The sequence below is a fragment of the Streptomyces mutomycini genome (genome assembly GCF_001700505.1).
In the GTDB taxonomy this organism is placed as follows: Bacteria; Actinomycetota; Actinomycetes; order Streptomycetales; family Streptomycetaceae; genus Streptomyces; species Streptomyces mutomycini.
Window position 1 is genome coordinate 1 of sequence record NZ_MAPV01000111.1, and the last position, 48,701, is coordinate 48,701.

The following is a 48,701-nucleotide window of genomic DNA, read 5'->3' on the forward strand; positions in this document are numbered from 1 at the left end:
TTCGGGGCCTGCGGGGCGCGGTCGGGGCCGGGTTAGTCTCGGGGGAGCACACTCGGGACACCACCGGAGAAGAGCCACATGGACATCGCACCGGCTACGGCAGCACGGGCAGAACTGACCTTCCGCGACGCGACCGAGGACGATGTGCCGGTCCTGGTGCGACTCGTCGAGTCCGCCTACCGCGGCGATGCGAGCCGGGCCGGATGGACCACCGAGGCGGACATCCTCCAGGGGCAGCGCACCGACGCCGACGGGGTGCGCGAGGTGCTCGCGGCGCCCTCGGGACGGGTGCTCGTCGCCGAGCGGGACGGCGCGCCGGTCGCCTGCTGTCAGCTCGAACACCGGGGGGAGGCCGCGTACTTCGGCATGTTCGCGGTCAGCCCGGGGCTGCAGGGGGCCGGACTCGGCAAGGTGATCATCGCCGAGGCGGAGCGCACGGCCCGAGAGGACTGGCGCGCGAGGGAGATGCACATGACGGTGATCTCCGTGCGCGAGGAGCTGATCGCCTGGTACGAGCGACGGGGTTATCGCCGCACGGGTGAGCTGACGCCCTTCCCGTACGGCGACGAGCGCTTCGGCATCCCGCAGCGCGACGACCTCGCGTTCGAGCTGCTGGTCAAGAACCTGTAGAGCGGGCGCGGGAGGCGGTGGTCCCCGCGCTGCCCTCCGGGCACCTCAGGCGGTGAAGCGGCTCGCGCGCCGGATCTCCGGATGGTCGGTCGTCGCGCCGTCCAGGTCCAGCGCACGGGCGAGACGCAGGTGGTCCGGGGTGTTCACCACCCAGCCGATCACCTTCAGGCCTTCCGCGTGCGCCAGTTCGACCACCTCGAGGGTGAGGCGCCGGATGTTCAGGGCGAGCGTCGCCGCGCCCACCGCCTTCGCCCGGTCCACCACGTCGCCGTCCCAGCGGCTGGCGATGAGCACCGTACGCACGCCGGGGACCAGCTGCGCGATCTCGGCGACCGCCTCGTCGTGGAACGAGGACACCTCGACGCGGCCGGCCAGATCGCGCCGCAGCATCACCTCGGCCAGCGCCCTCGCGGCCGCGACGTCCTTGATCTCGGCCTGGAGGGGCGAGCCGATCGCGTCGAGCACCTCCTCGAAGACGGGCACCCGTTCGCCCTGCCCGGCGTCGAGCTCCCGGAGCTCCGCCATCGTCTTCTCGGCGATCAGCCCCCGCCCGTCCGTCGTGCGGTCCACGGCGGCGTCGTGCATCACCGCGAGCGCGCCGTCCTTGCTCAGATGCAGGTCCAGTTCCACGGCGTCCATGCCGGCCTGCTCCGCGTGCGTGAACGAGCGCAGTGTGTTCTCCGGCTCGACACCCATGACCCCGCGATGACCGATGGTGAGAAAAGTCAAGGCACTCCTGCTTCCGTCCGTCGTGTACGCCCCGCGTGCGGCTCCTACCCCCAGGGAAGCAGGTCTCGCGTGCAGGATGGCCTCTGCCCTGCAGTCCGGCGGAAGAAGTTGTCGCACCGATGTGTGACAGGAAAAATAACGGTGACAATGAGGTGCGGCAGGATAATTTTCTGGCCCCCACTTGTCTGAAGGAACCGCTCATGGATACGGTTGCTTGACGCGAGGTTCTCCCGTGAAGGAAGTGCTATGACGGAAATTCTTGAGCATGCGACCACCACCGGTGCGATAGCTGCTGCCCAGCGGGTCGTGGAGCACCCGGCCTGGCCCGCGCTCAAGAGCGCCGTGGAGGAGTTCCGCCCCTGGCAGTCCGAGGACGGGTCGATCGACTTCGCGGCCGACGGTGCTCCCTCCGCCGAATCCGCCGGTGCCGTCATCGGCCGGGTGATCGACGCGGTCGAGCAGCTCTCCCCGCTGCTCCCGCACGACGCCGCCTACCACCGCGCGCTGGTCGACGACCTGCGCCGCTGGGCCGCGGACGGCTTCGGAGTCCCGGACTTCCTCGACTCCCTGCTCGCCTTCCAGCCGGCCAGGAACCGCGCGGACGGCCTCCAGCACCTGGTCGTGTTCGCGATGTACACGCAGAACGGCAACCCGGACCGCAATCTGGAAGCCGTCGTGCTGCGGATGGTCTGGCCCGAGTGGCTCGCCGACCTCGAAGCGACCCGTTACGACAACCCGCTGTTCTGCGGCATCACCTTCGAGGACTTCACCTCGGGGTACGACACGAACTCCGCCGTGCTCTTCCCCGAGACCATCGCCGTGCGCGAGGCCCCGGAGCGCTTCAGCTGGGGCGGCATCTTCTGCGACCGTGAGGCCGCCCGTTTCCGCCGTGTGACCGAGGCGTCCGTCGACCTGCTGGGTGTCGAGCTGCCTGACGACATCCGCGAGATGATCGGCGACCAGGAGCGCTGCGAGCAGGCCTTCGTGCTCTGGGACATGGTCCACGACCGCACCCACAGCCACGGCGACCTCCCGTTCGACCCCTTCATGATCAAGCAGCGCCAGCCGTTCTGGATGTACGGACTCGAGGAGCTGCGCTGCGACCTCACCGCCTTCAAGGAGGCCGTGAAGCTGGAGGCCGACGGTTTCGGCCAGGGCCGGGACGTCCAGTTCGCCGTGCTCTTCGACCGGATGTTCCGCTTCCCCGTCACCGGTGAGCGCGTGCGCAACTACGACGGGCTCGGCGGTCAGCTCCTCTTCGCCTACCTCCACAAGCACGACGTGGTCCGCTGGACCGACAACACCCTCAAGATCGACTGGGCCCGCGCCCCGCAGGTCACCAACCAGCTCTGCGGAGAGATCGAGAAGCTCTACCGCGACGGCATCGACCGCCCCAAGCTCGTGCACTGGTTCGCCGCGTACGACCTGGTCGCGACCTACCTCGCACCCCACCCGGGATCCCGCTGGGCCAAGGGCCCGGACGCGCTCGACCTCAGTCTGCCGCCCCGCAAGCTCGTCGACGACGTGCTTCCGGACGAGTTTCCCCTGAGCATGTTCTATGAGGCGCTCTCCAAAAAGCTGAAGCACGTGATCGCCTCCACCAAGGGGATCACCGCCGCGGACGCCGGGCGGGCAGCCGCATGAGCGAGGGTTCTGAGGAGGCGGTGGCGATGAACGCAACAGGCGTGACCGACAGCGGCGTGCTCGAGGGCGCCGTGATCGCGGTGGCCGGAGCGGCGGGGCCGGCGGGGCGCGCCACCCTGCTCAGGCTCGCCGAGGCGGGCGCGACCGTGGTGGCCTCCGACGCCAACCCCGAGCGGCTCGTGGAAGCGGTCGACGCCGCGCGCTACGCACACGGCGGAGCGACCGTCACCGGCGACACGGTCGACCTGCTCGATCCGGGAGCCGCGCGGGAATGGGCGCTCAAGACGGAGAAGGAATTCGGCCGCGTCGACGGCCTGGTCCACCTCGTCGGTGGGTGGCGCGGCGGCTCCGGGTTCGCGGACACCAGCCTGGCCGACTGGGACTTCCTCGAGAAGCTGCTGATCCGCACGGTCCAGTCGACCTCGCTCGCCTTCCACGACGTCCTCCAGCGCAGTGACCGGGGCCGGTACGTGCTGATCAGCGCGGCCGGTGCCAGCAGCCCCACCGCCGGCAACGCGGCCTACTCCGCGTCCAAGGCGGCGGCCGAGGCGTGGACGCTCGCCATGGCCGACGCCTTCCGCAAGGCGGGGGGCGAATCGGGGCCGACCGCGGCTGCTGCGATCCTGGTGGTCAAGGCACTGGTGCACGACGCGATGCGCGCCGAGCGTCCCAATGCGAAGTTCGCGGGCTTCACGGACGTAACGGAGCTGGCCGAGGCCATCGCCGGAGTCTGGGACATGCCCGCCGGAGAAGTGAACGGAAAGCGTCTGTGGCTGACCCCGCAACCGTAAGGACCGATGCGCGACGTCATCACGATCCGCAGGTACGCGGTTTCGCCAGTGACAACTACGCGGGTGCGCACCCGGAGGTCCTCGCAGCCCTCGCCCTCGCCAACGGTGGCCACCAGGTCGCCTACGGCGAGGACGACTACACCGGGCACCTCCAGAGGATCATGCACAGCCACTTCGGCCCCACCGCCGAAGCCTTCCCCGTCTTCAACGGCACGGGAGCCAACGTCGTCGCCCTCCAGGCGCTGACCGACCGCTGGGGTGCGGTGATCTGCGCCGAGTCCGCCCACATCAACGTGGACGAGGGCGGGGCGCCGGAGCGGGTGGGCGGGCTGAAGCTGCTCACCGTGCCCACCCCGGACGGCAAGCTCACGCCGGAGCTCATCGACCGCGAGGCGTATGGCTGGGACGACGAGCACCGCGCGATGCCGCAGGTCGTGTCGATCACGCAGAACACCGAGCTCGGCACCGTCTACACGCCGCAGGAGATCCGCGCCATCTGCGACCACGCCCATGAGCGCGGTATGAAGGTGCACCTCGACGGGGCCCGGATAGCCAACGCCGCCGCATCGCTGGACGTGCCGATGCGTACGTTCACCAACACGGTCGGCGTCGACGTCCTCTCCTTCGGCGGTACCAAGAACGGTGCGCTATTCGGCGAGGCCGTGGTCGTCCTGAACCCGGACGCCGTCCGGGCCATGAAGCACCTGCGCAAGCTGTCGATGCAGCTCGCCTCCAAGATGCGCTTCGTCTCGGTCCAGCTCGAGGCGCTGCTCGCGCGGGACCTCTGGCTGCGCAACGCACGCCATGCCAACGCCATGGCCCAGCGGCTCGCAGAAGGGGTCCGGACGGTGGACGGCGTGGAGATCCTCCACCCGGTCCAGGCCAACGCGGTTTTCGCGCGGCTGCCGCACGAGGTGACCGAACGGCTGCAGAAGCGGTTCCGGTTCTACTTCTGGGACGAGAAGGCCGGAGACGTCCGCTGGATGTGTGCCTTCGACACCCGCGAGGACGACGTCGACGACTTCGTGCTGGCGCTCAAGGAGGAGATGGCACGGCAGTAGTGGCATAGATATGCGGTCGACTGGAAATGCTTGCATCCGGTCGGCCGCTTCGCTACGCTCCGCGGGTATGGAGCTGATCCAGCACGTCCCCGAACTCTCCGCCTATCTCGCCGAAGACGAGGTCATCGACCATCGCCACCCCTTGGTGAGGGAGGTGTCCGAGCGGCTCGGCTCCACGACGGTCGATGCATATGTATACGCGTCAGCCGCCTATGTGTTCGTGCGCGACACCATCCCTCACTCGATGGACGCGGGGGACCCGCGGGTCACCTGGCGCGCGTCCGACGTCCTCGCGGCCCGCACGGGCATTTGTCATGCCAAGTCGCATGCCCTGACCGCCCTGCTGCGGGCGGCGGGCATTCACGCGGGACTCTGTTATCAGCGGCTCGCCGGGAGCGACGGTGCGGATCCGGTCGTCCACGGCCTGGTCGCGGTGCGGCTTCCCGGGTGGGAGCGGTGGGTGCGGCAGGATCCGCGTGGCAATACGGGCGGTATCGACGCCCAGTTCTCGGCGGCGGAGGAGCGGTTGGCGTGGGTGCCGCGGCGACAGTTCAATGAAGTGGACTATCCGGTAGTGTATGACGTACCGAATCCGGCGGTGCTCCACGCGCTCCGGAGCTCCGGCGATCGGGATGAGCTGTCCCTGAAGCTCCCCACCGCGCTGTGAGTCCGAGCCCTCGCAGGCCAGGCAGCGCCGCCGGGCCGCGGACCCGACCGCCCCGAAGTAAGGCAGACGATGACCCTCACCATCACGATCTCCGACGAGGTCCGCAGCCTGGCCCCGGGCTTCACCCACCTCGCCGTGGAGGCGCGCGGCCTGGTCAACGGGCCCAGCGACGAGACCAGTTCGGCGCTGCTGGACGACGCTGCCCACAGGCTGGCAGGGCGGCTCGGTGCACGGGCCCCCCACGAGGACCCGCATGTAGCCGCCTGGCGTGAGATGTACGCCGCTTTCGGCGCCAAGCCCTCCCGTACCCGCAACTCGGCGGAGGCCCTCGCCAGGCGCGCGCTCACCAATGCGGGGCTGCCGCGCATCAACCGCCTGGTCGACGCCTACAACGCGGTCAGCGTCGCCCACCTGCTCCCGGTCGGGGGCGAGGACACCGACCGGATCAGGGGCGCGATGCGGCTCGTGCGCGCGACCGGCCTCGAGCGGTTCCCCACCGTGGCCGGCGGGGAGGATGCCGTGGAGCACCCCGAGCCCGGCGAGGTCGTCTGGTGCGACGACGAAGCCGTCACCTGCCGGCGGTGGAACTGGCGCCAGGGCGCGCGCACCCGCCTCACCGAGGAATCGGTGAACGCCGTCTTCCTCCTGGAGGCCCTTGCTCCCATGAAGTCCTCGGAACTCGTGGCCGCGGCCACCGAGCTCATCGAGTCGCTCGAGAAGCTCAGTCCCGGGGTGCGGACCACGCTCCACGCGCCGGCGTGACGTTTCGTCCGCCCACGCGCGGGCGCGCCGGGTCAGCCCAGCTCGCGTGCCTCCGCGGGCGTCGGCGCGGTACCGCCGAGGTGCGCGGGAACCCACCAGGTGTCGGCCGCGTCCTTGGGGCGCACCGGATAGGCGCGCTGCGCCGCCTCCAGGAGCTCCTGCACGCGCTCACGCAGCCGACGGGTGATCGCGCCCGCGTACTGGTCGGCCGGGGCCTCCACGGCCTCGCCCACGCGAATGGTGATCGGGGTGTGGCTGCGCCGGAAATTGCGCGGGCGCCCCTTGGTCCACACCCGCTGGGTGCCCCACAGGGCCATCGGGATCAGCGGTACGCCGGCCTCCTGGGCCAGCCGCGCGGCACCCGACTTGAAGCTCTTCAGGGTGAAGGACTGCGAGATGGTGGCCTCGGGGAACACGCCGACGATCTCCCCGGCGCGCAGCGACGCCAGCGCGTGCGCGTAGGCGTCCTCGCCCTGGTTGCGGTCGACCGGGATGTGCTTCATGCCGCGCATCAGCGGACCGGACACCTTGTGCCGGAACACCGACTCCTTCGCCATGAAGCGGACGAGCCGCTTCTGGGGCAGGGCGCCGAGTCCGGTGAAGATGAAGTCCAGATAGCTGATGTGGTTGCTGACCAGAACCGCGCCACCGGTCTTCGGGATGTGCTCCGAACCCTGGGTGTCGATCTTCAGGTCGAGCGCCTTGAACAGCGTGCGAGCGGCGCCGATGACCGGCCGATAGACGAGCTCTGCCATCTGGATGAAGACCCTTCTTCAATGCCTGGGGAGGGTTCTCCCGGCGGAAGTTACGCAGCCGTAGGTTTTCGGCATTGGGGCGATCGTGCCCCATGCGCGACGCCGTGGCCAGCCCCAAAGGCCCCAGGGCGAGAGATTCTCGTCACGTGAATAGTGCGGGAATGTAATGGGGTCGCGGGATGCTGACCCTTTGCGCGGAGCTCCGAGAGGGAGGCAGGGATGGACGGGCGGACGACCGCCGAGACGCTGGACGCAGCCCAACTCGGCGCGGAACTGGGGGATCGGGCCACGCTGGTGCAGTTCTCCAGCGCCTTCTGCCAGCCGTGCCGTGCCACCCGGCGCACCCTCGCGGAGGTCGCCGGCATGGTCGAGGGCGTCACCCACGTCGAGATCGACGCCGAGGCGCATCTCGCCCTCGTGCGCGCTCTCGGTATCAGCCGGACCCCCACGGTCCTGGTGCTCGACTCGGAGGGCCGCATCGTGCGCAGGGCGGCGGGCCCGCCGCGTACGGCGGATGTCGTCGCCGCGCTGGGGCACGCGATGTGACGGGCCGTGACGCTTCTCCCACATGACGGGACACACTTGACTGCGCACACCACGCATCGTCACTCTGACGCTATGCCGCCAGAAAACCTTCTCTCCGGCCGGGTCCATGTCGATCTCGTGCGCCACGCGAGCGCGCGCTGTCCGGGAGCCTGACGAGCCCACGGACCCGTACGCCTCCCGCGGAAGGATCTTTCCCATGACGGCCACGCCCCACCTCGCCACGTCCCCGGCGGCCGCCCCCGCCCTTCTCCGCTCGGTCTTCCGGCAGCACGCCGCCGGAGTCGCCGTGATCACGGCCGCGGGTGCGGGCCCGGCCGGCTTCACCGCGACCTCGCTCAACTCCGTAGCCGCCGATCCGCCGCTCATCTCCTTCGGGGTGGGCACCTCGTCCTCGAGCTGGCCCGTTGTCTCACAGGCGGAGCACGTGGGCGTGCACATACTCGGCGAGGGTCAGCAGGAACTGGCCGAGACGTTCGCCCGCAGCGGCGCGGACAGGTTCGGCCCGTCCACCGACTGGCGCGCGGGGCCCCAGGGGGTGCCGCTGCTCGGCGGGGTCGTGGCCTGGCTGGTCTGCCGGGTGGTGGCGCGGGTTCCGGCCGGGGACCACCGCATCGTGATCGCCGAGGTGGTGGCCGGGGACCCCTCGGAAGGGGGCCGGCCGCTGGTCTACCACCAGGGCCGTTTCACGGCTCTGCGAGACTGAGGGCGAGCAGGGGCGTGCGGGAACCGGTCCCGTTGGCTACGTCACAGTTCCAAGCGCTTGCTTATGGGTAACGTAATGGGTGTACTGGCGAGTAATATTTCACCGGGAGCCGGGTCGCCCCGACCGGAAACCGCCCGATAAGGCGCCTATGCTGCGTGCAACAAGGCAGCCCAGAAATGACGATGCAGTAGGAGAGCCGGCGTGAGCTTGAGGATCGTTGTCTGTGTGAAGTACGTGCCCGACGCCACCGGCGACCGGCACTTCGCCGATGACCTGACCCTGGACCGTGACGACGTCGACGGTCTGCTGTCGGAGCTCGACGAGTACGCGGTCGAGCAGGCACTGCAGATCGCCGACGAGGCGGACGACGCGGAGATCACCGTGCTCACGGTGGGTCCGGAGGACGCCAAGGACGCGCTGCGCAAGGCGCTGTCGATGGGCGCCGACAAGGCCGTCCACGTCGAGGACGACGACCTGCACGGCACGGACGTCATCGGCACCTCCCTGGTCCTGGCCAAGGCTGTGGAGAAGACCGGTTACGACCTGGTCATCTGCGGCATGGCATCGACGGACGGCACCATGGGTGTGCTCCCGGCGCTGCTCGCGGAGCGCCTCGGCGTCCCGCAGGTCACGCTGCTCTCCGAGGTCTCGGTCGAGGACGGCACGGTCAAGGGCCGTCGCGACGGCGACTCCGCGAGCGAGCAGCTCGAGGCGTCTTTGCCGGCCGTGGTCTCCGTGACCGACCAGTCGGGCGAGGCCCGCTACCCGTCGTTCAAGGGCATCATGGCGGCCAAGAAGAAGCCGGTGGAGTCCCTGGACCTCGAGGACCTGGAGATCGAGGCGGACGAGGTCGGCCTGGGCGGCTCCTGGACCGCGGTCGACTCGGCGGCCGAGCGTCCCGCCCGCACGGCGGGCACGATCGTCAAGGACGAGGGCGAGGGCGGCAAGCAGCTGGCCGAGTTCCTTGCGGGCCAGAAGTTCATCTGAGCCCCGGCCGTTACCTCCACCGCCCCGCACTCCCTCGCACGCAGGAGATTGAAGTCCCATGGCTGAAGTTCTCGTCTATGTCGACCACGTGGACGGTGCCGTCCGCAAGCCCACCCTGGAGCTGCTGACGCTCGCCCGCCGCATCGGCGAGCCGGTCGCCGTCGCCCTCGGCAACGGTGCCGCCGACACCGCAGCCGCGCTCGCCGAGCACGGCGCGGTCAAGGTACTGACCGCCGACGCGCCGGAGTTCGCCGACTACCTCGTCGTACCGAAGGTGGACGCGCTCCAGGCGGCGTACGAGGCGGTGTCCCCGGCCGCCGTGCTGCTGCCCTCCTCCGCGGAGGCCAAGGAGATCGCGGCCCGCCTCGCGCTCCGCATCGGCTCCGGCATCATCACCGACGCCGTCGACCTGGAGGCCGGTGACCAGGGCCCGGTCGCCACGCAGTCCGCGTTCGCCGCCTCGTACACCACCAAGTCCCGTGTCTCCAAGGGCACTCCGGTCATCACGGTCAAGCCGAACTCGGTCGCCGTGGAGGCCGCCCCCGCCGCGGGTGCCGTCGAGGCCCTCACGGTCTCCTTCTCCGCCACGGCCACCGGTACCAAGGTCCTCTCGCGCACCCCGCGTGAGTCGACCGGGCGTCCGGAGCTGACCGAGGCCGCGATCGTCGTCTCCGGCGGCCGTGGCGTCAACGGCGCTGAGAACTTCGCGGTCATCGAGGCGCTCGCCGACTCGCTGGGTGCGGCCGTCGGCGCCTCGCGTGCCGCGGTCGACGCCGGCTGGTACCCGCACACCAACCAGGTCGGCCAGACCGGCAAGTCGGTCTCCCCGCAGCTGTACATCGCCTCGGGTATCTCCGGCGCGATCCAGCACCGGGCCGGCATGCAGACCTCGAAGACCATCGTCGCGGTCAACAAGGACGCCGAGGCCCCGATCTTCGACCTCGTCGACTACGGCGTCGTCGGTGACCTCTTCAACGTCGTCCCGCAGCTCACCGACGAGGTCAAGTCCCGCAAGGGCTGACCCGGCAGGGGCTCTGCCCGTACGACGGCCCGGGGCCGCGTGGTGTTCTCACCGCGTGGCCCCGGGCCGTTTCCGGTCACCATTGACGCAGGGGCAAGGCGACTTATAACTTCACTATGCGGATGAAGGATTCCGGTAAGCGGAAAAACCGATTACGTGGAGGATGCGGTCATGGGTCAGCAGGAGAAGGTGGCAACGAGCCTCGCCGGCACGGTCGGTGAGGAGATCGACGCCTCCCTGGCGTCGGTGGACGCCGAACTCGCCCGCCGCTACCCGGGGGACCCCGGCACGCGCCAGCCCGTCCACACCGTCTACGTGCCCGCCGACGGCTTCACCCCCACCACCCTCCGCACCTGGGGCGACCAGGCCCTGGCGGCGCTCGACGAGCACGCCCCCGACGCCGCCGCTCTCGCCTCTGTCCTCGGTATCCCGCAGGAACTCGCGGAGCCCGTCCACGACCGCGTACGCGCCAAACTGGAGCGCGAGCCGGTCGAGGACCTGCGCATCGACTTCGAGGACGGCTACGGGCCGCGTTCCGACGCCGAGGAGGACGAGGCGGCCGCCCGCGCGGCACGCCTGGTCGCCGAGGCGTACGCGGGCGGCACCGCAGCTCCGTACATGGGCATCCGGATGAAGTGCATGGAAGCCGGCGTACGCGACCGGGGCATCCGGACCACGGACATCTTCCTCACCGGCCTGATGCGGGCCGGGGGCCTCCCGGAAGGGCTCGTGCTGACGCTGCCCAAGGTGACGTACCCCGAGCAGGTCACCGCCTTCGTGCGCCTGCTCGGGGCCTTCGAGGAGACCCACGGTCTGCCCGCCGGACGCCTCCGGTTCGAGATCCAGATCGAGACCAGCCAGTCCATCCTGGCGGCGGACGGCACCGCCGCCGTGGCCCGCATGATCGACGCCGCGCGGGGCAGGGCGACCGGACTGCACTACGGGACCTTCGACTACAGCGCCTGTGTCGGCGTCAGCCCCGCCTACCAGGCCGGCGACCATCCCGCCGCCGACCACGCGAAGGCCGTCATGCAGGTCGCCGCCGCGGGCACCGGTGTGCGGGTCTGCGACGGCTCCACCAACGTGCTGCCCGTCGGCCCCACCGAGCAGGTCCACGACGCCTGGCGCCTGCACCACGGCCTCACCCGCCGCGCCCTGGCCCGCGCCTACTACCAGGGCTGGGACATGCACCCGGGGCACCTGCCGACCCGCTACGCCGCCGTCTACACCTTCTATCGCGAGGGCCTCGGCCAGGCCGCGTCCCGGCTCGCCGCATACGTGGCCAAGGCCGGCGGGGACGTCATGGACGAGCCCGCGACCGCGAAGGCGCTCAGCGGCTATCTGCTCCGAGGCATCGACTGCGGCGCCCTGGACACCGCGGAGGTCGAGGCCCTCACCGGTCTCACCCGCGCCGGCCTGGACGGCTTCGCCTCGCCCCGCCGCGGCGGGCTGACCGTGACGGCGCCGTAAGCGGTCACGCGGGCGGGATCTCCCCCGAGCCGCGCGGGACGAGCCGGGTCGGGAGCTCCACCCTGACGGGGGGATGAGCGGCGCCGTCGAGCCGGCGGAACAGGTGTTCCGCCGCTGTACGGCCGACCGTCGCGGCATCCTGCGAGATCACCGTGATGCCGAGCAGGTCGGCCAGCTCGATGTCGTCGAAGCCGACCAGGGCGATCCGGCGGTCGCACTCTGCGAGGACGCGGACGGCGGTGACCGTCACCCGGTTGTTGCCCGCGAAGAGCGCCGTCACCGGCTCGGGGCCGGCCAGCATGGCTTCGGCGGCGGCCCGGACCCGGGCCGGGTCGGTCGGGCCGAGGGACACCCAGGAGTCCTCGACCGTGATCCCGGCGTCGGTCAGGGCCGCGTGGTACCCGCGCAGGCGTTCCGTGGCGGTGTGGATGCGCGGCTGGTCGCCGATGAAGCCGATCCGGCGGTGGCCGTGGGCGACGAGGTGGGCGACGCCCGCGCGCGCTCCGCCGAAGCTGTCGGACAGGACCATGTCCGCGTCGACCCGGCCCGCCGGACGGTCGACGAACACGGTGGCGATGCCCGCCTTCATCTCGGGTTCCAGATAACGGTGGTCGTCGCCGGCCGGGATCACGATGAGTCCGTCCACCCGTCGGGCACAGAGCGCGAGGACGAGTTCCTGCTCGCGCTCCGGGTCCTCGGCGCTGGAGCCGTTGATCAGCAGCGCGCCGTGCGCGCGGGCGACCTCCTCGACGGCGCGGCTCAGCGGGCCGTAGAACGGGTCCGCGAGGTCCTCGAGCACAAGGCCGATGGACGCGGTGCGGCCCTTGCGCAGGACACGCGCGCTGTCGTTGCGGCGGAACCCGAGTGCGTCGATGGCCTCGTGGACGCGGCGCTCGGTGTCAGGGGTGACGCCGGGTTCGCTGTTCACCACGCGGGAGACCGTCTTGAGGCCTACTCCGGCACGGGCCGCCACGTCCTTCATGGTCGGCCTGTTGCCGTAGCGGGACTCGGAAGGGTGGCGGGCGGTCTCGGCCACGGTGCGCTGTCCTGTCGTCGGGAACGGGTGGTTCCGGGCTCCGTCGGCGGTGCCGGGGAGGTGCCGGATACTGTGGCGTCGAGCATAGGCCCTGGACAACGTTGTCAAGAGAATGGAGACTGGCCGGACCATCTGTCTGAAGCCGCAGGTCCTGCGCCTCACCCCTCCGGAGTGTCCACACCGATGCATACCGACCTCGTCGCCGCGCTCGACATCGGCGGTACAAAGATCGCCGGGGCGTTGGTCGACGGAGGCGGATCCCTTCTCGTGCGGGCGCAGCGCCCGACGCCGGCCCGTGAGGGTGCCGAGGCCGTGATGGGCGCGGTGAGCGCTGTCCTGGCGGAGCTGACGGCCTCCCCGCTGTGGCACCGGGCACGCGCGGCCGGCATCGGCAGCGCGGGGCCCGTGGACGCCTCGTCCGGCACGGTCAGTCCGGTCAACGTCCCGGGCTGGCGCGGATTCCCGCTGGTGGACCGGGTCGCCGCGGAAACGGGCGGGCTGCCGGTCACGCTCGTAGGGGACGGGGTCGCGATGACTGCGGCCGAGCACTGGCTGGGCGCCGCCCGGGGCTACGACAACGCGCTGTGCCTGGTCGTCTCCACCGGCGTCGGCGGTGGCCTCGTACTCGGCGGAAAGCTGCACCCCGGCCCCTCGGGCAACGCCGGCCACATCGGCCACATCAGCGTCGATCTGGACGGCGACCCCTGCCCCTGCGGGGCGCGCGGCTGCGTGGAGCGCCTCGCCAGCGGGCCCAACATCGCCCGGCGGGCCCTGGACAACGGCTGGCGCCCTGGCCACGACGGTGATGCGACCGCCGCCGCGGTGGCCGCCGCGGCCCGGGCGGGAGACCCGGTCGCGGCCGCCTCCTTCGAGCGGGCCGCCCAGGCTCTCGCGGCCGGGATCGCCGCCACCGCCACTCTGGCCGACATCGACATCGCCGTCATCGGAGGGGGAGTCGCCGGCGCGGGCGAGGTGCTCTTCGCCCCACTGCGCGCGTCCCTGCGCGACTACGCGACGCTGTCCTTCGTCCAGGGCCTGACGGTGACCTCCGCGGTCATGGGCGCCGACGCGGGCCTGGTCGGCGCCGCGGCCGCGGCCTGGACGGCCCGTTCCGGAGCCCCGAACGGCCTGCGGGCCGTAGCCGCCCCGTAGCCGGGCCCCTCCGGCTCGGGCGGCCCCGGTCCGAGGGCTGCGGGGCACCGCCACCAGGAAGCCGCCCTCCTCCAGATCCGTCAGGACCTCGGCGGTCAGGCCCTCGCCGCAGCGGGCAGCCGCGAACTCCCTCGCGGGCCGGCTGTGGCCCTCCCCGGGGAACCGCTCAAGTGCTGTGCCGCGCTACCCCCCGTCGTTCCGGTGAATGCCTGCTCCGACGACGTCCGGCCACCCTCGTTTCGACGGCGCGGCCACCCGAGCCCGCAGAGGGAAACGCGCCGACGAGCGCCGCCGGCGCAACCGTGTCGCCCCGGCGGGGTTTCCGGAGCGGGGTGTTGCGGGCAAGCCACAGGGGGCTACGGAAGAGGGGGGACCCGTGATCGTCTGGATCAACGGTGCGTTCAGTGCGGGCAAGACCAGCGCCGCGTGCGCACTGATCGATCTGATCCCGAACAGCACCTTCTACGACCCCGAACTGATCGGCGGGGGACTGCGCGAACTGCTTCCCCAGAAGAAGCTCGCCGAAGTGACCGACTTCCAGGACCTGCCCATATGGCGGCGCCTGGTGGTCGATACGGCCGCCGCGCTCCTGGCCGAACTCTCCGGGGTGCTGGTGGTACCGATGACGCTGCTGCGGCAGGACTACCGTGACGAGATCTTCGGCGGGCTCGCCTCCCGGCGCATACCGGTCCGCCATGTACTGCTCTCACCTGAGGAAACGATCCTGCGGAGACGGATCGCCGAACGCGAGGAATGCGCCGACGACCCCGAGCACAGCGAGCGGATCAGGCAGTGGGCCTACGAGCACATCGAGCCCTACCGGGCAGCTCTCGAGTGGATCACCGCGGACGCCCACACGATCGACACCAGCGCGCTCACCCCGTACGAGACGGCCGAGCGGATCGCCGAGGCACTGCGCACCGGTGCGGCAGGGGAGTGCGGGATAGTCCAGACACCCGAGCCGCGTGCGGAGACCGTCGCGTCGGGGGTGCTGTTCTTCGACGAACAGGACCGGGTGCTGCTGGTCGACCCCACCTACAAGCCCGGCTGGGAGTTCCCGGGCGGTGTGGTCGAGCGCGGAGAGGCCCCGGCGCAGGCCGGGATGCGGGAGGTCGCCGAGGAGCTGGGGCTCCGTCTGGACACGGCTCCGAGGCTCCTGGTGGTCGACTGGGAGGAGCCGAAGCCGCCCGCGTACGGGGGGCTGCGCTTCCTGTTCGACGGCGGCCGGCTGTGCGGCGAACAGGCCGCTCGGCTGCTGCTGCCCGGTTCGGAACTGCGCGGCTGGCGGTTCGTCACCGAGGAGGAGGCGGCCGGAATGCTCCCGCCGACCCGCTTCGAGAGGCTCCGATGGGCCCTGCGCGCCCGCGAGCGGTCCACCGTGCTGAACCTGGAGGCCGGGGTGCCCGTGGGCGGCCGGTAGCCTCCGGCGGACCACCACGGAATTCATCGCCGGTCTGCCTCTCCCCGGCCTGTGGAAGCACCCCGACGCGTGGGGTCACAGACGGGCGTCCGTCGTCATGCGGGCACCCCGGCCTCGTCCATGACCAGGGCCATCTCACTCGGGGGTAGGGCCGGGTTGGCTCCCGCGCTGCGGGCCAGCTCGGGCAGGGTGAGCGCCTCGAGGAGCCGGGGGAGCGGCAGGCGGGGGTCGGCGGCCGCTGCCTGCCGAGTCCATGTGTCCGGGTCGTGGCTGAGCCTCTCGATCAGACCGGGGCCGGCGGCGGGGTCGCGGACGGCCAACTGCCGGTAGGTCCCGTCCGGGTGGTCCGCGAAGCGGGCTGCGAGCCCTTCGCGGGGGAAGCGGGGGTGGCCGGTCGTCATCCAGGCGGAGAACGTCCCGCCGAGCCGTGCGTACACGCTCATCAGGACGTGCTCCGGGGTGTCCGGGTGATACACGGCCAGGTGGGTGCGCACGATGTCGTCCGTGTCCTCGGCCAGGAGCCGCAGGAGATCGGGTGGCAGCAGGGGGCTGCGAGCCGCGGCGCGGCGCAGCAGAGGATGGGCGGAGGTCGCGGCCCGGCGCAGAACGTCCTGATCGGCGATGCCGGCCGCCACCCAGTCCACGTCACCCCGTGCGTGAGGGGCAACCGTGAAGTCGATTGCGGCGCGACGGGCTTCGGTCAGCTCGGGCCGGAGGGAGACGGCCAGCCGCACTCCGTCGTCGGGGTCGACCGCGAGCAGGTCCACGAGGTCGGCGGGCAGGGACGGATTCCTGGCGAGTTCGGCCAGGTGGACGCCCTCGGACAGCAACCGTTCGGCGTCCGCGTGGCGAAGGAGCCCCCGGCGCAGCGCCACGGGCAGGGCGGTCGGGTCGCGGAGCAGCGCCGCCGTGAGCCGCGCGTCGTGGGTACACGCGCGGAGTGCGGCCGACCGCCGTACCTCGGGGTCGGGGTCGCCGAGCAGCGCGGTGTGCGCGTCCGCCGACAGGTCGTCCCAGAGGCGCAGGGCGGCACGTCGTGCGGCCGGATCGGGATGCCGGGCCAGGGAGACGAGGAAGGACGGAGCCAGGTGAGGCGAGTCCAACAGTGCGCTCCGTACGGACGGTTCGGAGTCTGCCAGGAGGCGCGCGCACACGGCGTCCGGCAGCGGGCGGACCTTCTTCCGGGGATCGTGGGTCCACTCGGGTCCGTAAGCGACGGTGGCTCGCACCTCGGGGGAAGGGTCGACCGCGAGCCGGGCGCGCTGCCCGGGCTCCGCCTGGCCGCTCCTCGCGAACTGGACCCGCGTGTTCAGTACCGGGTGGGCGAGGACGGCCGCCACGGCCTGCTCGGGCAGTCCCGGCCGGTGGAGGGCTTGGAAGGGCGGGCCTTCGCCACCGCCGTCGAAGGCGATCAGCCGTAGCAGCAGGTGCGTGGGAAGGGCAGGGTTGGCGGCGACTCCGTCCAGCGCGGAGGAGTAGAAGGCGACCACGTCCCAGCTCCCCGGCGTCGCTCTGCGCGCACTCCCTCCGCCCATTCGGACGGCTGCGCGGTATCGGCCCTACGGGCCGACGTGCGGCCATCCTGCCACGGACCGGGCTGCCTCAGGGCGTGATCACCGGGAGCGCGCATCACATCGGGCCGTTGTCCGCCCCGGCTGACGGGCGAGCGACGTGCGGCGAACCCGGGCCGGACTCAACGCGGCAGTGGGTGATCGCCGCCGGCTCCCCGGCCGAGCTCTCAGCGGTCCGGCGAACCGGGCGACCGGGCGTCGATGGCCAGCGGATCACCGTGGCCGAAGCAGGCGACGGCGGGGCCGAGTGCAGCCAGACGGCGGAAGGACGCCTCGGCCTGCACGTGGTCGGTGTTGAACACGCCCAGCATCACCCCGCCCACCCCGGCCACGGCGTCGCCGGTGAACAGCACGTCGTGGCGGGGCAGGTGAATGCCGATGGAGCCGGGGGTGTGCCCGGGGCTGTGCACCACCCGGGCACCGCCCCCGAACGGGAGTTCGTCGCCGTCCGTGAGTTCGCGGTCGACCCGGGTGGGTGGTGCCTCTGGGACCGTCAGCGCACGGTCGTACAGGGGACGTTCCCAGTCGTGCAGGACGGGCTCGGGAACGCGCCTCTCACCCCGGACGGCCGGTGCGTCCAGCCGGTGCGCCATGATCTCGGCGCCGTGTCTGTCCGCGAGCTCCTGCGCGGCGCCGTAGTGGTCGCGGTGGCCGTGGGTGAGGACGATCCGCCGGATCCCGGCCGGGTCCTGACCGAGCCCGCGCACACCGTTCTCGATGGCGGCCGCCGCGTTCACATCACCCGCGTCGATCAGGGTCAGGTCCGCGCCGTCCCGCCAGAGGTACGCCTGGGCGACCGGGAACCGGAACATGTGCAGTTGCGGGAGTACCTCGACGCAGTCCATACGGTGAACGTACGGGCGGCAGGCCGGTCGTCTCCCCGAGATCTGCTCCTGGCGACTTCGCTCAGCGCGTACCCGGCGTGCCCGCGCGGCCCCCGTACACGCTTGCTCCGCGTGCCCGCGCCGCACCTCAGCCCTTCTTGGACTCCGCGTAGTTCCGCAGGAACAGTGCCTCCGCGACCGAGAGCCGCTCGAGCTCGCCGGGGGACACGCTCTCGTTCACCGCGTGGATCTGGGCCTCGGGCTCGCTCAGCCCGATGAGCAGGATCTCCGCCTGCGGGTACAGCGCCGCCAGCGTGTTGCAGAGCGGGATGGAGCCGCCCATTCCCGAGGACTGCATCTCCTCACCCGGGTACGCGAGCCGCATGGCCTCGGCCATCGACGTGTAGGCGGGGCTGGTGATGTCGGCGCGGAACGGCTGCCCCTGGCCGACCTGTTCGACGGAGACCCGGGCGCCCCAGGGGGCGTGGGACTCGAGGTGGGCGGTCAGCAGCCTCGTCGCCTCGGCGGCGTCCTGGCCCGGCGGCACCCGCAGGCTGACCTGAGCCCGCGCGCTCGCCTGCAGCGACGGGGTGGCCCCGACGACGGGCGGGCAGTCGATGCCGATGACGGTGACCGCGGGCCGCGCCCAGATGCGGTCGGCGACCGTCCCCGTGCCGATCAGCTCCACACCTTCGAGGACCTTGGCATCCTTGCGGAACTCGCCCTCCGGGTACTGCAGTCCGTCCCACTCCGCGTCGGTCGTGAGCCCGTCCACCGTCGTCGTGCCGTCCGCGGCCCGCAGGGACGCCAGCAGCTGGATCATCGCGGCCAGGGCGTCCGGGGCCGCTCCGCCGAACTGCCCGGAGTGCAGATTTCCCTCAAGGGTGTCCAGCCGCACCCGCAGCATGGTCATGCCCCGGAGAGTCGCGGTGACGGTGGGCAGCCCGACGCGGAAGTTGCCCGTGTCACCGATGACGATCGTGTCGGCGGCCAGCAGCTCCGGGTGCGCCTCGGCGTACTGTTCGAGGCCGCCGGTGCCCTGCTCCTCGGAGCCCTCCGCGATCACCTTGACGGAGACCGGGACGCCGCCGTTCGCCCTGAGGGCGCGCAGCGCGAGCAGGTGCATGATGAAGCCGCCCTTGCAGTCCGCGGCACCCCGGCCGAACCAGCGGCCGTCGCGCTCGGTCAGCTCGAACGGCGGGGAGAGCCAGGCGGACTCGTCCAGCGGCGGCTGCACGTCGTAGTGCGCGTAGAGCAGCACCGTGGGCGCGCCCGCGGGACCGGGCAGGTAGCCGTACACCGACTGCGTTCCGTCCGGGGTGTCGAGCAGGGCGACGTCCTGGAAGTCCTCGGCGCGGAGCGCGTCGGCGACCCAGCCGGCTGCCGCCTCGCACTCGCTCCTCGGGAACTGCGCGGGGTCCGCCACCGACCGGAAGGCCACCAGCTCGGCGAGCTCCGTCTTCGCGCGGGGCATCAGCGAGGCAACGGTCTCGGAAATCGGACGGGCGGTCATGGGCACGCTCCTCGTGGGTGCGACGTCAGGGCTGTGGCGCGGTGTGTACGCGGCCGGGGGCGACGCCGTGGATGCGGCGTTGCATGTACAACGAATTCATAGCTGATCCTCCCACAGCGGAGTTCCGCCGCGGCGCGCCGTAGGATGCCGTGAGCAGTTGGGGCCACTGGTCGGATCGGGAGCAGAAGCACATCGTGAGCAGCGAGAACGCAGACGCCGGACGTGAGCCGGATGAGTCGTCGTCCAAACCGCAGGAGTCCTCGGTGTGGGACGTCGTCGTGGTCGGTGCAGGCCCGGCCGGAGCCTCCGCGGCGTACGCGGCTGCCGTCGCGGGCCGCCGGGTGCTGTTGCTGGAGAAAGCGGAGATCCCCCGCTACAAGACGTGCGGCGGCGGAATCATCGGGTTCTCGCGGGATTCCCTGCCCCCCGGGTTCGAACTGCCCCTGAAGGACCGGATCCACGCCGTCACCTTCTCGCTCAACGGGAAGCTGTCACGTACCCGCAGGTCCAGGCGCATGCTCTTCGGCCTGATCAACCGGCCGGAGTTCGACGCCGGCCTGGTGGAGGAGGCCCAGAAGGCGGGCGCCGAGCTGCGCACGGGTGCGGCGGTGACACGGGTGGAGCAGCACGGTACCGCCGTGCCCGACCGGCGCACGGTCGCCGTGGTGCTGGCCGGCGGTGAGACGGTGCTGGCCAGGGCCGTCGTCGGCGCGGACGGCAGCGCGGGCCGCATAGGGGCGCACGTCGGCGTGAAGCTCGACCAGGTGGACCTCGGACTCGAGGCCGAGATTCCCGTTCCGGAGACGGTCGCCGAGGACTGGGCGGGACGGGTACTCATCGACTGGGGTCCGATGCCCGGAAGTTACGGCTGGGTCTTCCCCAAGGGGGACACCCTGACCGTCGGCGTCATCTCTGCGCGCGGCGACGGCGCGGGGACCAAGAGGTATCTGGAGGACTTCGTCGGCCGCCTGGGTCTCGCCGGGTTCGAACCGACTGTCTCCTCCGGCCATCTGACCCGGTGCCGCAGCGACGACTCGCCGCTCTCCCGCGGACGTGTGGTGGTCTGCGGCGACGCGGCCGGTCTGCTGGAACCCTGGACCAGGGAGGGTATTTCCTTCGCCCTGCGGTCCGGGCGGCTCGCGGGCGAGTGGGCGGTGCGGATCGCGGAGTCGCACGACGCGGTCGATGCCCGGAGGCAGGCGCTCAACTACGCGTTCGCGATCAAGGCCGGACTCGGTGTGGAGATGAGCGTCGGTCGTCGCATGCTCAGGCTCTTCGAGCGGCGCCCGGGGGTCCTGCACGCGGTGCTGACCGGCTTCCGCCCCGCCTGGAACGCGTTCGCGGGAGTCACCCGGGGGACGACCTCACTGGCAGAGCTGGTCCGCTCGCACCCACTGGCCCAGCGGGCACTTCACGCGATGGACCGTCAGGGGGCGGACAGGGTCAGCTCTCGACCGTGATCCGGAAGACGGGGTGGTCGGGGCACGCGGCCAGGAGCTCGGCATCGGTCGACCTGGCCGTGACGCCCTGGAAGTACTGGTTGACCTCCCAGCCCCAGCGCTTCAGATAGGCGCGCACGATCCGCGCCTTCTGCTCGTCGTCCGCGATCTCCACAGCGGTGAAGGTGCGGACCTTCCGGCCCACCTTCAGGTCCCCGCCTCCGGCCGCGCGCATGTTGCGCACCCACTGGGAGTGGCCGCGGGCGGAGACCAGGTACTGCGCGCCGTCGTGGTGGTGGGGGTTCACGGGGATGCGCTGCATCCGGCCGCTCTTTCGGCCCCTCACCGACATCTCGGCGGAGCCGAGGAGGCTGACGCCGTGGCGCGCGAGCCAGCCGATGACACTGTTCATCCGCTGCGCGAAGGCGTTGGCCCGGAGGTAGTACGGCTGCTGCTGCGTCATGGTGACTCCCACCGTTGAGAGAGCAGTGCTCTCGCTTGAGATCAGTGTGCACGGGCATGGTGCTCGAAAGCAAGAGCAGTGCTCTCGTTTCTGGTCAGTGCTCCGATCGCGTGGCAGACTGATCCCATGAGCACCATTCGAGGAGCCAGGGAACGCGCCCGCATCGAGGTCACGGCGGCGATCAAGGACGAGGCCAGGAAGCAGCTTGCCGCGGAGGGCGCCGCGAAGCTCTCCCTGCGTGCCGTGGCCCGCGAGCTCGGCATGGTCTCCTCCGCGCTCTACCGCTACTTCCCGAGCCGTGACGACCTGCTGACGGCCCTCATCGTCGACTCCTACGACGCGGTGGGAGAAGCCGCGGAGGCGGCCCTCCCGAAAGCCGGTGACACCCCGGGCCCGTATCCCGCCCGCTGGGTCGCGGTCGCCTGCGCCGTGCGGGACTGGGCTCTCGCCCACCCGCACGAATACGCACTGATCTACGGCTCGCCCGTCCCCGGCTACACCGCCCCGCAGGACACCGTCGGCCCCGCCTCCCGTGTGGGCCTGGTCCTCATCGGCCTCGTGCGCGAGGCCTACCTCGCCGAGGGCCTCGCGGTCCCCCCGCTCACCGCCGAACTGCGCCCCGAGGCCGAGCGGATGGCCGCCGATCTCGCCGACGATCTTCCGCCGGGGGTCGTGGTGGCCCTGGTCGGCGCGTGGGCCCAGCTCTTCGGGCTGATCTCCTTCGAGATCTTCGGTCAGTTCGACCGGCTGGTCGAGGCGCGCGAACTCCTCTTCCGGCGCGCTGTTCACGAACTCGGGCGCTCGACGGGTCTGCTGGACGGCCGGTCCGCCGGCGCGGGGCGCTGAGGCGGGGGCGGACACGGCTGGGCTGGGTGCGGCACAACCCGGCTTACGCGCCTACGAGTCAGGGCCCGTGCGCCCCGGCGGGCCCGGCTGGACGGGCGGCAGGCGCCGCTCCTCGGCCCGGCGGGGGAATCGCCACAGCACATGCATGACCCGGACGGCGAACACCAGCGCCCCCAGGACGGCCCCGACCCGGAACAGCATGTGTTCGGCGCGGGCCGGAAGTTCCAGGAGCAGGGCGGGGAGGAGGACCCCGGCGAACGTGGCCGCGGCCACCAGGACCCCGCTGACCAGGGCGTAGCCGATCTCGACGGTCACGGCGTCCCGCTCCGCCTGAGTGCGTGGTGACATGTTCGAAGTGTCACAGTGGCGATGGGTGGCGGCAAGGACGCCGCCCCGGACCACACGCGACCGAGCGGGAGGCGGACGGCCACGGCGCGGCCACCCGGAGCCGGTCAGGGCCATTGCCTCCGGCCCCGCCCCTCGGGCGGCGGGGGCCAGTACGCGGCCTTCCGTGACCAGGCATCCAGATGCTCCGTCATGTCCACGCCGCCGACCGTGCCGAAGCGCGTCAGGCGCCCTGCGGGCGCGCCGAACGGCCCCGGTGGGTGCCCCGGAGCAGCCGGGAGAACCAGCCCAGCGCAAAGGCCTGCACAAGCACCGACACGATCAGCGCGAGATAGACGAACCAGATGGGGCCTCCGGCGTCCGCACCGGTCATCGAGCTGCCGAGAAGGAAGACGAACACGGTCGGCGCGGTGAGGAAGAACAGCCAGACACCGGCGAACGAGGCGTCGTCATGGGACACGAACAGCGTGTCCACCGCGACGAACAGCGCGACCGCCAGCACGAGGCCGAGGTAGATCCGCGAAGCCGTGTTGCCGAAGGTCAGCCGTGCCGCCGTACGCAGCTGCTGCTTGCCCGTCACCTGGTGGCTCATGTCCCGCTCCCCCTGAATGGTTGGTACTCCCATCGTGCGCCGGGGAGGCTGTGGGCGCCTGAGTACGACTACTCAATCGTTCAGGTGTTCGTGGCGTTGCGGGCCGCGTAGCCCAGAACCGCTGCCACGGCGGCGAGCAGCGTCACCGTGGTGAGAGCCACCGGGAGGGAGGACCAGTCCGCGAGGAAGCCGATCACCGGGGGCCCCAGGAGCATCCCGCCGTATCCGAGGGTGGACGCGGCGGCCACTCCGCTCGGGCCTGCCAGTGCCCCCGCACGGCCGACGGCGACCGGAAATATGTTGGCGAGGCCGAGGCCTGCCACGGCGAAGCCGAGCAGGGTGAGCCACACGGTCGGCGCGAGCGCGCCGAACAGCATCCCGACGCCGGCGGTCATCCCTCCGGCCACGAGGGTGCGGGTCTGCCCGAACCGTTCGAGGAGCTTGGTGCCGGTGAGCCTGCCGACGGCCATCGTGAGTGCGAACAGCGAGTACCCGGCGGCGGCGAGTCCGGGATCCGCGTGCAGGTCCTGGGTGAGGTGCAGGGCGCCCCACTCGGCCAGGGCGCCCTCGCCGTACGCCGTGCAGAGGGCGATGACACCGAACAGGACCACGATGCGGCGGGTGTGCGCGCCCATCCTCCGCGGCTGCTCACGGCTGCCCGCTTCCTGCTCTTCCGCGGGGTGCGCGGCTGCGGTCCTGCCCCCCAGCAGTACGGGGCCGGTGGCCGCGGTGACGAGGAGTCCGACGCCGGCGAGGGCGAAGAGGTGCGTCGCGGGCGAGAGGCTGCCGGCTACCAGCCCGCCCAGCCCCGCGCCCGTCATGCCCCCGAAGCTGAACGCGGCGTGGAAGCTCGGCATGACCGGGCGGCGCATCGCGGTGACGAGATCGACAGCGGCGCTGTTCATGGCCACGTTCATGCCGCCGTACGCGGCACCGAAGACCAGCAGTACGAGGCCCAGGGCGACGACCGAACCCGTCTGTGCGGGGAGGGCGATGCTCAGCGACAGCAGTACGCCGCACACCACGGTGACGGCGTGGCTGCCGTAGCGGCGGCAGAGGGAGCCGGTGAGCATCATGGTGATCACCGCCCCCGCCGAGACGCCCAGCAGGGCCAGCCCGAGGGTGGAGGCTGTCGCCCCGGTCTGGTGCTTGATGGCCGGAATGCGGACCACCCATCCCGCGAAAAGGAAGCCGTCGAGGGCGAAGAACACGGTCAGCGCGGTACGGAGGCGGTTGTAGGAGGGTGGGGCGGTGTTTCCGCCAGTTCCCCCCGGCAGGGCCGTCCGCAGTTTGTTTAGTTGCGGCACAAAGTGAGCATAGAGGTCTTCCGGCGACGCGCGCAAGACGGTCGTCCCGGTGGCCGGCCGATGAACCGTGCGTGTTGCCGGAGCGTCGGCAACGGCTCCGGACCATGGGAGACTCGCCCCCATGAACGGCAAGTCGACCACCACGCGGACGAAGTTGGAGAGGGGCCGCAGCGCGCTCGGGCCCGCACTGGAGCTCGTGCACACCGGACGCGCTCCCACCCGTGCGGTACTGACCTCCGAACTCGGCGTCACCCGTGCCACCGCCGGCGCGGTGGCCGCGGAGCTCGAAGCGCTCGGACTGATCAGGGTCGACTCCAGCCCGGGCTCCGCCGCCGGTTCGCAGGGCCGCCCCTCCCACCGGCTCTCCGTCCGGGACGGCGGGCCCGTGGCCCTTGCCGCCCAGGTGCACTCCGACGGCTTCCGTGCCGCGCTCGTGGGGCTCGGAGGCAGGACCGTGGCCACCGCGCCCGGCTGCGTCGCCGTCATGGCCGATCCGGCCCAGGTCCTCGGAGAGGTCGTCGAGGCAGGGGCCCGGCTCCTTCGCGAGAGTGGGCTGCGCTGTGTCGGCGCGGGGCTCGCCGTGCCCTCCGCCGTGGCCGAACCCGAGGGGACGGCGCTCAACCCGCTGCACATCGCCTGGCCGGCGGGTGCTCCGGTCCGGGAGATCTTCTCCGCCTGTGTACGCGCGGCGGGTATCACCGGCCCCGCGTTCACGGGCAACGACGTCAACCTCGCCGCCCTTGCCGAACACCGGCACGGCGCCGGGCGTGGTGCCCAGCACCTGCTCTGCGTCGCCACCGGCCACCGGGGGGTGGGCGGCGCCCTCGTCCTGGACGGCCGCCTGCACAGCGGGAGTTCGGGCCTGGCCCTGGAGGTCGGGCATCTCACGGTGAACCCCGAGGGCCGCCCCTGCCACTGCGGCGGACGAGGCTGCCTCGACGTGGAGACCGACCCCCTCGCCTTCCTCACCGCGGCCCGCCGGGAGCCCGGCCCCGAGGAGTCGCTGCTCAAGCAGTCCGGCGACCTGCTGCGCACGGAGTACGGCGACCCCGATGTGCGGGCCGCCGCCGAGGAACTGATCGACCGGCTCGGCCTCGGTCTCGCCGGGCTGGTCAACATCCTCAACCCGGACCGGATCATCCTGGGCGGACTGCACCGAGACCTCCTGGAGGCCGACCCCGAACGGCTGCGGGCCGTGGTCGCCGACCGCAGTCTCTGGGGCCGCAGCGGCAGCGTGCCGATCCTGTCCTGCACGCTGAACCACAACAGCCTGGTGGGCGCGGCCGAACTGGCCTGGCAGCCCGTACTCGACGACCCGCTGGCCGCGCTGGCCTGACCCGCCGAGGGCGAGCACGGCCGACGGGCGGCGCGAACGTCCACGCAGGACCGGTGACGCCGTGCGTGAGGCCGGAGCGCGCCGATCATGGACCGCCGCCGCGCTCCGGTGCGCTGTGCGCGACCCGATCGCGTCAGCCGACGACGGCCGACCGGGCTCGCGTCCGTGCCGCCGTCGGCTCCATGAGCCCCGTGACGCCCGCGCCGAACGGGCCGTCGGTCGTCGACCCGTACACGGGGAGAGGGTGCAGGGCGGCGGTGGTGAACGACGGTGCGGCCAGGGTGAACCAGATGACCTTCCCCGAGTCGTCACTCGGCCGTACGCCCCAGCTCTCGCTGACCGCGGCGATCATCGCCAGTCCGCGCCCGGAGGTGGCGGACGAGTCGGCGTCGCACACGGTCGGCAGCCGGGGGTCGTGGTCGTGGACGGAGACCGTCAGCCGGTCGAGCAGCAGCTCGATCTCGACGGTGCATGACTTGTCCGGCTGCGCGTGCCGGTGGACGTTGGTCAGCAGTTCGGTGACACCGAGCGCCGCATGGTCGATCAGAGGATCGAGATGCCAGTAGCGCAGTTGCGCCGAAATGATTCTGCGGACCTGACCGATCCGCGACGGCAGGGCTTTGAGCTCCACCGCGCAGTGCCTGCTTGGCTCGCTGATCACGGCTGCGACTCCCCGAAATAGGTCCGGAAGAAGACGAAGGAACGGATCCAGCAGATGGCTGACTGCTGTTTCTGGTCATGCGTGGTCCGCCCTGCGTGGCTTCCGGCGGGGGCGCTTCCGCTGTCACCGCCGGTGCACCATCAGTGACGTGTGAACAGCGTGACGCAGGGGGCGAGGCTCCGCAACTCGCGGTGTCCGTACCGGGCCGTAGCGTCAGTTACGCCGTCCAGCGGCACCCCGCAGCACCTCCAGGAATCTGCGGACCGGTGCGGCTCCGCCGGGCCTGCGGTTGCGCTGGCCCATGGTCAGCCGGTAGCGCACCCCGTTGATGCGCGCGACCGCCGAGTCGGCGGCCGGGAACCAGGGCCTCCCGGCGCTCACCGCCGTCACAGGGGCGCTGGCGATCTCCCGCCCGTTGCTCGTCAGCAGCGCGATCCGGCCGTCCTTGACGATCACCTGGCCGGCCCTGGTCAATGACCGCGCCCACCGCTGGATCCTGACGTCGCTCGCACGGAAATCCGCCGCGCCGAATTCCGCAGCACTGAACTCTGTCTCGGCCATGGCAACTTCGCCCCCCTTGTACCGGCTTCTGCAAGTCTGCCCGCCGACAGGGCCCGTGCGCCAGACCGTCTCACCATCGATTCCGGCCGGGATCCGGGTCCGGGCCCCCTATCGGGGCGCAGGAGCCCGGACGCCCGGGCCAAGGAAGGGCTATGGGCCGTCAAAGTAAACGTTTGTGCAGGTGGGGGGAATATCGTGGGCCCCACGCAGCACTGCCGTCACCCGAAGGAGACCGTTGATGGACACCGGTGAGCACACACCTGGCGGTGGTGTCATGGAGACCATGGACATCGACCGGAGCGATCCGGACTACCGGAGCTGGCTCAAGGAGGCGGTGCGCAAGGTCCAGGCGGACGCCAACCGTTCGGCGGACACCCATCTCCTGCGCTTTCCGCTGCCGGAACACTGGGGAATCGACCTCTACCTCAAGGACGAGTCGACGCACCCGACGGGCAGCCTCAAGCACCGGCTCGCCCGCTCGCTCTTCCTCTACGGGCTCTGCAACGGGTGGATCCGCCGCGGCAAGCCGGTCATCGAGGCATCCAGCGGCTCGACGGCTGTCTCGGAGGCGTACTTCGCGAAGCTGATCGGCGTGCCGTTCGTCGCGGTGATGCCCCGCACCACCAGCCCCGAGAAGTGCCGCCTGATCGAATTCCACGGTGGCCAGTGCCACTTCGTCGACGACTCCCGCCGGCTGTACGAGGAGTCGGCGGCCCTCGCGGCCGAGACCGGCGGGCACTACATGGACCAGTTCACCTATGCCGAACGCGCCACCGACTGGCGTGGCAACAACAACATCGCCGAGTCCATCTACCAGCAGTTGAGGCTGGAGCGGTACCCCGAGCCCGCCTGGATCGTCGCCACGGCCGGCACCGGCGGAACCTCCGCGACCATCGGGCGCTACGTCCGCTACATGCAGCACGACACGCGCATCTGCGTGCCCGACCCCGAGAACTCCTGTTTCTTCGACGGATGGACCCGGCACGACCAGCTGGCGACCAGCGACTGCGGCTCCCGCATCGAGGGCATCGGCAGACCCCGGATGGAGCCGAGCTTCGTGCCCGGAGCCATCGACCGGATGATGAAGGTCCCCGACGCGGCCAGTGTCGCGGCGGTCCGGGTGCTGGAGCGCGCCATCGGCCGCAAGGCGGGCGGTTCGACCGGCACCGGGCTGTGGAGCGCCTTCAAGCTCGTGTCCGAGATGGTGGAGCGGGGGAGTACAGGCAGCGTCGTCACGCTGTTCTGCGACCCGGGCGACCGCTACCTCGACAAGTACTACTCGGACGACTGGCTGAGCGAGCAGGGCCTGGACATCAGGCCGTACACGGAGACGATCGACCACTTCCTGGCCACCGGCACCTGGACCGCCTGAGCCGGTCGGCAGTCCGGAAGCGGCACCAGGGCCCTCAGCCGTCGAGCAGGGTGCCGAGCACCCGGCCGAAGACCCGTCGCCCGGCGCCGGCCAGCAGCGGATCGGCCCAGCGGGGCAGCAGCCTCACGCGCAGCTCCTCGACCCAGATCACATGCGAGCCCGAACCCGTCGGGCAGACGTCGATCGACGCGCGTCCGCGCACCACGGAGCCCCGCTTCTCCAGCAGGCACAGCCCCGCCCGGCCGGCGGCGGGCGGGGTCCACCGCACCACTTCCATCGGATCGTCGAAACCCAGCGGCCCCACACCGGTACGGGCGACGAAGACCGTTCCGGTGCGGGTGGGCGGGCCCGCCGGGACGGTGACCGAGGTGAACGGAACGGCCCCGCCGTGGCGCTCCCAGTCGGTCACCCGTCGCCACGCCTCGGCGGCGGGAAGGGGAGTGAAACGTTCGATGCGGAATACGGCCACAGCCCGATCCTAGGACGTCACCCGCCTGCGGGCGCCTGAGCGGAAGGCGCCGGTGTCAAGAGGCGGCGGCCTACTCGCCCGGCGGCCCGCCCGCCACCACCAGTCCCGGCAGGTGCTCCTCGATCTCCTGCCGGGCCGCCACCGGCAGGCCCGCGTCCGTGACGAAGGCATCGACCTCGTCGAGCGCCGCGAACGAACTCAGCCCCACCGTGCCCCACTTGGTGTGATCGGCGACCACGACGACCCGCCTGGCCGCCCGCACGAAACGGCGGTTCGTCTCGGCCTCCGCGAGATTCGGCGTGGAGAGACCGGCCTCGACCGAGATCCCGTGGACGCCGAGGAACAGGACGTCGAAGTGGAGTGAGCCGATCGCGCGGTCCGCGACCGGTCCGACGAGCGAGTCCGAAGGCGTACGCACCCCGCCGGTCAGGACCACCGTGGCCGCCCCCGCCCCCGCCCGCGCCCCGCCGGCCGACGTCGGCCGCTGCGCGCCGTGGAACACATCGGCGACCCGCACCGAGTTCGTCACCACCGTCAGCCCCGGCACCTCCAGGAGATGGCGGGCCAGCGCGAACGTGGTCGTGCCGCCGGACAGTGCGATCGCGCTGCCGGGCGCCGCCATCGCGGCAGCGGCGCGGGCGATGTCCTCCTTGGCGCTCAGTTCCAGCGTCGACTTGGCCTCGAAACCGGGCTCGTGCGTGCTCGCCTCGACGACCGGTACCGCTCCGCCGTGCACCTTCTCGATGACGCCCTGACGTGCCAGCGCGTCCAGGTCCCGGCGGATGGTCATGTCGGAGACGCTCAGCTTGCGGGTCAGCTCGTTGACCCTGACCCCGCCGCGCTTGCGGACGTCATCCAGGATGAGCGCACGCCTCTGCTCCGCGAGCAGGTTCTGATTCTCGCTCAACGCCGGGCCCCGGCCCTTCCCTCTGTCCGCACGGTCCGGCAGCGGTCCTGCGGACCCCCACATCCTCCCACGCACCCCCGCGGGCCGTCCCACTGGGGAGATTCGGTGAGAGCCGCTGCGCCGGACACCTCCCGTCGGCGATGGTGGTGACCACGCATCAGTTCCACATCCCAGCCGCCCCTCCCCGCCGGCCACGAGCCGTACGGACCAGAGAGCGAGTCACCGACATTGCCCCCTGCCCCCCAGGCCGAGGCCGCGCAGAGCAGCGGCGCCGCACTCGAACTGCTCGTCCACGGAGTCGGCGGAACCACTCCGCAGGAGATGCTCGGTGATCCGCGTACGACCAGGATCACCGGTGACGCCACGGCTGCCGTGTACCGGCGCACCGAGGACGTCGGAGCCGAACAGCACCCCGAGCGCCACCGCGACGGGCCGGTCGCGGAGGCCTACTGCTGGTCCAACCTCACCTCCGGCAACGGCGCCAGGGCCCTGTGGCTGCTGCTGCTCCCCTTCATGGTGGTCAACCTCGCCCACTGGATGCGGCCCACAGCGGACGCGAGTCACCGGGCGGTCCGGCTCTACGGGCTCCTGGTCCGCATGGTCGCCCTCAGCCTGACCGTGCTGCTGACCGCCGCTGCCTGCGAGGTCGCCCTCGACCTGGTTGCCTGGCAGTGCGCGGGCACACCCGAGTGCGCCGGACAGCGCTCCTGGCTCGGCTTCCTGTCCACCCGGCAGGACGGGTGGTTCTCCCAGCCCGGACGCCGCCTCGCCGTCGCCGCGCTCGTGCCCGCCGCCCTGGTGGGACTGCTCTGGTACCTGTCCAACCGCACCTGGAGCGCCTACGAGTCACAACGACCCCTGACCTGGGGCGAACCGGACAGTGCGGCATCGGGCGTGGACGCCGACGAGGCCACGGACGCGGTCACGCGGTCCGGTGCCCGCCAGGTCCGCCAGGTCCGCCCGGCGCTCGGCAGGCCCGGCTTCTGGTACGGACGCAGGCTGGTGGCCCGGCTGCGCGCCGCGCACACGGCAGCCGGCTTCCTCACCGTCGCGGCCACGGTCTGCGGCTCGGCGGTCCGGTACGACAGGTCCTCCGACAGCCCCGTACCCGCGGTGGCCGGCATCCTCCTCGAAGCCGGCCTGGTCCTCTGCGGACTCGTGGCCGTCGCGGTCGTCTGCCACCGGGGCCGCAGCGAGCGACGCCTCGACAACCGGATCGACCGGGCCGTCACCACGTTCCTGCCCGGCGCCGCCCTCACCCTGCTGCTCTGCGCGGCGGCGTACGCCGGCTGGTCGCGTCCCGGCTGGGTGTCCACGGGCACACTCCCCGGCGAGGCCGCCTTCCGCACACTCGTGCTGGGCCAGGGGCTGCTCGTCGTCGTACTCGCCGTGGTGGCCCTGAGTCTGTACCGGCGAGCCCCCGAACCGCGCACCATCCTGCACGGTCTCGGCGGCCCCGCGGTCGCCATGCTCGCCTGCGCCCTCGGCGGTGTGATGACCGCAGGGGTCGCCCAGCGGGTGGCCGACTGGCTCGACGGCCCCGGAACTCCCGGCATGGGTGCGGGCGCCGACATAGCGGGACCACCCGTGCTCCTCAGCTGGCAGGCCTCCGTCATCCCGGTCCTGCTGCTCCTCCTGCTGCCGCCCGTCATCTGGCTGGCGGTCCGCACCGTGCGCCGCGCCCGCCTGCTGGGACCCGCGATCGAGGCGGAGTACGAGGAGAAGCACCCCGAGCCCGGACGCACCCGGCGGATCGCGCGTACCCGGGCCGCCGCCGCGCTCACCGACTCCGCCCCGGGGATCCTCGGGCTGCTCTCGGCCGCCACCCTGCTGCTCGGCACCGGAGCGGTGGCCGGTTCATGGCTCACCGGCGAGGTCCCCGGCCTCGCGACGGACGGCGCCGGCCCGTTCGTCGAATCGCTCGCCGAGACGGCCCAGTCGACCGGCTCCTGGCTGACCGGATTCGGCGTCATACTCTTCGTCACCTGGGGCCGCCGTGCCTACCGCGACGTCTCCGCCCGCCGCACCATCGGCATCCTCTGGGACGTGGGTACGTTCTGGCCGCGCGCCGCCCATCCTTTCGCGCCGCCCTGCTACGCCGAGCGGGCCGTCCCGGACCTCTCGTCCCGGATGTGCGCGTGGACCGCGACCACCCGCGGCAGGCTCGTCATCTCCGGCCACTCCCAGGGCAGCGTCCTCGCGGCCGCCGCGGTGTGGCAGCTCCCCGACCCGGCCCGGCGCCGGGTCGCGCTGCTCACGTACGGTTCGCCGATCGAGCGTCTTTACGGGCGCTGGTTCCCGGCCTACTTCGGCCGTGTCCCGCTCGAAGGGCTGCAGCAATCCGTGCACTGCTGGCGCAACCTCTGGCGTGCGACGGACCCGATCGGCGGCCCGGTCCGGATCGACGAGGGGCGGGGCCACGAAGTGGACCGCGGACCGCTGAAGGACCCGTTGGTCTACGGCCGCACCACCGAACACCCGCTGCCGGAACCGGTCCTGGGGCACTCGGACTACCAGGCCGACCCGGCCTTCGCCGTCGAGCGCGCCGCACTGCTGGAAAGGCTCGGGCCCGTCGTGCCCCAGCAGGCGGGCACAGGAGCGGAGGACCGTGGCGGCGCTGCTCAGGGCAGCGCCGGAAGGTCCTCCGGGTAGAGCATGGTCAGGTCGTCCGTGCTCGGCTCGGCGAGCTGGGCGACCCGGCCCGCATGCCGCTCCACCATCGACTCGAAGGTCTGACGGGCCGTTCTGCCGTTACCGAAGGCGGGGCCCTTGGGAAGCGCCGTGAAGTACTTGAGCAGCGCTTCCCCCGTCCCCTCGGCCAAGCTGTACTCGTGCTCGTCGCTCTGCTGCCCGACGATCCGCAGCAGCTCCTCGGGCTCGTAGTCGCTGAAGGTGATGGTCCGCGAGAAGCGGGACGCCACACCGGGGTTGACGGTGAGGAAGCGCTCCATCTCGTGGGTGTACCCGGCCACGATCACCACCACGGCGTCACGGTGGTCCTCCATCAGCTTCACCAGCGTGTCGATGGCCTCCCGGCCGAAGTCCCGGCCGGAGTCCTCGGGCGACAGGGCGTACGCCTCGTCGACGAACAGGACACCGCCGCGCGCCCGGTCGAACGCCTCCTGTGTGCGGATGGCCGTGGACCCGATGTGCTCGCCGACCAGATCGACCCGGGACACCTCCACGAGATGACCGTGCTCCAGGACACCGAGTGAGGCGAGGATCTCCCCGTACAGCCGCGCCACCGTCGTCTTGCCCGTGCCGGGGGAGCCGGTGAAGACCAGGTGCCGGCGCACCGACGCCGCCTTCAGACCGGCCAGCCGGCGGCGGCGGCCCACCTCGATCATGTCCGTCAGCGCCCGCACCTCGCGCTTGACGCTGTCCAGGCCGACCAGCGCGTCGAGCTCGCCCAGCACGGCGCCCGAGTCGCGCACCGGCTCGGCGGGTGCCGTCGGTACTGCGGCGGGCTCCGCCGTCCGCTGCCCGGGCATCGCACCGAGCAGCCCGGGCGTGCTCTGCGTCGCAGTCAGCACCGCGGGGGCCGGGGGAGTGGCGCCGCGCAGACCGCTCTCGTCGCTGGTGCAGTCCTTGGCCACCGGTCCGCCCGCGAGCCCGTCCCCACCGGAGCCGTCGGCGAATTCGTAGCCGCCGCGTGCGCACCGCTCGGTCCTGCACCGGGTCAGGGTGGAACGGCACCCGTCCATCACATGGAAGCCGTAGCCCTCGCTCCCCGTGACCCGGCAGCTGTCGAAGGTGCCCCGGCCCTCGGCGGAGACGTAGAAACCGGCCTCCGCGGGTGAGGTGACCGTGCACCTCTCGATGACCGGGTCGGCGCCCTTGGTCACGATGACCCCGGTCTGCGCCGCGTCGATGGTGCAGTTGTTCAGCGTGCCGCCACTGCCGTGGTCGCGGAACCACGCTCCCGTGGACGCCTCGCGGATACGGCAGTCGTCGAGCTGGGCGGTGGCTCCGTCGCTCACCGACACCGCCGTGTTGCGGATCTGGGAGAGATCGCTGTCCACGACATCCGCGCGTGAGCCCCGGTCGAGGACGAAGAGGGCGTCGGGCACGTCGTGGACACGGCACGAGTCGAGTATCACCGTGGCACCGTCGCTGACCCACACCGCCGGGTAGTCGCCCGTACTGTCGTGTATCTCGCACTGGTTGGCGTCGACACGGGTGCCCGGGTCCCAGACCGAGAGCCCGTTGCGGCCGAACCTGCGGACGGTGGAGCGGGTCAGGGTGAGCACCGAACGGGACCGCAGGTCGACCGCGTTCTCCGGGATGTCGTGGATGTCGCAGTCCGCGAGGGTCAGGACCGCGTCGGTGTCCAGGGTGACACCGTCGGCGGACGTGCGGTGCACGGTGCAGTCCGTGAGGTGCGCGGTGCCACGTGCGGTGACCTGCACCCCGCTGCCCTTGATCTCGTACACCTCACAGCCGACCGCCTCCAGGCCGCTGCCCTCCCCGGTCACGCTCAGTCCCGCGCCCGAGGAGTGGTGCACGCGGCAGCGCTCGAGCCGCGGGTGCGCGCCGTCGCGCACCGCGACACCGGACTGCCCGGCCGACACGATCTCGCACTCCTCGAACACGCCGCCGGCGCCGTCGAGTACGGCGATTCCCACGCCGGCCGGGTTGTCGACCGTGCAGCGGCGCACGGTGGGCCTCGCCGCGCCCCGCACTTCCATGCCGGCGGCCGACCTGGTCACGATGCGCAGATCCGACAGCTCGGGAGCGCCGTCCTCGACGAGCAGCGCGGGGGCGGCCGCGTCCTGGCCCTCCACATGGAGGTCCTGGACCACGGCGGACGCGCGGACGGTCAGGGGTACGCCGTCGGCCGGTGCGATCCGTACGGACCCGGCGGACCCTTCGGGGCCCCGCAGCGTCACCGCGCGGTCGACGACGAGGTTCTCCCGGTAGGTGCCGGGTGCGATGGTGAGCACGTCACCGTCCGCTGCGGCCTCAAGGGCGGCGCTGAGGGAAGCGTATTCGCCCGTACGGCGCCGCCATCGCGATGTGCCGGTGTGCGTCACCTGGACCGTGCCCTGTGCCATGGTGCTGCTGTGCCCCCACCTCGTGCCGTGTGCGCTGCCTCGTGCCTGTCCGCACGGGCCGCCGGTTCACCGGCAGCCCGCCGGCCCGCCTGCCGAGGAGTCGGGCGGGCCGGTCCACCGTAGCGCGCGCGACGGGCGCGAGTTGACGGGTCGGGCCGCCCAGGGGCCCTCCGCGGCCGTAGCACGAGGGGAAACCGCGCACCCCGCGTCAGCTGCCCGTACCCGTTCTGCCCCAGTCGGGGCCGACTTCGGCCCAGGCGCGGTCGAGCCGTGCGTACCGCCTTTGCATCATCCGCCACACGACGAGTCTGCGGGCGATCTCCGTCAGACCGGCCGCGAGCAGCGCCGCACCGATCCCCGCGAGCACCGCGTGGGTGCGGGCCGTGGAGGTGTCCATGGGACGCATCACGGGGTGGCCCCGCTCGTCCGTCCAGATCCGGATCCGGGTGCCGGGAGCGGTCTCCCTGGATGCCGTCGACACGATGCCCGTACGTGCCGTACCGTCCGGGGCGCGCCAGTCGGCCACCACCGACGTACGCATGGAGCCCTCGGTGACGGCCGCCTCGGGGTCCTGGGCGTAGCGGGATGTGCCGGAGGCCGCTCTGACCACCACGGCCGCGGTGAGGTGGCGTTGCGCGTGCTGGGCCCGCACCGTCCGCTGCAGTGCGCCGTCCGTGAGTGAGCCGGTCTTCCAGCCGAGGACCGGTGCCGCCAGCAGCATCAGCAGCATTGCGGCCAGGGCCACCCACGTCTCGTGACGGTCCGTGGCCCGGCACAGGGGATTGCGCCGCCACCGCCGGATCCCGAGAACCGCTCGCACAGTCATGCACCCCCTTCCCTGTCCGTGATAACCCGACAGGGTAACCATTACGTTCCCGGACGGCGAAGAGAGAGCAACCTCATGCCGCCAACACGCCCCGTGTCACCGCGAGTTCCGATGCCTCCGCGAGGTCTGCGCGGTCAGCCGAGGACCCGCACCGGGTCCCCGGTCCGGATCACGCCGGTGCCCTCCGGGATCATGTTCTGGCCGAAGAGCAGATGCTTCCCGTCCCTGCGGTGCCGGGCGAGCGTGCGCAACGGCTCCTTGCCCCGCTCCGCCGTCCGCTGGTCGATGGTCGTGACGACGCAGCGCCCGCACGGCTTCACGAGGCGGAAAGCGACCTCCCCGATCGCGATCCGTCTCCAGCTGTCCTCGGCCCAGGGCGCACCGCCGTCCACGACCACGTTCGGCCGGAAACGGTCCATCGGCAGCGGCCCCTCCTCCGGGTTGTCCCCCTGCGCCACCCATGTGTTGAGCGCGTCCAGCGAGGCACGCGTCGTGAGGAGCAAGGGAAAGCCGTCGGCGAGTGAGACCGTCTCGCCCGGCCGGCCGAACTCCGGATCGACGGGCCTGCGATGCGCCGGCGCGTCGAGATGGACGAGCCTGACCTCTGCCCCGAGGTGCGAGCCGAACCAGGCGTGTGCGGCCCCCGCGGCCACTGCCACCTCGACCCTGCTCCGGTGCAGCTCCGCGACGACCGTGCGGTCCGGACCGGGCAACTCGACCGTCAGCGACGGGCTCCCGGGTGCAGACAGGACCACCCCGCCACCGGGCAGGAGCTCGGCGGACAGCTGTGCCAGGCGCGGCTGCTGACGCTGGGTGACGACCCTGTTCCCGGTGTCGATCAGCATCCAGCGGCGGTCGCCGTCGAGTCCCCACGGCTCGACGACGGCCCCGTCGGCCGCGCAGGCGGCCAGCGACTTGACCGGATGGACGTACACAGCGCCGAGGACAGGAGAAGACATGCCTTCATCCTGCCAGCCGTCGCTGACAGTGGGCGGCAGCCCCGTCAGTACCCCCGGCTCTGGTACGGGCGGTTGTAAGGCTCCTCGTACGGCGACTGCGCGGGAGCGGGCCTGGGGGACGCGGGACGCATCGCCTCGTAGCCCGTACCGGGACGCTGCTGCTGTTGCGGCTGCTGCTGGTAGCCGCGGGGCGCCGACGGCTGCTGCGGGATGTACGGCGCCGGCGCGTGCTGCAGCTGTGCAGGCTGCATCATCGGCGCCTGCTGCATTCCGGCGCTCTGGTACTGCGACTGCGCCGCCTGCTGCGGGTAGCCGTAGGACCCGGTGTGCTGTGACGGGGCCGCGGGCAGGGCCGGGAGCGACGACGGCAGGGCCGGCAGGTAGCTGTTCCCGGTGTCGTAGGCGGCCGGGACCCGGATCGGCGCGATCTGAGGGGTCCCCCGCTCGGCGACCAGGGAGTCGTAGATCGGGGTGTCGGGGAACGACGGCGCGGCGTAGTAGCCGCTGCCGTAGGTGGAGCGGGGGGAGGTCATGACACATAAGTTAAGCCCACGATGTGCTGGTTGGGGAGACCCAATTTGCGGGTTATCCGATTTGCGCTGGTTTTGGTCATCTGACCAGCCAAAACGTCGTCAAGGGCTCCGTCAACGGCGAGGGAGTTCTTGATGAAGATCCGATGGCGCCCGGCGGGCACGGTTCACGGTGTCCCGTCGGCCGGGTCCGGCTCGGGGTTCCAGTCCAGGAGCCTCACCTTCGCGACGGTCCGGACATGACGCCGCATCGCAGCGGCCGCAGCCTTGCCGCGCTGTTCCTCGATGGCGTCGAGGATCGCCCGGTGCTGGGTCAGGGAGCGGCCGGGCCGACCGGGCTGGCGCAGGGACTCGTGCCTGCTCTCGGTGATCTGGTCGGCGATGGACTGCATGAACTCGGCGAGCAGCGCACTGTGGGCGGCCGCCGTCACCGAGGCGTGGAAGCGCCGGTCGCCTTCGACGCCGTGGCCGCCGTCGGCGATCTCCGCTGCCATGTGGGCGAGCGCTGCTCTCAGCGCGGTCAGGTCCTGCTCGGTGCGCCGCTCCGCCGCGAGTTCGGCGAGCTTCGTCTCCAGCGCCTCGCGTGCCTCCAGCACATCGGGCAGCCTGCGCCGACGCTCGACGAGCCGGTCGACCGGCTCGGCGTCCAGACCGTCTCCGAGGAGGTAGGTGCCGCCGCCGTGCCGCACCTCGACGAGCCCCTGCACCTCCAGCACGACGATGGCCTGCTTCACCGACGCCCTTGAGACGCCGAGGCGTTGAGCGAGGTCGCGCTCCGGCGGGAGCCTGTCGCCTGCTACCAGACCGCTCTCGGTGGCATAGGAGCGCAGGCGGTCGAGCACTTGCTCGTACAGCCGTGAACGCCCCACGGGCCGCAGTGCGTCGGACATTCCCTGCCCCCGTTCGGGAGGGCCCCCGCGCCCTCTTGGCTCCGGAAGCCTAGCAGCGCCCGGTGGTTCACAGGCTGAACCGAACAATGCGCGCCCCCTTGACGGTTGTTGCCGCACCCCCCGACTCTGAGTGCCGTCAACAGGCCAAGTGGCTCATCCACCAGTCCAATGAAGGTCGGCCCAGGACGGGAGCCCTCAATGTCCCCGGAACTCATCTCCATCCTCGTACTCGTGGCGGTCTTCGCGATCGCCACCACCCGCTCGGTCAACATGGGCGCGCTCGCCTTCGCCGCCGCGTTCGCGGTGGGCGAGCTGGTCGCCGGCCTGGACGCGGACGGCATCTTCGCCGGGTTCCCGGGAGACCTCTTCGTCGTCCTGGTGGGTGTCACCTACCTGTTCGCGATCGCCCGGGCCAACGGCACCACGGACTGGCTGGTGCAGGCGTCCATACGCCTGGTCGGCGGACGGATCGCTCTGATCCCCTGGGTGATGTTCGTGATCACTGGGGCGCTGACGGCGATCGGCGCGGTCAGCCCGGCGGCGGTGGCGATCGTCGCACCGATCGCTCTGAGCTTCGCCGTCCGCCACGGCATCAGCCCGCTTCTGATGGGCGCGATGGTGGTGCACGGAGCACAGGGCGGCGGTTTCTCACCGATCAGCATCTACGGCTCGATCGTGAACGGCATCCTGGAGCGCGAGAACCTGCCGGGCAACGAGATCGCGCTGTTCCTCGCCTCCCTGGCCGCCAACCTGTTGATCGCCGGTGTGGTGTTCGTGCTGTTCGGCGGCCTGAAGCTGGCCCGGCACCGTGCTGCGGAGAGGGACGACGACTCACCCGGGCCCCCCGCGGAGGAGGGGAGCGCACGGCTCGACGCGCCCCGGGCAGCCACCCTCCTCTCGCTCCTCGTCCTGGTCGTCGCCGTACTCGTCCTCGATCTGGACGCGGGTCTGACCGCCATCACGCTGGCCGTGCTCATCAGCGCCGTGTGGCCGGACACCAGCCGAAAGGCGGTCGGCGCGATCGCCTGGCCCACCGTGCTGCTCATCTGCGGTGTACTTACCTACGTCGGCGTACTCGAGGAGATGGGCACGATCACATGGGCCGGGGAGGGAGTCGGAGGCATCGGAGTGCCACTGCTCGCCGCCCTGCTCCTGTGCTACATCGGCGCTATCGTGTCGGCGTTCGCCTCGTCGGTCGGCATCATGGGCGCGCTGATCCCGCTGGCCGTGCCGTTCCTCGCCCTCGGAGAGATCGGGGTCGTCGGAATGATCGCGGCGCTGGCGGTGTCGGCGACCGTGGTGGACGTCAGCCCCTTCTCGACCAACGGTGCGCTCGTTCTCGCCGCGGCACCGGATGTCGACCGAGAGCGCTTCTTCAGGCAGTTGATGGTGTACGGCGGGGTCGTCGTCGCCGTGGTGCCGGCAGCGGCGTGGCTCGTCCTGGTGGTGCCAGGATTCGGGTGACCCCCAGCAGGCCACTGGCTGAGGCTTTCGATTTCCTGCCGGCCCATCGATTGGAGTACGACGCGTGAATGCCCCCGCACCACTGTTCCCCGCACTGACCGAGAGGAGTTCGAGGCCCGCCCTGCAATTCGGCGACCGAACCCTGTCCTACGCCGATCTCGCGGCGTCGGCCGGCTCCCTCGCCGAGGCCCTGCGCACGGAACGCAGAGTCGCCGTGTGGGCGACGCCGAGTCTGGAGACCGCGGTCGGTGTGGTGGCGGCACTCCTCGCCGGAGTGCCCGCGGTGCCGCTCAATCCACGGACCGGCGGGCGCGAACTGGCGCACATCGTGGCCGACAGCGCACCGTCACGGGTCCTGGCCGCAGCGGGCGACGAACTCCCCGCCGTGCTGGACGGACTTCCCCGTACGAACATCGACGCAGAAGCGGGCCCGGCAGGCGCACCCCCGGCTGAGCCCGGTCCCGAGCACCCCGCGCTGATCGTCTACACCTCCGGAACCACCGGCCCGCCCAAGGGCGCCGTCCTGCCGAGGCGAGCCCTGACCAGCACACTGGACGCGCTGCAGGACGCCTGGAAGTGGGACGCCGCCGACGTGCTGGTGCACGCACTGCCCCTGTTCCACGTGCACGGGCTGATCCTCGGCATCCTCGGGCCGCTGCGGCGCGGGGGATCGGTGCGCCACCTGGGGCGGTTCAGCACCGAGGGGGTGACGCGGGAGCTGAGGACCGGAGCCACGATGCTGTTCGGGGTGCCGACCATGTACCACCGCATCGCCGAGGCCCTGTCCACGGGGGCCGGTGACGCCGCTCTCGCCGAAGCGCTGTCCGGTGCGCGCCTGCTCGTGTCGGGATCGGCCGCGCTTCCGGCGCGGGACCACGGACGGATCGCGGCGGCGACCGGCCGGGCCGTCATCGAGCGGTACGGGATGACGGAGACCCTGATGAACACCAGTGTGCGCGCGGACGGTGAGCCCCGTGCCGGAACCGTCGGAGTTCCCCTGCGCGGAGTGGAGCTGCGGCTCGTCGACGAGACGGGCGTACCCGTCGGCCCGGGACCGGACCTCGTGGGTGAGATCCAGGTACGCGGCCCGAACCTCTTCAGCGAGTACCTCAACCGGCCCGAGGCCACGGCGGAGGCGTTCACCGAGGACGGCTGGTTCCGCACCGGAGACATGGCGATCCGTGACGGGGACGGTTACGTCCGGATCGTCGGCCGCAAAGCGACCGATCTCATCAAGAGCGGCGGTTACAAGATCGGCGCGGGCGAGATCGAGAACGCGCTGATGGAGTACCCCGGTGTGAGGGACGTGGCCGTGACGGGCGAGCCGGACGCCGACCTGGGGGAGCGGATCGTGGCATGGATCGTACCGGCGGATCCGGAGCACCGACCGCAACTGACCGAGCTGGCCGACCATGTGGCTGCTCAGCTTGCCCCGCACAAGCGGCCGCGGGCCGTGCGCTACCTCTCCGAGCTCCCCCGTAACGACCTCGGCAAGATCATGAAGCGGGCTCTGGGTGTCTGAGGCCGTGGGACGGACGAGCTCAGCCGCAGGAGGCCCGGCGCGCATGTCGGCACGCGAAGCCCTCGAGGCCGTCGCCGGTGACTGCACGCTGCTGCCCGCACTCCCGGTGTCCGGCGAGACCGATGGCCCTCTCGGCTGGAAGGGGTACGGCGCCTCCCGGCGCAGCGCGGCCGAGCGGACGGGTGAGACGGAGTCCGTGGTGTGCGCCACCGCCCGCATCGGTGGCGTCGACGTGGTGGCGCTCTCCTTCGAGTTCGGGTTCCTGGGCGGCTCGATCGGTGAGGTCACCGGCGACCGGATCGTGGCGGCCCACGCCCATGCGCGTGAGTACCGCCTGCCCGTGGTCACCCTCGTCGCCACGGGCGGCAGCCGGATGCAGGAGGGAATCCGCGCGCTGAGCCAACTCCAGCGGGTGGCCGCACAGATCGTGCTCACCCGGGACGCGGGCCTGCCCCAGCTCACCGTGCTGCGCGATCCGACCACGGGCGGCGGGTGGGCGACGCTCGGCGCCGGGGCCGACATGATCCTGGCGATGCCCGCCGCGCAGGTGGCCTTCGCAGGGTCCCGTGTGCGGCCGCCCGAAGCGGATCCCGCCGCGTACACGGCGGAGGCCCAGCTCGCTGCGGGCCACATCGACGCTGTCGTACCCCAGCGGGAGCTTCCCGGCGAACTGGCACTGCGGCTGCGGCTGCTGACGTCCCCCCGGCCGGCGGACCCGGCTCCGCCGCCTCATGCCCTCGGCGTGACGGACCTGCCCTCCAGCGGCTGGGACGCGGTCGCCCGGGCCCGCGCGCCCCGACGACCCCGCGCAGACGCCTACCTGGACGCCTACTTCACATCGAGGGCCGAGGTCGCCGGCGATCGGTGCGGCGGCCGTGACACCGGGATGCGGTGCGGCTTCGGTTTCCACGACGGACGCACCGTCGCGTACGCGGCCCAGTGCGGAACAGCGACGCGACCGGCCGGCTACCGCACCGCGGCCCGGCTGATCCGGCTCGCAGACCGGCTCGGAATTCCCGTCCTGACCCTGGTCGACACCCCCGGCGCCGCGAACGACGCGTCGGCCGAGCAGGCCGGGGCGGGATCGGCGATCGCCGAATTGTTCACGGTGGTCGCCTCGGCGCGCGTACCGCTGACCACGCTCGTGATCGGCGAGGGCGGCTCGGGTGGCGCACTCGCGCTCGCCGCGCCCGGCAACACCTGGGCCACACCGGACAGCTACTTCTCGGTGATCGCCCCCGAACTGGCGGCGGCGATCCTCAAACGTCCACCGTCAGCGACGGGCCCGACCGCCGACGAGCTGCGGATCCGACCACAGGACCTGGTCGAACTGGGTTTCCTCCGAGGGCTGGTGACGAAGAGCGCCTGACTTCCCGCCCCCTCGGCGGGTCTCGCCCCACGAAGAGAGACGAGTGGCCTGTGGCGCCTCGAGCCGAGGGTGCTGCGATGCCGCGGCAACACCTGCGGCATCGCAGCCCGTGGCCCCAGGCCGCGATCACTGCCACGATGTCCTGATGTCCTCCGATCCTGCCGAGCTGTGGCTGCGTGGTGTCGCAGCCAACCCCGCCGCACCCTCCGACGTTCTGCTCCGGCTGCTGAGCGAGCAGGCACGCACCACCTGGACGATCCTCTGCGAGGAGCGCGAACTTCCCGCAGACGTCGTCGAGGCAGTGCTCGCCCACCCCGAGCGCGCGATCCGCCGCCGCTTCGCCCGCAACCGGCATGCGGCCGCGGAGCAGCGTGGACGACTGGTCAACGACGAGGACGCCCTCGTACGTTCGGCCCTTGCCTCAGGCCCGCGCCCACGGCTGGGCAGGGTCGAGGCGCTGCCTGACGAAATCCTCGAGCACCTGCTGACCGTGCAGGACGACGACAGCACGGGCCAACTGCTCACCGCCGACGAAATCAGACAGGAACTGGTGGTCTCCGGGCAGATCTCACCGGCGTTCCGCCGCAGGACGCTCAATCATCCGGTCGCCGAACTGCGTTACCAGGCAACAGGATTGTGGCTGTGGCTCACCCCCGGGCAGCGCGATGCGCTCCTGAGTGATCCGGACCCCGCCGTGCGGGAAGCCGCGCTGAGACAGAGCCGGCTGCTGGACCCGACGGCGATGGAGAAGGAACTGCCGGAAGAGAGCTGCCACCATCGGGGCCTCCTGCTCACCAACTACGCCGTCTCCCACGCCGTGGCCGCACAGTGCCTCGCGGACCGGCGCGACCTGTGGTCCCTCGCCCACAACCCCCACACGCCCGGCGACGCCGTCACCCGCCTCGCGCGCGATCCCGATCCTGATGTCCGTGAGCGGGTGGCAGCCAGGGCCGATCTCGATCCGGTCCTCCTGGCAGAGCTGGCCCAGGACCCGGACAGCAGGGTGCGGACCCGAGCGCTGCTGCACCCACTGCCGCGAACATGGCCGGAGCGGGCTGCCATTGACCGGATCATCGGCCACACGGCCGGGAACACGGGCCACACGGCCGAGATCATCGGCGCTGTCGACGACATGATCGTCGAGCCGCCGACCAGCTGGTACGAGACGTGCGCCGCCTCCACGAACCCCCTGCTGCGCCGCGTTGCCGCGAGCTGTCACAGGCTGCCCGAGGAGCTCGTGCACCGCCTGGCCGGCGACCCCGAGGCCGACGTGCGCCACCTGCTCGCCTACAACCACCCGCTCGCCCCGCCCGCGATCGTCCTCGACGCCTTCATCGCCACGCCGCTCCAACGCCCCTACCTGCTCACGCTTCCGCGCCTGCCCCGCACCGGGCTGCACCATCTGCTCGACCACGACGACCCCGACGTCCGGGCCCTGGCCGCCGCCGATGCCGGCCTTGCCCGGCCGCCGCTCCATCTGCTCGCCGACCCCGAGCCGCGCGTTCGACGAGCGGCGGCCGCCAACCCGCTCCTTCCCCTCGACGTGATCTCATCGCTCCTCGATGACCCGGAGCACGCCGAAGGGGCCGCAGCCAACCCCGGCCTGCCCGCTGAACGCCTTCACGGTCTGCTCGACCTGAGCGGGCTGCCCCGACCGGCCAGCGAAGCAGGCCGCCGGCCAGGCCGTCCCGCGCCGGTGCCGACCGGCTGACAGCCTGCACGCGGACAGGGCTCCGGCGAGGTCGTCGCCGGAGCCCCTTGTCAGTTCGGAACCCGTCGTCAGTTCACCGCCGAAGGCCCTGCATGCACGCTTCCGCCTGAGCCGGTCACGCGGCCTGAGTGAGTTCCGCACGCCCGAACAACAGGGCGTATCCGGGCGGGAGCTGGGCGAGGACGCGGTCCAGGAGGCCGGGGCCGGCCAGGTGGCGTATCACGGCGAGGACGGCTCCGGCGTCCCAGCGGGCAGTGGCGGGGGTGCCGCCCGTCCGGGCGGCCAGGGCCTTGACGAAGCCCCAGCCGGTGAGCGGGCGACGGTCCGTGACCTGGCTGGTGAGGTCGAACGCGGCCTCGGCCGGGAGGCAGGCGGCGAGATCGACGCGTTCCTCGCCGGTGAGCTGACGGCCCAGCGCTGCCAGCACGGCGTGTGTGACGTCCTCGGCTCGCTGCCGCGTCGGATAGGCGCCTTCGTACCGGATTCTCTCCACCATCTGGAGAAACGTCATGCCGACCCGGGCCGTGGCCTGTTCGTGCAGCGGAAGCATCGCGGTGTGGTTGCCTTTCTCGTTCAGAGAGGTGTTCGCCTACGGAGCGGGCCGACGGGAGGGCGAAGGCCGGCCCGGCTGAATCTGTGAGGGGCCACGCTTTCGCGGGCTCAGATGCGATCGGGGGTCACCGATGGGAGGCCGTGAGCCCGGGGGAGGCCGCTTCGCCTCGGACATCACCCTCGGTTGCGCGCCCCCACCGCATCAGAACGTGCGGTCGGCCGCATCGTGGTGCGAAGAACGGGACGTACGGGAAGCCGGTGCCCGTCCTTCGCACCACGCGGGTCGAGTGACCGCCTGCCTCAGCCGTTGATCTGCTTGTGCTCGGACTCCCCGCCGATCCTGATCTTGCGGGGCTTGGCACGCTCTGCGATCGGGATGCGCAGAGTCAGCACCCCTGCTTCGTAGTCGGCCGTGATGCGTTCGGTGTCCAGGGTGTCGGCCAGTACCAGCTGTCGGGAGAAGGCGCCGAGCGGTCGTTCCGAGAGCTCCATGTGCACGTCCTCCGCCCTGGCCACCGGGCGCCGCTCGGCCTTGACGGTGAGCATGTTCCGCTCGACATCGATGTCGAGCGCGTCCTTGTCCACACCGGGCAGGTCGAAGACGATCACGTACTCCTCACCTTCCCGGTAGGCGTCCATCGGCATGGCCGAAGGCCTGGACCAGGTGCCGGTCGCACCCGTGAGCTGCTGAGTGAGCCGGTCGAGTTCACGGAAGGGGTCAGTGCGCATCAACATAGCGAAAACACCTCCACAGGTCTGGCAGTGACTGCCAATGCGCTTCGTGTGCCACCGTTGTAGCATGTCATCGAAACGATGACAACTGAGGCGTCATCTTAACGGTGACACCCAGGGAGGGACCTTCATGACCGACTCGGCCGAGCCCCGCGACGACACCCCGTTCTTCGCCGCCGCGGCAGCGCTGAACGCGATGGACCAGGCCGTCCGTACCGCCCGGACGGAAGCGCACCCCGAGGACGGGCAGGCCGGTGCGGACCAAGCCCTGGCCGCGCTCCTCCTTCTGCGTGAACTCCGCGATCAGCTCGCAGGATGGGAACCCGGCCTGATCGAGGCGGCCCGGGCAGCGGGTTCCAGCTGGGCGGACCTGGCCCACCCTCTGGGTGTCTCCAGCCGCCAGGCCGCGGAGCGGCGCTACCTGCGCGTACGCCCCGGCGCCCCCGGAGCCACCGGCGAACAACGCGTACAGGCCACCCGCAGCCGCCGTGCCGCCGACCGCACCGTCACCGCCTGGGCGAGGGGCAACGCCGCAGGCCTGCGCCAGCTCGCCGGCCAGATCACCGCCCTCACCGACCTCCCTGTCCGGGCCCGCACTCCCCTCGCCCGTCTCGCCGAGGCCCTCGCCGACAATGACGCGGCCAACCTCATCGGCCCACTCGCCGACACCCACGCCTATCTCACGGCCGACCACCCCGACCTCGCGGCTCGCGTCGACAACATTGCTCACAGCACCGACGGGATCCGCCGGGCCGGCGGCGATCACCGCTGAGCCGTCGGACGTCCGCAAGCTCCGGCCGGCGGTAACTCGACGTGATCAGTGCTGGTCCGTGGCTCTCCTCCGGAAGATCAGGCCGTCACGCGCCAGGAGTGTCAGGATGTTCCTATGGACGTTCGGAAGAGGAACCGGGTGTCGGTGACGGGCCGGGAGGGCGGCCCGGTGGTGATGCTCGCCCATGGGTTCGAATGCGATCAGGGCCTGTGGCGTCTGGTCGCTCCCGAACTGGAGAAGCACTTCCAGGTGGTCCTCTTCGACCATGTGGGTGCAGGGCACTCCGATGTGTCTGCCTGGAGCGCCGAGCGGTACTCCTCCCTGGACGCCTATGCGCAGGACGTGATCGAGATCTGCCAGGAGCTCGGTCCCGGACCCGTGAACTTCGTCGGGCATTCGGTCAGTGCCATGATCGGTGTGCTTGCCGCGGTGCGGGAGCCCGGGCTTTTCGAGAGGCTGGTTCTCCTCACCCCCTCGCCGTCATACATCGATGACGGCGACTACCGTGGCGGATTCAGCGAGCAGGACATCGACGAACTGCTCGAGTCGCTGGACAGCAACTACCTGGGCTGGTCCGCGACGATGGCGCCGGTGATCATGGGAAACCCGGAGCGTCCCGAACTGGGCGAAGAGCTGACCAACAGCTTCTGCCGAACGGATCCGGAGATCGCCCGGGTCTTCGCCAAGGCGACCTTCCTGTCCGACAACCGGGCGGACCTCGCCAAGGTGACCGTGCCGACGCTCATCGCCGAAAGCGCGCGCGACACCATCGCCCCGCGCGAGGTGGGTGCCTTCGTCCACGCACAGATCCCAGGCAGTGAACTGGTCACTCTGGACTCGACGGGCCACTGCCCCCAGTTGAGTGCCCCCGAGGAGACGGCCGAGGCGATCATCGCCTTCGTACAAGGGCCGTGACGGTGTCCCCGGGCGGCGACCAGGCCGACGGGTCCTGGGCGGCGGGGGACCGTGACCAGGAACAGCTGTCGTTCTCCGCTCTGCTGGAGGACAGCGTGGAGGACCTGTACGAGAACGCTCCGTGCGGCTACCTCTCCACACTGATGGACGGGCGGATCGCCAAGGTCAACGGAACCCTCCTGAAATGGCTCGGCTACCGCCGCGAGGAACTGGTCGGCCACAAACAGTTCTCCGACCTGCTGACCATCGGCGGCAGGCTGTATCACGAGACGCACTACTCACCGCTGCTGCGGATGCAGGGCGAGGTCAGCGGCATCGCCCTGGAGCTCAAGGCCGCGGACGGCAGCCGGCTGCCCGTCCTGGTCACGTCCACCGTCAAGCAGGACATCGACGGCGAACCGCTGCTGATCCGCACCACCCTCCTGGACGCCCGGGACAGACGTACCTATGAGCGCGAACTCCTGCGAGCCCGGCAGGAGGCCGAGCGCGACCGCGAACGCCTGCAGCGCCTCGCCGCGACCCTGCAGCGCACCTTGCTCCCCCCGATTCTCCAACCGGTGCCGGGCCTGGACGTCGCCGCGCACTACCACTTCGCATCCTCCGATGAGGTCGGCGGGGACTTCTACGACCTGTTCCCGCCGGCCGCCGGACGTTGGGCGTTCTTCATGGGGGACGTGCGCGGCAAGGGAGCGGACGCGGCCGTGGTGACGTCCCTGGCGCGGTACACCCTGCGAGCCGCGGCGGTCTCCCATCCGGTACCGGCCATGGTCCTGGCCAGCCTCAACACCGCGCTCAGCCAGGCGTCCCAGGAGGACGAACCGCGATTCTGCACCGTGATCTTCGGCCTCCTCACACCCCAGGGGGAGGACGGGGGATTCCATGTCGTCATGGCAGGTGGCGGCCATCCCCCGGCCGTGCTGCTGCGGGCCGACGGCAGCGCCGACTACGTACCCACGCCGGGCGGTCAACTGGTCGGCGTCGTGCCGGACGCCGAGTTCACCACAGCCACCGTGGACCTGGGTCCCGGTGACACTCTGCTGCTCTACACCGACGGTCTGACCGAGGCACGTACCCCGCGCACATGCGAACGCTACGGCGACGAAGCGCTCCTGGACTTCGCGCGGACCCTCGCACCCGTCTCGGCTCCCGGTGCCGTCAACGCTCTCACCGAGCTCCTGGACTCGTTCGGCGAGGGGCTCGACGACGACACCGCGCTCCTCGCGATGGGCGTCCCCTCCGTGAGCCCCAGGCCGGGGTGACTGGGCTCCCGGTGGACCGGGGAATAGGTTGGCGGGAAACTCTCCGGGCAGCCGGACTCGTGATGGGGGCGAGCATGACCATGCAAAAAGGAACGAATATCGCGGTGCCGGCTCAGGCCGTGCGGGTCGAACTGGGCTGGCGCAGCTCTCCCGGCACACCCGACGTGGATGCCTCGGCGCTCCTCCTCGTGTCGGGAAAGGTACGCAGCGACGCGGACTTCGTCTTCTACAACCAGCCGNNTCGACCGCGTCGTGGTGGCGGCCTCGGCGGACGGGGGCACGTTCGGACGGGTGAGCGGCCTGTACGTCAGGATCGTGGACACGGCGAACGGCTCCGAGATCGCGCGCTTCGAGAGCGCGGACGCGACCGTCGAGACCGCGTTCATCCTCGGTGAGCTCTACCTGCGCCAGGGTGCCTGGAAGTTCAGGGCCGTGGGACAGGGTTACGACACCGGACTCGAGGGTCTCGCGACCGACTTCGGCATCTCCGTCGACGAGCCCCAGGATGCACAGCCGGCCCAGCAGGCTCCCAGGCCCCCCGCTCACCCCGTCGCACCTCCCTCGGC

At 71.3% G+C, this 48,701-nt stretch carries 47 protein-coding genes and 1 pseudogene; 27 read left to right on the forward strand and 21 right to left on the reverse strand.

Annotated features, from left to right (window positions below):
* Positions 1-78: 78 nt before the first annotated feature.
* Positions 79-630: a GNAT family N-acetyltransferase gene (locus BFF76_RS16820; RefSeq protein ID WP_031096831.1), complete on the forward strand. Its 552-nt coding sequence runs from the start codon at positions 79-81 to the stop codon at positions 628-630.
* Positions 631-675: 45 nt separating this feature from the next.
* On the opposite strand, the gene BFF76_RS16825 is transcribed toward BFF76_RS16820, so the two are convergent.
* Complete coding sequence (locus BFF76_RS16825; protein ID WP_065848517.1) at positions 676-1,326, reverse strand: glycerophosphodiester phosphodiesterase; 651 nt, start codon at positions 1,324-1,326, stop codon at positions 676-678.
* Positions 1,327-1,605: 279 nt separating this feature from the next.
* Between BFF76_RS16825 and BFF76_RS16830 the strand changes: the two genes are divergently transcribed.
* The 5 genes from BFF76_RS16830 (at position 1,606) to BFF76_RS16850 (ending at position 6,284) form a co-directional block, all read left to right on the forward strand.
* Complete coding sequence (locus BFF76_RS16830; protein WP_065848518.1) at positions 1,606-3,003, forward strand: DUF6421 family protein; 1,398 nt, start codon at positions 1,606-1,608, stop codon at positions 3,001-3,003.
* A 26-nt stretch (positions 3,004-3,029) separates the two neighbouring features.
* Complete coding sequence (locus BFF76_RS16835; RefSeq protein ID WP_065848519.1) at positions 3,030-3,794, forward strand: SDR family NAD(P)-dependent oxidoreductase; 765 nt, start codon at positions 3,030-3,032, stop codon at positions 3,792-3,794.
* The gene (locus BFF76_RS16840; RefSeq protein WP_031096823.1) at positions 3,773-4,855 is read left to right on the forward strand and encodes a threonine aldolase family protein; all 1,083 of its coding nucleotides are present in this window, start codon (positions 3,773-3,775) and stop codon (positions 4,853-4,855) included. The genes BFF76_RS16835 and BFF76_RS16840 overlap by 22 nt, the downstream gene beginning before the upstream one ends.
* 67 nt (positions 4,856-4,922) lie before the next feature.
* Positions 4,923-5,522 carry a transglutaminase-like domain-containing protein gene (locus tag BFF76_RS16845; RefSeq protein ID WP_065848520.1) on the forward strand — a complete coding sequence of 200 codons (600 nt, stop codon included), beginning with the start codon at positions 4,923-4,925 and terminating at the stop codon, positions 5,520-5,522.
* Between the two features lie 69 nt (positions 5,523-5,591).
* On the forward strand, positions 5,592-6,284 hold the full coding sequence (locus tag BFF76_RS16850; protein ID WP_065848521.1) for a B3/B4 domain-containing protein: 693 nt from the start codon (positions 5,592-5,594) through the stop codon (positions 6,282-6,284).
* A 32-nt stretch (positions 6,285-6,316) separates the two neighbouring features.
* Here the strand turns inward: BFF76_RS16850 and BFF76_RS16855 are convergent, their stop codons facing one another.
* Complete coding sequence (locus tag BFF76_RS16855; protein ID WP_031096817.1) at positions 6,317-7,039, reverse strand: lysophospholipid acyltransferase family protein; 723 nt, start codon at positions 7,037-7,039, stop codon at positions 6,317-6,319.
* A 219-nt stretch (positions 7,040-7,258) separates the two neighbouring features.
* Between BFF76_RS16855 and BFF76_RS16860 the strand changes: the two genes are divergently transcribed.
* From BFF76_RS16860 to BFF76_RS16880, 5 genes are all read left to right on the forward strand, one after another.
* On the forward strand, positions 7,259-7,585 hold the full coding sequence (locus tag BFF76_RS16860; RefSeq protein WP_031096816.1) for a TlpA family protein disulfide reductase: 327 nt from the start codon (positions 7,259-7,261) through the stop codon (positions 7,583-7,585).
* A gap of 196 nt (positions 7,586-7,781) precedes the next feature.
* On the forward strand, positions 7,782-8,288 hold the full coding sequence (locus BFF76_RS16865) for a flavin reductase family protein (protein ID WP_053929990.1): 507 nt from the start codon (positions 7,782-7,784) through the stop codon (positions 8,286-8,288).
* Between the two features lie 201 nt (positions 8,289-8,489).
* Positions 8,490-9,275, forward strand: coding sequence for an electron transfer flavoprotein subunit beta/FixA family protein (locus BFF76_RS16870; RefSeq protein ID WP_031096812.1), 786 nt, complete (start codon positions 8,490-8,492; stop codon positions 9,273-9,275).
* 58 nt (positions 9,276-9,333) lie between these two features.
* Positions 9,334-10,296: an electron transfer flavoprotein subunit alpha/FixB family protein gene (locus tag BFF76_RS16875; protein ID WP_065848522.1), complete on the forward strand. Its 963-nt coding sequence runs from the start codon at positions 9,334-9,336 to the stop codon at positions 10,294-10,296.
* A gap of 171 nt (positions 10,297-10,467) precedes the next feature.
* A complete protein-coding gene (locus tag BFF76_RS16880) occupies positions 10,468-11,766 on the forward strand; it encodes a DUF6986 family protein (protein ID WP_031096809.1) in 1,299 nt (432 codons plus the stop codon).
* Positions 11,767-11,770: 4 nt separating this feature from the next.
* Here the strand turns inward: BFF76_RS16880 and BFF76_RS16885 are convergent, their stop codons facing one another.
* Positions 11,771-12,802 carry a LacI family DNA-binding transcriptional regulator gene (locus BFF76_RS16885; protein ID WP_053929992.1) on the reverse strand — a complete coding sequence of 344 codons (1,032 nt, stop codon included), beginning with the start codon at positions 12,800-12,802 and terminating at the stop codon, positions 11,771-11,773.
* 183 nt (positions 12,803-12,985) lie between these two features.
* Here BFF76_RS16885 and BFF76_RS16890 point away from each other — a divergent pair, with 183 nt between their 5' ends.
* Both BFF76_RS16890 and BFF76_RS16895 read left to right on the forward strand, forming a co-directional pair.
* Positions 12,986-13,954 carry an ROK family protein gene (locus BFF76_RS16890; protein WP_065848523.1) on the forward strand — a complete coding sequence of 323 codons (969 nt, stop codon included), beginning with the start codon at positions 12,986-12,988 and terminating at the stop codon, positions 13,952-13,954.
* A gap of 376 nt (positions 13,955-14,330) precedes the next feature.
* On the forward strand, positions 14,331-15,374 hold the full coding sequence (locus BFF76_RS16895) for an NUDIX domain-containing protein (RefSeq protein ID WP_065848524.1): 1,044 nt from the start codon (positions 14,331-14,333) through the stop codon (positions 15,372-15,374).
* 95 nt (positions 15,375-15,469) lie between these two features.
* Here BFF76_RS16895 and BFF76_RS16900 read toward each other — a convergent pair whose 3' ends face one another.
* The 3 genes from BFF76_RS16900 to BFF76_RS16910 form a co-directional block, all read right to left on the reverse strand.
* Positions 15,470-16,864, reverse strand: a complete 1,395-nt coding sequence (locus BFF76_RS16900; RefSeq protein ID WP_065848525.1) for a Mucin-2 — start codon at positions 16,862-16,864, stop codon at positions 15,470-15,472.
* A gap of 248 nt (positions 16,865-17,112) precedes the next feature.
* A complete protein-coding gene (locus BFF76_RS16905; RefSeq protein WP_065848526.1) occupies positions 17,113-17,790 on the reverse strand; it encodes an MBL fold metallo-hydrolase in 678 nt (225 codons plus the stop codon).
* A gap of 127 nt (positions 17,791-17,917) precedes the next feature.
* On the reverse strand, positions 17,918-19,282 hold the full coding sequence (locus tag BFF76_RS16910) for a dipeptidase (RefSeq protein WP_065848527.1): 1,365 nt from the start codon (positions 19,280-19,282) through the stop codon (positions 17,918-17,920).
* A 194-nt stretch (positions 19,283-19,476) separates the two neighbouring features.
* Between BFF76_RS16910 and BFF76_RS16915 the strand changes: the two genes are divergently transcribed.
* Positions 19,477-20,742 (forward strand): geranylgeranyl reductase family protein, encoded by a 1,266-nt coding sequence (locus BFF76_RS16915; protein WP_031096795.1) that lies wholly within the window; start codon positions 19,477-19,479, stop codon positions 20,740-20,742.
* Here BFF76_RS16915 and BFF76_RS16920 read toward each other — a convergent pair.
* Positions 20,726-21,184, reverse strand: coding sequence for a nitroreductase family deazaflavin-dependent oxidoreductase (locus BFF76_RS16920; protein ID WP_065848528.1), 459 nt, complete (start codon positions 21,182-21,184; stop codon positions 20,726-20,728). The two genes, BFF76_RS16915 and BFF76_RS16920, sit on opposite strands and share 17 nt — an antisense overlap.
* A gap of 126 nt (positions 21,185-21,310) precedes the next feature.
* On the opposite strand from BFF76_RS16920, the gene BFF76_RS16925 reads away from it, so the two are divergent.
* Positions 21,311-22,030 carry a TetR/AcrR family transcriptional regulator gene (locus BFF76_RS16925; protein WP_031096792.1) on the forward strand — a complete coding sequence of 240 codons (720 nt, stop codon included), beginning with the start codon at positions 21,311-21,313 and terminating at the stop codon, positions 22,028-22,030.
* Positions 22,031-22,081: 51 nt separating this feature from the next.
* Here the strand turns inward: BFF76_RS16925 and BFF76_RS16930 are convergent, their stop codons facing one another.
* The 3 genes from BFF76_RS16930 to BFF76_RS16940 form a co-directional block, all read right to left on the reverse strand.
* Entirely contained in the window at positions 22,082-22,378 is a 297-nt protein-coding gene (locus tag BFF76_RS16930; RefSeq protein ID WP_031096789.1) for a DUF6332 family protein, read from the reverse strand.
* Between the two features lie 220 nt (positions 22,379-22,598).
* Positions 22,599-22,967 carry an SCO4225 family membrane protein gene (locus BFF76_RS16935; RefSeq protein WP_031096787.1) on the reverse strand — a complete coding sequence of 123 codons (369 nt, stop codon included), beginning with the start codon at positions 22,965-22,967 and terminating at the stop codon, positions 22,599-22,601.
* An 80-nt stretch (positions 22,968-23,047) separates the two neighbouring features.
* A complete protein-coding gene (locus BFF76_RS16940) occupies positions 23,048-24,274 on the reverse strand; it encodes an MFS transporter (protein ID WP_078958893.1) in 1,227 nt (408 codons plus the stop codon).
* A 121-nt stretch (positions 24,275-24,395) separates the two neighbouring features.
* Here BFF76_RS16940 and BFF76_RS16945 point away from each other — a divergent pair, with 121 nt between their 5' ends.
* On the forward strand, positions 24,396-25,610 hold the full coding sequence (locus tag BFF76_RS16945; RefSeq protein WP_031096783.1) for an ROK family protein: 1,215 nt from the start codon (positions 24,396-24,398) through the stop codon (positions 25,608-25,610).
* A 133-nt stretch (positions 25,611-25,743) separates the two neighbouring features.
* Here the strand turns inward: BFF76_RS16945 and BFF76_RS16950 are convergent, their stop codons facing one another.
* The gene (locus tag BFF76_RS16950; protein ID WP_031096782.1) at positions 25,744-26,271 is read right to left on the reverse strand and encodes an ATP-binding protein; all 528 of its coding nucleotides are present in this window, start codon (positions 26,269-26,271) and stop codon (positions 25,744-25,746) included.
* Between the two features lie 213 nt (positions 26,272-26,484).
* Positions 26,485-26,832, reverse strand: coding sequence for a hypothetical protein (locus tag BFF76_RS16955; protein ID WP_031096780.1), 348 nt, complete (start codon positions 26,830-26,832; stop codon positions 26,485-26,487).
* A 238-nt stretch (positions 26,833-27,070) separates the two neighbouring features.
* Here BFF76_RS16955 and cds1 point away from each other — a divergent pair, with 238 nt between their 5' ends.
* Positions 27,071-28,204: an L-cysteine desulfhydrase Cds1 gene (cds1, locus tag BFF76_RS16960; RefSeq protein ID WP_053929996.1), complete on the forward strand. Its 1,134-nt coding sequence runs from the start codon at positions 27,071-27,073 to the stop codon at positions 28,202-28,204.
* Between the two features lie 34 nt (positions 28,205-28,238).
* Here cds1 and BFF76_RS16965 read toward each other — a convergent pair whose 3' ends face one another.
* Positions 28,239-28,673, reverse strand: coding sequence for an SRPBCC family protein (locus BFF76_RS16965; RefSeq protein ID WP_065848529.1), 435 nt, complete (start codon positions 28,671-28,673; stop codon positions 28,239-28,241).
* Between the two features lie 70 nt (positions 28,674-28,743).
* A complete protein-coding gene (locus BFF76_RS16970; protein ID WP_065848530.1) occupies positions 28,744-29,580 on the reverse strand; it encodes a DeoR/GlpR family DNA-binding transcription regulator in 837 nt (278 codons plus the stop codon).
* 228 nt (positions 29,581-29,808) lie between these two features.
* Here BFF76_RS16970 and BFF76_RS16975 point away from each other — a divergent pair, with 228 nt between their 5' ends.
* On the forward strand, positions 29,809-32,232 hold the full coding sequence (locus BFF76_RS16975; RefSeq protein WP_065848531.1) for a hypothetical protein: 2,424 nt from the start codon (positions 29,809-29,811) through the stop codon (positions 32,230-32,232).
* Here BFF76_RS16975 and BFF76_RS16980 read toward each other — a convergent pair.
* The 5 genes from BFF76_RS16980 to BFF76_RS17000 form a co-directional block, all read right to left on the reverse strand.
* Positions 32,202-34,634 (reverse strand): right-handed parallel beta-helix repeat-containing protein, encoded by a 2,433-nt coding sequence (locus tag BFF76_RS16980; protein WP_053929998.1) that lies wholly within the window; start codon positions 34,632-34,634, stop codon positions 32,202-32,204. The genes BFF76_RS16975 and BFF76_RS16980 overlap by 31 nt on opposite strands.
* Before the next feature lie 208 nt (positions 34,635-34,842).
* Complete coding sequence (locus BFF76_RS16985; RefSeq protein ID WP_053929999.1) at positions 34,843-35,460, reverse strand: Rv1733c family protein; 618 nt, start codon at positions 35,458-35,460, stop codon at positions 34,843-34,845.
* A 134-nt stretch (positions 35,461-35,594) separates the two neighbouring features.
* Positions 35,595-36,419, reverse strand: a complete 825-nt coding sequence (locus tag BFF76_RS16990; protein WP_031096766.1) for an MOSC domain-containing protein — start codon at positions 36,417-36,419, stop codon at positions 35,595-35,597.
* A gap of 44 nt (positions 36,420-36,463) precedes the next feature.
* On the reverse strand, positions 36,464-36,952 hold the full coding sequence (locus BFF76_RS16995) for a DUF6643 family protein (protein WP_053930001.1): 489 nt from the start codon (positions 36,950-36,952) through the stop codon (positions 36,464-36,466).
* Between the two features lie 164 nt (positions 36,953-37,116).
* Positions 37,117-37,839: a FadR/GntR family transcriptional regulator gene (locus BFF76_RS17000; protein ID WP_031096762.1), complete on the reverse strand. Its 723-nt coding sequence runs from the start codon at positions 37,837-37,839 to the stop codon at positions 37,117-37,119.
* Between the two features lie 198 nt (positions 37,840-38,037).
* Between BFF76_RS17000 and BFF76_RS17005 the strand changes: the two genes are divergently transcribed.
* The 4 genes from BFF76_RS17005 (at position 38,038) to BFF76_RS17020 (ending at position 43,905) form a co-directional block, all read left to right on the forward strand.
* Positions 38,038-39,303, forward strand: coding sequence for an SLC13 family permease (locus BFF76_RS17005; RefSeq protein WP_053930003.1), 1,266 nt, complete (start codon positions 38,038-38,040; stop codon positions 39,301-39,303).
* Between the two features lie 64 nt (positions 39,304-39,367).
* Positions 39,368-40,825, forward strand: coding sequence for an acyl-CoA synthetase (locus BFF76_RS17010; protein WP_065848532.1), 1,458 nt, complete (start codon positions 39,368-39,370; stop codon positions 40,823-40,825).
* Positions 40,826-40,868: 43 nt separating this feature from the next.
* A complete protein-coding gene (locus BFF76_RS17015) occupies positions 40,869-42,194 on the forward strand; it encodes a carboxyl transferase domain-containing protein (protein ID WP_042836917.1) in 1,326 nt (441 codons plus the stop codon).
* 145 nt (positions 42,195-42,339) lie between these two features.
* Entirely contained in the window at positions 42,340-43,905 is a 1,566-nt protein-coding gene (locus BFF76_RS17020) for a hypothetical protein (RefSeq protein ID WP_065848533.1), read from the forward strand.
* A 115-nt stretch (positions 43,906-44,020) separates the two neighbouring features.
* On the opposite strand, the gene BFF76_RS17025 is transcribed toward BFF76_RS17020, so the two are convergent.
* Both BFF76_RS17025 and BFF76_RS17030 read right to left on the reverse strand, forming a co-directional pair.
* The gene (locus BFF76_RS17025) at positions 44,021-44,455 is read right to left on the reverse strand and encodes a DUF2267 domain-containing protein (protein ID WP_065848534.1); all 435 of its coding nucleotides are present in this window, start codon (positions 44,453-44,455) and stop codon (positions 44,021-44,023) included.
* A 302-nt stretch (positions 44,456-44,757) separates the two neighbouring features.
* On the reverse strand, positions 44,758-45,192 hold the full coding sequence (locus BFF76_RS17030; protein ID WP_031096751.1) for an Hsp20/alpha crystallin family protein: 435 nt from the start codon (positions 45,190-45,192) through the stop codon (positions 44,758-44,760).
* 127 nt (positions 45,193-45,319) lie between these two features.
* Between BFF76_RS17030 and BFF76_RS17035 the strand changes: the two genes are divergently transcribed.
* From BFF76_RS17035 to BFF76_RS33845, 5 genes and pseudogenes are all read left to right on the forward strand, one after another.
* Positions 45,320-45,961 (forward strand): hypothetical protein, encoded by a 642-nt coding sequence (locus BFF76_RS17035; protein WP_053930006.1) that lies wholly within the window; start codon positions 45,320-45,322, stop codon positions 45,959-45,961.
* 114 nt (positions 45,962-46,075) lie between these two features.
* The gene (locus tag BFF76_RS17040; RefSeq protein ID WP_065848535.1) at positions 46,076-46,876 is read left to right on the forward strand and encodes an alpha/beta fold hydrolase; all 801 of its coding nucleotides are present in this window, start codon (positions 46,076-46,078) and stop codon (positions 46,874-46,876) included.
* Positions 46,873-48,135: a PP2C family protein-serine/threonine phosphatase gene (locus tag BFF76_RS17045; RefSeq protein ID WP_065848536.1), complete on the forward strand. Its 1,263-nt coding sequence runs from the start codon at positions 46,873-46,875 to the stop codon at positions 48,133-48,135. Before BFF76_RS17040 ends, BFF76_RS17045 begins: the two co-directional genes overlap by 4 nt.
* A 62-nt stretch (positions 48,136-48,197) precedes the next feature.
* Positions 48,198-48,374, forward strand: a 177-nt coding sequence (locus BFF76_RS33840; protein ID WP_244167293.1) for a TerD family protein, incomplete at its 3' end; no start/stop codon positions are given.
* Between the two features lie 2 nt (positions 48,375-48,376).
* A pseudogene (locus tag BFF76_RS33845) lies at positions 48,377-48,701 on the forward strand (TerD family protein); the annotation flags it as partial.

Bases quoted from the DNA above. Each gene is read 5' to 3' on its own strand.
- BFF76_RS16820 (WP_031096831.1), top strand. From the start codon at position 79: ATGGACATCGCACCGGCTACGGCAGCACGGGCAGAACTGACCTTCCGC.
- BFF76_RS16825 (WP_065848517.1), bottom strand. From the start codon at position 1,326: ATGGGTGTCGAGCCGGAGAACACACTGCGCTCGTTCACGCACGCGGAG.
- BFF76_RS16830 (WP_065848518.1), top strand. From the start codon at position 1,606: ATGACGGAAATTCTTGAGCATGCGACCACCACCGGTGCGATAGCTGCT.
- BFF76_RS16835 (WP_065848519.1), top strand. From the start codon at position 3,030: ATGAACGCAACAGGCGTGACCGACAGCGGCGTGCTCGAGGGCGCCGTG.
- BFF76_RS16845 (WP_065848520.1), top strand. From the start codon at position 4,923: ATGGAGCTGATCCAGCACGTCCCCGAACTCTCCGCCTATCTCGCCGAA.
- BFF76_RS16850 (WP_065848521.1), top strand. From the start codon at position 5,592: ATGACCCTCACCATCACGATCTCCGACGAGGTCCGCAGCCTGGCCCCG.
- BFF76_RS16855 (WP_031096817.1), bottom strand. From the start codon at position 7,039: ATGGCAGAGCTCGTCTATCGGCCGGTCATCGGCGCCGCTCGCACGCTG.
- BFF76_RS16860 (WP_031096816.1), top strand. From the start codon at position 7,259: ATGGACGGGCGGACGACCGCCGAGACGCTGGACGCAGCCCAACTCGGC.
- BFF76_RS16865 (WP_053929990.1), top strand. From the start codon at position 7,782: ATGACGGCCACGCCCCACCTCGCCACGTCCCCGGCGGCCGCCCCCGCC.
- BFF76_RS16875 (WP_065848522.1), top strand. From the start codon at position 9,334: ATGGCTGAAGTTCTCGTCTATGTCGACCACGTGGACGGTGCCGTCCGC.
- BFF76_RS16880 (WP_031096809.1), top strand. From the start codon at position 10,468: ATGGGTCAGCAGGAGAAGGTGGCAACGAGCCTCGCCGGCACGGTCGGT.
- BFF76_RS16890 (WP_065848523.1), top strand. From the start codon at position 12,986: ATGCATACCGACCTCGTCGCCGCGCTCGACATCGGCGGTACAAAGATC.
- BFF76_RS16905 (WP_065848526.1), bottom strand. From the start codon at position 17,790: ATGGACTGCGTCGAGGTACTCCCGCAACTGCACATGTTCCGGTTCCCG.
- BFF76_RS16910 (WP_065848527.1), bottom strand. From the start codon at position 19,282: ATGACCGCCCGTCCGATTTCCGAGACCGTTGCCTCGCTGATGCCCCGC.
- BFF76_RS16920 (WP_065848528.1), bottom strand. From the start codon at position 21,184: ATGACGCAGCAGCAGCCGTACTACCTCCGGGCCAACGCCTTCGCGCAG.
- BFF76_RS16925 (WP_031096792.1), top strand. From the start codon at position 21,311: ATGAGCACCATTCGAGGAGCCAGGGAACGCGCCCGCATCGAGGTCACG.
- BFF76_RS16930 (WP_031096789.1), bottom strand. From the start codon at position 22,378: ATGTCACCACGCACTCAGGCGGAGCGGGACGCCGTGACCGTCGAGATC.
- BFF76_RS16935 (WP_031096787.1), bottom strand. From the start codon at position 22,967: ATGAGCCACCAGGTGACGGGCAAGCAGCAGCTGCGTACGGCGGCACGG.
- BFF76_RS16945 (WP_031096783.1), top strand. From the start codon at position 24,396: ATGAACGGCAAGTCGACCACCACGCGGACGAAGTTGGAGAGGGGCCGC.
- BFF76_RS16955 (WP_031096780.1), bottom strand. From the start codon at position 26,832: ATGGCCGAGACAGAGTTCAGTGCTGCGGAATTCGGCGCGGCGGATTTC.
- cds1 (WP_053929996.1), top strand. From the start codon at position 27,071: ATGGACACCGGTGAGCACACACCTGGCGGTGGTGTCATGGAGACCATG.
- BFF76_RS16980 (WP_053929998.1), bottom strand. From the start codon at position 34,634: ATGGCACAGGGCACGGTCCAGGTGACGCACACCGGCACATCGCGATGG.
- BFF76_RS16985 (WP_053929999.1), bottom strand. From the start codon at position 35,460: ATGACTGTGCGAGCGGTTCTCGGGATCCGGCGGTGGCGGCGCAATCCC.
- BFF76_RS16990 (WP_031096766.1), bottom strand. From the start codon at position 36,419: ATGTCTTCTCCTGTCCTCGGCGCTGTGTACGTCCATCCGGTCAAGTCG.
- BFF76_RS16995 (WP_053930001.1), bottom strand. From the start codon at position 36,952: ATGACCTCCCCCCGCTCCACCTACGGCAGCGGCTACTACGCCGCGCCG.
- BFF76_RS17000 (WP_031096762.1), bottom strand. From the start codon at position 37,839: ATGTCCGACGCACTGCGGCCCGTGGGGCGTTCACGGCTGTACGAGCAA.
- BFF76_RS17005 (WP_053930003.1), top strand. From the start codon at position 38,038: ATGTCCCCGGAACTCATCTCCATCCTCGTACTCGTGGCGGTCTTCGCG.
- BFF76_RS17015 (WP_042836917.1), top strand. From the start codon at position 40,869: ATGTCGGCACGCGAAGCCCTCGAGGCCGTCGCCGGTGACTGCACGCTG.
- BFF76_RS17020 (WP_065848533.1), top strand. From the start codon at position 42,340: ATGTCCTCCGATCCTGCCGAGCTGTGGCTGCGTGGTGTCGCAGCCAAC.
- BFF76_RS17025 (WP_065848534.1), bottom strand. From the start codon at position 44,455: ATGCTTCCGCTGCACGAACAGGCCACGGCCCGGGTCGGCATGACGTTT.
- BFF76_RS17030 (WP_031096751.1), bottom strand. From the start codon at position 45,192: ATGTTGATGCGCACTGACCCCTTCCGTGAACTCGACCGGCTCACTCAG.
- BFF76_RS17035 (WP_053930006.1), top strand. From the start codon at position 45,320: ATGACCGACTCGGCCGAGCCCCGCGACGACACCCCGTTCTTCGCCGCC.
- BFF76_RS17040 (WP_065848535.1), top strand. From the start codon at position 46,076: ATGGACGTTCGGAAGAGGAACCGGGTGTCGGTGACGGGCCGGGAGGGC.